This is a genomic window from Streptomyces sp. NPDC050856 (genome assembly GCF_040653855.1).
GTDB lineage: Bacteria > Actinomycetota > Actinomycetes > Streptomycetales > Streptomycetaceae > Streptomyces.
The window spans coordinates 1-57,618 of the sequence record NZ_JBFAGV010000038.1 but is presented as its reverse complement, the minus strand read 5'-3'; the positions used below and the strand labels follow the sequence as shown (position 1 = coordinate 57,618).

The 57,618-nt window shown below is 72.2% G+C and carries 46 protein-coding genes and 2 tRNA genes; 40 read left to right on the top strand and 8 right to left on the bottom strand.

Features of this window, described 5'->3' with window-relative positions; genetic code table 11:
• Positions 1–260 precede the first annotated feature (260 nt).
• On the bottom strand, positions 261–1,277 hold the full coding sequence (locus AB0H53_RS26075; protein WP_362118054.1) for a rod shape-determining protein: 1,017 nt from the start codon (positions 1,275–1,277) through the stop codon (positions 261–263).
• Positions 1,278–1,364: 87 nt separating this feature from the next.
• Here AB0H53_RS26075 and AB0H53_RS26070 point away from each other — a divergent pair, with 87 nt between their 5' ends.
• The 17 genes from AB0H53_RS26070 (at position 1,365) to galE (ending at position 26,409) form a co-directional block, all read left to right on the top strand.
• The gene (locus AB0H53_RS26070; RefSeq protein ID WP_362118051.1) at positions 1,365–2,867 is read left to right on the top strand and encodes a folylpolyglutamate synthase/dihydrofolate synthase family protein; all 1,503 of its coding nucleotides are present in this window, start codon (positions 1,365–1,367) and stop codon (positions 2,865–2,867) included.
• 8 nt (positions 2,868–2,875) lie between these two features.
• Positions 2,876–3,229, top strand: a complete 354-nt coding sequence (locus tag AB0H53_RS26065) for a DUF4233 domain-containing protein (protein ID WP_362118048.1) — start codon at positions 2,876–2,878, stop codon at positions 3,227–3,229.
• 496 nt (positions 3,230–3,725) lie between these two features.
• A complete protein-coding gene (ndk, locus tag AB0H53_RS26060) occupies positions 3,726–4,139 on the top strand; it encodes a nucleoside-diphosphate kinase (RefSeq protein WP_362118045.1) in 414 nt (137 codons plus the stop codon).
• Between the two features lie 263 nt (positions 4,140–4,402).
• Positions 4,403–5,422 (top strand): rod shape-determining protein, encoded by a 1,020-nt coding sequence (locus tag AB0H53_RS26055; protein WP_064069523.1) that lies wholly within the window; start codon positions 4,403–4,405, stop codon positions 5,420–5,422.
• 102 nt (positions 5,423–5,524) lie between these two features.
• Entirely contained in the window at positions 5,525–6,502 is a 978-nt protein-coding gene (gene mreC / locus AB0H53_RS26050) for a rod shape-determining protein MreC (RefSeq protein ID WP_362118041.1), read from the top strand.
• Positions 6,503–6,508: 6 nt separating this feature from the next.
• The gene (mreD, locus tag AB0H53_RS26045) at positions 6,509–7,174 is read left to right on the top strand and encodes a rod shape-determining protein MreD (RefSeq protein WP_362118038.1); all 666 of its coding nucleotides are present in this window, start codon (positions 6,509–6,511) and stop codon (positions 7,172–7,174) included.
• 28 nt (positions 7,175–7,202) lie between these two features.
• Complete coding sequence (mrdA, locus tag AB0H53_RS26040) at positions 7,203–9,392, top strand: penicillin-binding protein 2 (protein ID WP_362118035.1); 2,190 nt, start codon at positions 7,203–7,205, stop codon at positions 9,390–9,392.
• A gap of 7 nt (positions 9,393–9,399) precedes the next feature.
• A complete protein-coding gene (gene rodA / locus AB0H53_RS26035; RefSeq protein WP_362118032.1) occupies positions 9,400–10,599 on the top strand; it encodes a rod shape-determining protein RodA in 1,200 nt (399 codons plus the stop codon).
• A 39-nt stretch (positions 10,600–10,638) separates the two neighbouring features.
• Positions 10,639–12,144 (top strand): CYTH and CHAD domain-containing protein, encoded by a 1,506-nt coding sequence (locus AB0H53_RS26030; protein WP_362118029.1) that lies wholly within the window; start codon positions 10,639–10,641, stop codon positions 12,142–12,144.
• A gap of 59 nt (positions 12,145–12,203) precedes the next feature.
• Positions 12,204–14,126: a TIGR03960 family B12-binding radical SAM protein gene (locus AB0H53_RS26025; protein WP_362118026.1), complete on the top strand. Its 1,923-nt coding sequence runs from the start codon at positions 12,204–12,206 to the stop codon at positions 14,124–14,126.
• 334 nt (positions 14,127–14,460) lie between these two features.
• A complete protein-coding gene (locus tag AB0H53_RS26020) occupies positions 14,461–15,255 on the top strand; it encodes a TIGR03936 family radical SAM-associated protein (RefSeq protein WP_362118023.1) in 795 nt (264 codons plus the stop codon).
• A 235-nt stretch (positions 15,256–15,490) separates the two neighbouring features.
• Positions 15,491–19,885 (top strand): Rne/Rng family ribonuclease, encoded by a 4,395-nt coding sequence (locus AB0H53_RS26015; RefSeq protein ID WP_362118020.1) that lies wholly within the window; start codon positions 15,491–15,493, stop codon positions 19,883–19,885.
• Between the two features lie 441 nt (positions 19,886–20,326).
• Positions 20,327–21,445, top strand: a complete 1,119-nt coding sequence (locus tag AB0H53_RS26010) for a DegT/DnrJ/EryC1/StrS family aminotransferase (protein ID WP_362118017.1) — start codon at positions 20,327–20,329, stop codon at positions 21,443–21,445.
• Positions 21,442–22,455, top strand: a complete 1,014-nt coding sequence (locus AB0H53_RS26005; protein WP_362118014.1) for a Gfo/Idh/MocA family oxidoreductase — start codon at positions 21,442–21,444, stop codon at positions 22,453–22,455. The genes AB0H53_RS26010 and AB0H53_RS26005 overlap by 4 nt, the downstream gene beginning before the upstream one ends.
• A complete protein-coding gene (locus AB0H53_RS26000) occupies positions 22,452–24,080 on the top strand; it encodes a glycosyltransferase (protein ID WP_362118011.1) in 1,629 nt (542 codons plus the stop codon). The genes AB0H53_RS26005 and AB0H53_RS26000 overlap by 4 nt, the downstream gene beginning before the upstream one ends.
• A complete protein-coding gene (locus AB0H53_RS25995; protein ID WP_362118008.1) occupies positions 24,077–25,360 on the top strand; it encodes a nucleotide sugar dehydrogenase in 1,284 nt (427 codons plus the stop codon). The genes AB0H53_RS26000 and AB0H53_RS25995 overlap by 4 nt, the downstream gene beginning before the upstream one ends.
• Before the next feature lie 80 nt (positions 25,361–25,440).
• On the top strand, positions 25,441–26,409 hold the full coding sequence (gene galE / locus AB0H53_RS25990; protein WP_362118005.1) for a UDP-glucose 4-epimerase GalE: 969 nt from the start codon (positions 25,441–25,443) through the stop codon (positions 26,407–26,409).
• 81 nt (positions 26,410–26,490) lie between these two features.
• Here the strand turns inward: galE and AB0H53_RS25985 are convergent, their stop codons facing one another.
• The 4 genes from AB0H53_RS25985 to AB0H53_RS25970 all read right to left on the bottom strand — a co-directional run bounded on the left by AB0H53_RS25985 (position 26,491) and on the right by AB0H53_RS25970 (position 31,896).
• Positions 26,491–28,626: a glycosyltransferase family 1 protein gene (locus AB0H53_RS25985; RefSeq protein ID WP_362118002.1), complete on the bottom strand. Its 2,136-nt coding sequence runs from the start codon at positions 28,624–28,626 to the stop codon at positions 26,491–26,493.
• Positions 28,623–30,002 (bottom strand): glycosyltransferase, encoded by a 1,380-nt coding sequence (locus AB0H53_RS25980; protein ID WP_362118062.1) that lies wholly within the window; start codon positions 30,000–30,002, stop codon positions 28,623–28,625. Before AB0H53_RS25980 ends, AB0H53_RS25985 begins: the two co-directional genes overlap by 4 nt.
• A 114-nt stretch (positions 30,003–30,116) precedes the next feature.
• Positions 30,117–31,220 carry a UDP-N-acetylglucosamine 2-epimerase (non-hydrolyzing) gene (gene wecB, locus AB0H53_RS25975; RefSeq protein WP_362117999.1) on the bottom strand — a complete coding sequence of 368 codons (1,104 nt, stop codon included), beginning with the start codon at positions 31,218–31,220 and terminating at the stop codon, positions 30,117–30,119.
• Between the two features lie 301 nt (positions 31,221–31,521).
• Entirely contained in the window at positions 31,522–31,896 is a 375-nt protein-coding gene (locus AB0H53_RS25970) for an NTP pyrophosphohydrolase (protein ID WP_362117997.1), read from the bottom strand.
• 110 nt (positions 31,897–32,006) lie between these two features.
• Here AB0H53_RS25970 and AB0H53_RS25965 point away from each other — a divergent pair, with 110 nt between their 5' ends.
• Positions 32,007–33,164: a hypothetical protein gene (locus AB0H53_RS25965; RefSeq protein WP_362117994.1), complete on the top strand. Its 1,158-nt coding sequence runs from the start codon at positions 32,007–32,009 to the stop codon at positions 33,162–33,164.
• A 192-nt stretch (positions 33,165–33,356) separates the two neighbouring features.
• Here AB0H53_RS25965 and AB0H53_RS25960 read toward each other — a convergent pair whose 3' ends face one another.
• Positions 33,357–33,959 carry an acyltransferase gene (locus AB0H53_RS25960; RefSeq protein WP_362117991.1) on the bottom strand — a complete coding sequence of 201 codons (603 nt, stop codon included), beginning with the start codon at positions 33,957–33,959 and terminating at the stop codon, positions 33,357–33,359.
• A 251-nt stretch (positions 33,960–34,210) separates the two neighbouring features.
• Between AB0H53_RS25960 and rplU the strand changes: the two genes are divergently transcribed.
• The 12 genes from rplU (at position 34,211) to AB0H53_RS25900 (ending at position 50,048) form a co-directional block, all read left to right on the top strand.
• Positions 34,211–34,531 (top strand): 50S ribosomal protein L21, encoded by a 321-nt coding sequence (gene rplU, locus AB0H53_RS25955; protein ID WP_362117988.1) that lies wholly within the window; start codon positions 34,211–34,213, stop codon positions 34,529–34,531.
• Positions 34,532–34,545: 14 nt separating this feature from the next.
• Positions 34,546–34,800 (top strand): 50S ribosomal protein L27, encoded by a 255-nt coding sequence (gene rpmA, locus AB0H53_RS25950; protein WP_031070415.1) that lies wholly within the window; start codon positions 34,546–34,548, stop codon positions 34,798–34,800.
• Between the two features lie 116 nt (positions 34,801–34,916).
• On the top strand, positions 34,917–36,353 hold the full coding sequence (obgE, locus tag AB0H53_RS25945; protein WP_362117985.1) for a GTPase ObgE: 1,437 nt from the start codon (positions 34,917–34,919) through the stop codon (positions 36,351–36,353).
• Between the two features lie 622 nt (positions 36,354–36,975).
• A complete protein-coding gene (locus tag AB0H53_RS25940) occupies positions 36,976–39,021 on the top strand; it encodes a glycosyltransferase family 4 protein (protein WP_362117982.1) in 2,046 nt (681 codons plus the stop codon).
• A 177-nt stretch (positions 39,022–39,198) separates the two neighbouring features.
• Complete coding sequence (locus AB0H53_RS25935) at positions 39,199–40,698, top strand: bifunctional cytidylyltransferase/SDR family oxidoreductase (RefSeq protein ID WP_362117979.1); 1,500 nt, start codon at positions 39,199–39,201, stop codon at positions 40,696–40,698.
• A gap of 138 nt (positions 40,699–40,836) precedes the next feature.
• The gene (locus AB0H53_RS25930; RefSeq protein ID WP_362117976.1) at positions 40,837–43,005 is read left to right on the top strand and encodes a hypothetical protein; all 2,169 of its coding nucleotides are present in this window, start codon (positions 40,837–40,839) and stop codon (positions 43,003–43,005) included.
• Between the two features lie 277 nt (positions 43,006–43,282).
• Positions 43,283–44,479, top strand: a complete 1,197-nt coding sequence (locus AB0H53_RS25925) for a glycosyltransferase family 2 protein (RefSeq protein ID WP_362117973.1) — start codon at positions 43,283–43,285, stop codon at positions 44,477–44,479.
• A gap of 209 nt (positions 44,480–44,688) precedes the next feature.
• Positions 44,689–45,846 carry a glutamate 5-kinase gene (proB, locus tag AB0H53_RS25920; protein ID WP_362118059.1) on the top strand — a complete coding sequence of 386 codons (1,158 nt, stop codon included), beginning with the start codon at positions 44,689–44,691 and terminating at the stop codon, positions 45,844–45,846.
• Positions 45,847–45,987: 141 nt separating this feature from the next.
• Positions 45,988–46,482: a hypothetical protein gene (locus AB0H53_RS25915; RefSeq protein ID WP_362117970.1), complete on the top strand. Its 495-nt coding sequence runs from the start codon at positions 45,988–45,990 to the stop codon at positions 46,480–46,482.
• Positions 46,483–46,573: 91 nt separating this feature from the next.
• Entirely contained in the window at positions 46,574–47,875 is a 1,302-nt protein-coding gene (locus AB0H53_RS25910; RefSeq protein WP_362117967.1) for a glutamate-5-semialdehyde dehydrogenase, read from the top strand.
• Between the two features lie 398 nt (positions 47,876–48,273).
• A complete protein-coding gene (locus AB0H53_RS25905) occupies positions 48,274–48,888 on the top strand; it encodes a hypothetical protein (protein ID WP_362117964.1) in 615 nt (204 codons plus the stop codon).
• A gap of 89 nt (positions 48,889–48,977) precedes the next feature.
• Positions 48,978–50,048 carry a hypothetical protein gene (locus AB0H53_RS25900; RefSeq protein ID WP_362117961.1) on the top strand — a complete coding sequence of 357 codons (1,071 nt, stop codon included), beginning with the start codon at positions 48,978–48,980 and terminating at the stop codon, positions 50,046–50,048.
• On the opposite strand, the gene AB0H53_RS25895 is transcribed toward AB0H53_RS25900, so the two are convergent.
• A complete protein-coding gene (locus AB0H53_RS25895; protein WP_362117958.1) occupies positions 50,033–51,121 on the bottom strand; it encodes a M48 family metallopeptidase in 1,089 nt (362 codons plus the stop codon). The two genes, AB0H53_RS25900 and AB0H53_RS25895, sit on opposite strands and share 16 nt — an antisense overlap.
• Before the next feature lie 115 nt (positions 51,122–51,236).
• Between AB0H53_RS25895 and AB0H53_RS25890 the strand changes: the two genes are divergently transcribed.
• The 9 genes from AB0H53_RS25890 to AB0H53_RS25850 all read left to right on the top strand — a co-directional run bounded on the left by AB0H53_RS25890 (position 51,237) and on the right by AB0H53_RS25850 (position 56,159).
• Positions 51,237–51,371 (top strand): hypothetical protein, encoded by a 135-nt coding sequence (locus AB0H53_RS25890; protein WP_362117955.1) that lies wholly within the window; start codon positions 51,237–51,239, stop codon positions 51,369–51,371.
• 99 nt (positions 51,372–51,470) lie between these two features.
• Positions 51,471–51,632, top strand: a complete 162-nt coding sequence (locus tag AB0H53_RS25885; protein ID WP_362117952.1) for a hypothetical protein — start codon at positions 51,471–51,473, stop codon at positions 51,630–51,632.
• Between the two features lie 56 nt (positions 51,633–51,688).
• On the top strand, positions 51,689–52,309 hold the full coding sequence (gene nadD, locus AB0H53_RS25880; RefSeq protein ID WP_362117950.1) for a nicotinate-nucleotide adenylyltransferase: 621 nt from the start codon (positions 51,689–51,691) through the stop codon (positions 52,307–52,309).
• Between the two features lie 19 nt (positions 52,310–52,328).
• A complete protein-coding gene (locus tag AB0H53_RS25875; RefSeq protein ID WP_362117947.1) occupies positions 52,329–54,095 on the top strand; it encodes a LytR C-terminal domain-containing protein in 1,767 nt (588 codons plus the stop codon).
• Between the two features lie 69 nt (positions 54,096–54,164).
• Positions 54,165–54,602, top strand: coding sequence for a ribosome silencing factor (gene rsfS, locus AB0H53_RS25870; RefSeq protein WP_362117944.1), 438 nt, complete (start codon positions 54,165–54,167; stop codon positions 54,600–54,602).
• Positions 54,599–55,252 carry a histidine phosphatase family protein gene (locus tag AB0H53_RS25865; protein ID WP_362118056.1) on the top strand — a complete coding sequence of 218 codons (654 nt, stop codon included), beginning with the start codon at positions 54,599–54,601 and terminating at the stop codon, positions 55,250–55,252. The genes rsfS and AB0H53_RS25865 overlap by 4 nt, the downstream gene beginning before the upstream one ends.
• A 73-nt stretch (positions 55,253–55,325) precedes the next feature.
• Positions 55,326–55,398 (top strand) — tRNA-Ala (locus AB0H53_RS25860).
• Positions 55,399–55,757: 359 nt separating this feature from the next.
• Complete coding sequence (locus AB0H53_RS25855) at positions 55,758–55,922, top strand: hypothetical protein (RefSeq protein ID WP_362117941.1); 165 nt, start codon at positions 55,758–55,760, stop codon at positions 55,920–55,922.
• Positions 55,923–55,925: 3 nt separating this feature from the next.
• Positions 55,926–56,159, top strand: coding sequence for a hypothetical protein (locus tag AB0H53_RS25850; protein WP_026277450.1), 234 nt, complete (start codon positions 55,926–55,928; stop codon positions 56,157–56,159).
• Here the strand turns inward: AB0H53_RS25850 and AB0H53_RS25845 are convergent.
• The gene (locus tag AB0H53_RS25845; protein WP_362117938.1) at positions 56,138–57,352 is read right to left on the bottom strand and encodes a glycosyltransferase 87 family protein; all 1,215 of its coding nucleotides are present in this window, start codon (positions 57,350–57,352) and stop codon (positions 56,138–56,140) included. The two genes, AB0H53_RS25850 and AB0H53_RS25845, sit on opposite strands and share 22 nt — an antisense overlap.
• Before the next feature lie 124 nt (positions 57,353–57,476).
• On the opposite strand from AB0H53_RS25845, the gene AB0H53_RS25840 reads away from it, so the two are divergent.
• Positions 57,477–57,549, top strand: a tRNA-Ala gene (locus AB0H53_RS25840).
• The last annotated feature ends 69 nt before the right edge of the window (positions 57,550–57,618 follow it).

Genomic DNA, 57,618 nt, shown 5'->3' with positions numbered 1-57,618 from the left:
ACAAACTCGCCGCCCGCTACAAAGCCGGCATCCACCTCGCCTCACTCATCCTCTGGCTCCGCGTCCCCCAAGATCCCTTGTCAGACAGGACCTAGGAGGTGTCTCGTCGATCGGGCCGGATCAGGCACCGGGTGACGCGAGCCCGGCGAGATCGGCGAGACACCCCCTGGCGCCACGGCGCGGAACGACCGAGGCCGGGCGGGTGTCCGGGGCGACAGCCCCGGACACCCGCCCGGCCTCGCGCACGCCGTGCCCGCCGGTCACCGGGCGGAGGCCGGCTCCAGCACCCGCTGCAGGGTGTCGAAGTCCTCCACGCAGCGGCCCGACCCCAGCGCCACGCAGTCCAGCGGGTCCTCCGCGACGAAGACCGGGATGCCCGTACCCGAGGCCATCCGCAGATCGAGCCCCGGCAGCAACGCGCCGCCGCCCGTCAGCACGATGCCGTGCTCCATGATGTCGCCCGACAGCTCGGGAGGGCACTCCTCCAGGGTGCCCCGCACCGCCGCGATGATCGCCTCCACCGGCTCGTCCAGGGCGGCCCGGATCTCACCGGCCTTCAGGTCCACGGTCTTGGGCAGCCCGCCCACCTTCTCCCGTCCGCGCACCGTGAAGGCCGCGTGCTCCAGCTCGTCGTGGCCCGGCACCGGCCAGGCGGAGCCGATCGCGCACTTGATGTCCTCGGCGGTGCGCTCACCGATGAGCAGCGAGTGCTCCTTGCGCACCCAGTCGGTGATCGCCGTGTCCAGCCGGTCGCCGCCGACCCGCAGCGACCGCGAGGTGACGATTCCACCCAGCGAGATCACCGCCACCTCGGTGGTACCGCCGCCGATGTCCACGACCATCGAACCGCGCGGGTCCGAGACCGGCAGCCCCGCTCCGATGGCCGCGGCCATCGGCTCCTCGATGAGGTGCACCGTCCGCGCCCCCGCCCCCCGCGAGGCGTGCACGATGGCGCGCCGCTCCACCGGGGTGACCCCGCTCGGCACGCATACGACCATTCGGGTGCGGGGCCTGCGCCCCGGCACGGCCTTGCGCACGAAGTGCCGGATCATCACCTCGGCCGCGTCGTAGTCGCTGATCACGCCGTCACGCAGGGGACGGATCGCGGTGATCGAACCAGGCGTGCGGCCAATGGTCTCCTTCGCCTCCGAGCCCACCGCCAGTGCCCTGCCGGACCCTTCCTGGACCGCCACGACGGACGGCTCGTTGAGGACGATGCCCTTGCCACGGGCGTAGAGGAGGGTGTTCGCGGTGCCGAGATCGATGCCTATGTCCATGATCGGAAGTTTACGGATGATCTGACCGCGTGGCTCGGCCGAAGTCCCGCAGCGGCCGGTGCCGGCGGCGCTCCGTAGACTGGCCCTGTGAGTGAGCAGCCCTCGTCCAGCGACAGGTTCGACGACATCGTCGACGCCGAGACCAACCGTGACCCCGACCTGGCGGTGATCGAGGCCGGCAGCCGCACCCTGCGCGCCCAGGCCGGACCGCCCCGGGCAGCCGACGCCGTACCCGGACGGCCCGCCGACCCGGAGGTGGACAAGGCGCTGCGCGAGGTGGAGCAGGAGCTCGCCGGCCGCTGGGGCGAGACCAAGCTGGAGCCGTCGGTGACGCGTATCGCGGCGCTGATGGACGTGCTGGGCGAGCCGCAGCGCGCGTACCCCTCGATCCACATCACCGGCACCAACGGCAAGACGTCCACCGCCCGGATGATCGAGGCGCTGCTCGGCGCCTTCGACCTGCGGACCGGCCGCTACACCTCGCCGCACGTCCAGTCGATCACCGAGCGGATCAGCCTGGACGGTGCCCCGATCTCCGCCGAGCGGTTCATCGAGACCTACCGCGACATCAAGCCGTACGTGGACATGGTCGACGGCTCGCAGGACTACCGGCTGTCGTTCTTCGAGGTGCTCACCGGCATGGCCTACGCCGCGTTCGCCGACGCGCCGGTCGACGTGGCGGTCGTCGAGGTCGGCATGGGCGGCACCTGGGACGCCACCAACGTGCTCGACGGCTCGGTCGCCGTCGTCACCCCCATCGACCTGGACCACACCGACCGGCTCGGCGCCACCACCGCCGACATCGCCGGGGAGAAGTCCGGCATCATCAAGCAGGGCGCCACCGTCGTCCTGGCGCAGCAGCCGGTGGACGCCGCCCAGGTGATGCTGAAGAAGGCCGTCGAGGTGGACGCCACGGTCGCCCGTGAGGGCATGGAGTACGGCGTGGTCGCCCGGGACGTGGCCGTCGGCGGGCAGATGGTCACCCTGCGCGGGCTCGGCGGCGAGTACGAGGAGATCTTCCTGCCGCTGCACGGCGCCCACCAGGCCCACAACGCGGCGGTGGCGCTCGCCGCGGTCGAGGCGTTCTTCGGGATCGGCGCGCAGCGGGCCAGGACGCTCGACATGGACACCATCCGCAAGGCGTTCGCGTCGGTGGCGTCGCCGGGCCGGCTGGAAGTGGTCCGCCGCAGCCCCACCGTCGTCCTGGACGCCGCGCACAACCCGGCCGGGGCCCGGGCCGCGGCCGAGGGCATCACCGAGGCGTTCGGCTTCTCCCGGCTCATCGGCGTGGTCGGCGCCAGCGGCGACAAGGACGTCCGGGGCCTGCTGGAGGCGTTCGAGCCGATCTTCATGGACGTCGTCGTCACCCAGAACTCCAGCCACCGCGCGATGGACGTCGACGCGCTGGCCGCGGTCGCGGTCGAGGTGTTCGGCGACGAGCGGGTGGTGGTCGAGCCGCGCCTGGACGACGCGCTGGAGGCGGCGATCACCCTCGCGGAGGAAGAGGGCGAGTACTCCGGGGCGGGCGTCCTGGTGACCGGTTCCGTGATCACGGTCGGCGAGGCCCGGCTGCTGCTGGGGAAGGGTTAGGTAGCGCGATGCGTACGCTCTGCGCGTCCACACTGATCGGCGAGTTCTTCGTGATCGGCTTCGCCGGGCTCGTCGCCATGAAGGACGACAGCCTGTCGATGGGCACCGTCTGGACGGTGTGCGGTGTCGCCATGGCGCTGTCCGTCCTGCTGTGCGGCATGATCACCCGTCCGGGCGGGATACAGCTCGGCTGGGCGCTGCAGATCGCGCTGATCCTGAGCGGCTTCGTGGTCCCGTCGATGTTCTTCCTCGGCGCTGCCTTCGCGGGCCTGTGGTGGGCGTCCGTCCACTTCGGCCGCAAGATCGACGAGGCCAAGGCCAAGTGGGCCGCGCAGGACGCGGCCGAGCCCCAGCCGAGGTAGCGGAACCCCTTCCGGCACGCCGCGCGCCGATCACCCGCGCCGATCACCGCGCGCGGGCCGCTCGGTCGGCGCGCGCGGCCTCACGGCTCGCGCCGGGGCGCGCCGGGCGGTACGCCACGCCCGGCGGTCCCCGCCCGGCCACCTCCGCCGAAGCCCTCGGCCGTACGCCCTCCGCCCGTACGCCCTGCGCCCGTACCTCCCCGCGCCGCCCGGCCACCGGACGGCCCGAGGAGGCGCGCCGTCCCCGTCGCCGGGACGGCGACACGCCGGTCCCGCCTCCTCGCCGGGCCCTCGCCGGCCCTCCGCCGCCGGACGTGCCCCCGCGCGCCACCGGTTTCCGGCGCCCCACCCCGTCCGGCCGCGCTCCGGCCCGGCGCCCCGTGCCCGCCGGTCGACGCCCGGCCGGTCCTCCCGCGCGGTCCGGGTGCCGCCGCCCCGGGACGCCCCTGTAGCCTCACCTCACCGCACACGTATGCCTGCAAGGAGCCGTAACACCATGACCCAGCGCACGCTCGTCCTTCTCAAGCCGGACGCGGTACGCCGCGGCCTGATCGGCGAGATCATCGGCCGCATCGAGCGCAAGGCCGGCTGGAGCATCACCGCGCTGGAGCTGCGCGAGCTGGACCAGGAGACGCTGGAGCAGCACTACGGCGAGCACAAGGGCAAGCCCTTCTACGAGCCGCTGGTCGCCTTCATGTCCTCCGGGCCGGTCGTCGCCCTGGTCGTCGAGGGCGAGCGGGTCATCGAGGGCGTCCGGCAGCTCGCCGGGCCGACCGACCCGATCGCCGCCGCGCCCGGCTCCATCCGTGGCGACTACGGCACCATCGTCCGGGAGAACCTGATTCACGCCTCGGACTCCGAGGAGTCCGCCATTCGGGAACTGAAGATCTTCTTCCCGGGCGTCTCCTGATCCGCGGTCAGCCGAACAGCGCTCATGACCTGGGGCGACCGATGGAATTTCGGTCGCCCTTCGGTATATGACGAGGGGGGTCGGGAACGCATCGCCCCGACACCTCGTCACCTGTACAGAGGCACACCACCGCGCCGTGTCCGCGCAGGCGGCACTACGATGGGAATCTCCGCGCCACACCACCCGCCTCGCCTACCTGAGAAGCCGTCAACGCTCTAATTGGGAAGGCCCGACGCATCCTCATGGGAAACAAGGGGAACTCAATGTCGTTCATCGGCCGTGACATGGCTGTCGACCTCGGGACCGCCAACACGCTGGTGTACGTCAGGGGTCGCGGCATCGTCCTCAACGAGCCGTCCGTCGTCGCCATCAACACCAACACCGGCGGCATCCTGGCGGTCGGTGCCGAAGCGAAGAAGATGATCGGCCGGACTCCTGGCAACATCGTCGCCGTACGGCCGCTCAAGGACGGGGTGATCGCCGACTTCGAGATCACCGAGCGGATGCTCCGCTATTTCATCCTCAAGATCCACAAGCGCCGTTACCTGGCCCGTCCCCGGGTCGTCGTCTGTGTGCCCTCCGGCATCACCGGCGTCGAGCGCCGCGCCGTGATCGAGGCGTCCACCCAGGCCGGTGCGCGCCAGGTGCACATCATCGAGGAACCCATGGCCGCGGCCATCGGTTCCGGCCTGCCGGTCCATGAGGCCACCGGCAACATGGTCGTGGACATCGGTGGCGGCACCACCGAGGTCGCCGTCATCTCGCTCGGCGGAATCGTCACGGCGCAGTCCATCCGGGTCGCCGGCGACGAGCTGGACAACGCGATCATCCAGCACGTCAAGAAGGAGTACAGCCTCCTCCTCGGTGAGCGCACCGCCGAGCAGATCAAGATCACCATCGGTTCTGCGTACGACCTGGACACCGACGAGCACACCGAGATCCGCGGCCGCGACCTGGTCTCCGGGTTGCCCAAGACCGTGGTCATCTCCGCCGCCGAGGTCCGCAAGGCCATCGAGGAGCCGGTCAACGCGATCGTCGACGCGGTCAAGACCACCCTCGACAAGTGCCCGCCGGAGCTCTCCGGCGACGTGATGGACCGCGGCATCGTCCTCACCGGCGGTGGCGCCCTGCTGCGCGGCCTGGACGAGCGGCTGCGCCGGGAGACCGGGATGCCCATCCACATCGCCGAGGACCCGCTGGACTCGGTGGCGCTCGGATCCGGCAAGTGCGTCGAGGAGTTCGAGGCGCTCCAGCAGGTGCTGGACGCCCAGCCGCGCAGGTGACGGAAGCTTCGAGGTCAGCCGTACGGGTGCTGCCATACCCGTACGGCTGATCGTTGGTATAACGGCACAAACATTCCTACGAGGAAGGTACGGCCGCCCCACGTGAGGGACACACGAGAGAGCCGACTGCTCCTGGTGCTGCTGATCGCGGTCGCGTTCGCGCTGATCACCGTGGACATTCGCGGCGGCGAGGCGTCACCGGTGGACGGTGCCCGCCGGGCCGCCGCCGGCGTCTTCGGCCCCGTCGAGAACGGTGTCGCGTCCGCGGTCGACCCGATCGGCAACGCCATCGGAGCCGTACGGGACTCCGGCGAGCGTCACGACCGCATCGCCGAGCTGGAGCGGGAGAACGCGGCGCTGAAGGTCAGGCTGGGCAGCGACGACCGCAACCGCAGCCGCGTACGCGAGCTCGACAGCATGCTCAGGAAGGCCGGCGCCGGCCAGTACGGCATCAAGGCCGCCGAGGTCATCGCCATAGGAGCCGCGCAGGGCTTCTCCTGGACCGTGACCATCGACGCGGGCTCCGACGACGGCATCCGGCGCGACATGACCGTGCTCAACGGCGACGGCCTCGTCGGCCGGGTCACCACCGTCGGACCCGGCACCGCGACCGTCCTGCTCGCCAACGACCCGGACTTCACCGTCGGCACCCGGATGGAGAAGACGAACGAGCTCGGTTTCGCCACCGGCCAGGGCGACCGCCCCCTCTCCGTGCAACTGCTCAACGGCAAGGCCAAGGTCAAGCCCGGCGACCGGCTGGTCACCTTCGGGTCGCAGGCCGACAAGCCGTTCGTCCCCGGCGTCCCGGTCGGCGAGGTCGTCCGCGTCGACCCGTCCGGCGGCGACCTGACCCGTACCGTCTCGGTACGCCCGTACGCCGGGTTCACCAAGCTGGACGTCGTCGGCGTCGTCGTACAGGCCCCGCGCACCGACCCGCGCGACATGGTCCTGCCGCCCAGGCCCCGGCCCGCGCCGACCGTGACGGTCACCGTGACCCCGTCCCCGAGCGGCGCGCCGGAGGGCCGGGCCGACGCCGACGGCGGCGTCGCCGGCCGGCCCGAAGAGCAGGACGAGGAGTAAGTGCCGATGCGCTTCAACAGGATTCTGCTCTCCGCCACCCTCGTCGTCGTCGCCCTGGTCGTCCAGGTCTCCGTCCTGGCCCGCCTCCAGCTCCCCGGCGCCGTCCCCGACCTGCTGCTGCTCGTCGTGGTCAGCCTCGCCCTGGTGTACGGACACGTCAGCGGCGCCCTCGTCGGCTTCGGCGCCGGACTGCTGGCCGACCTCGCCCCGCCGGCCGACCACGCCGCCGGCCGCTACGCCCTGGTGCTCTGCCTCATCGGCTACCTGGTCGGCCTGGCCAAACCGGAGACCGGCCCGCTGCGGTCCGCCACCGGCCCCATGGCCATGGTGGTCGGCGCCGCCATCGGCTCCACCCTGCTGTACGCGGGCGTCGGCGCCCTCGTCGGGGACACCGCCGCCCGCCATGTCGGCCTGGTCTCCCTGCTCTTCACCGCCGTGCTGTACGACCTGCTGCTGGCGCCGTTCACCGTGCCGCTGATCATGGCGCTGGCCAGACGCGCCGACAACGACCCGCTCTCCGAGTCCACCGGCACCGCCACCGACGTCTCGACCGGCTTCATGGCCAACGGCACCGGGCTGCGGATCGGTGACCAGCGCGGCGGACTGCGCGTCAAGGCCGCCCGCAACCGGGCGGCGCGAGCCGGACGGATCAAGGGGGTCAAGCGGCTGTGAGGCTGCCCACGCACGCCGGAGGGACATCGTGAGCAACATCCCCGAGACCGGCCGCACCCCGCGGGTGCAGATCCGCCTGGTCGTCATCCAGGTCCTCGTCTTCTCCCTGCTGCTCACCCTCTTCGGCCGCCTGTGGTACCTCCAGGTCCGCAACGGCGACGAGTACACCGAGGAGGCCAGGAGCAACCACGTCCAGCAGGTCGTCCAGCCCGCCGTACGCGGCTCCATCCTCGACGCCCGGGGCGTCCCCCTCGCCGACAACGAGACCCGCCTGGTCGTCTCCGCCTCCCGCACCGAGCTGCTGAAGATGAAGGACGACGGCAAGGGCGTCCTGACCCGGCTCGCCGGCGTCCTGGGCATGAAGCCCAAGGAGGTCATGGACAAGGTCCGCCTCTGCGACTCCAAGACCCCGCAGCCCTGCTGGAACGGCTCCCCCTTCCAGCCGATCCCGGTCACCGCGGAGGCCACCACCCAGCAGGCCCTGCAGATCCGCGAGCGCGCCGAGGACTTCCCCGGCATCACCGCCGAACCCACCGCCGTGCGCCGCTACCCCGCGCCCGGCCGGGCCAGGACCTCGCAGGTCCTCGGCTACCTCTCACCCGTCACCGACGAGGAGATCGAGAAGGCCAAGGACACCGACTCGCCGTTCCTCCGCTCCGACCAGGTCGGCCGCTCAGGCCTGGAGCGCACCTACGACAAGGCGCTGCGCGGCAAGGCCGGCGTCACCCGGTACGAGGTCGACAACCTCGGCCGGGTCCTCGGCGAGGCGGAGAGCGACCCCGGCCGGCCCGGCTCCAGCGTCGTCACGAGCATCGACGCCCGGGTCCAGGCCGTCGCCGAGTACGAGCTCCACCAGGCGATGAAGACCGTCCGGCAGGAGACCGACAAGATCACCGGCCGCAAGTACGAGGCCGATTCGGGCGCCGTCGTCGTGATGGAGTCCAAGACCGGCCGGGTGGTCGCGATGGCCTCCCAGCCCGACTACGACCCCAACGCCTGGGTCGGCGGCATCTCCGCCAAGGAGTACGCCAGGCTCACCGGAAAGAACTCCAACTACCCGCTGCTCAACCGGGCCATCCAGGGCCAGGCCCCGGCCGGCTCCATCTTCAAGGTGGTGTCGGCGAGCGCGGCCGTGCGGGCCGGCTACCCCTTCGACGGCCGCTACAACTGCAGCAGCTCCTACAGCCTCGGCAGCCGGAGCTTCGCGAACTTCGAGTCCAAGGGGCACGGCCCGATCTCCCTCGGCGACGCCCTCAAGTTCTCCTGCAACACCGTCTTCTACGCCCTCGGGCACAAGGAGTGGCAGCGCGACGGCGGCATAAAGCCGAAGAAGGGCGCCCACGACTGGTTCTACCGGACCGCCCACGACTTCGGACTCGGCTCCGAGACCGGCATCGACCTGCCCAACGAGGTCAAGGGCCGCATCCCCGACCGCCAGTGGAAGCAGGCGTTCTGGCAGGCCAACAAGGACGCCTGGTGCAAGCAGGGCAAGAAGGGCGGCTCCTACGTGGAGCAGATCGCCTACGAGAGCTGCCTCGAAGGCAACCAGCTCAAGGCCTTCGACAGCATCAACTACGCCATCGGCCAGGGCGACGTCCTCGTCACCCCCATCCAGATGGCCGCCGCCTACGCGGCCATCAGCAACGGCGGCACCCTCTACAAGCCCATCGTCGGCAAGGCCGTGATCAGCCCCGACGGCAAGCGGATCGAGGAGATCGAGCCCAGGCCCCACGGCAGGCTGCCGGTCGACGCCGAGACCATCAGCGACCTCGACAAGGGCCTGCGCTCCGTCGTCGAGCCCGGCGGCACCGCCGCCTGGCGGTTCGACAACTGGCCCCAGGACAAGATCCCGATGCGGGCCAAGACCGGCACCGCCCAGGTCTACGGCAAGCAGACCACCTCGTGGTTCGCGACCTACACCGACGACTTCACCATCGTCATGACGATCTCCCAGGGCGGTACGGGCTCCGGCGCCTCCGGTCCGGCCGTGCGCAACATCTACGACGCCATCTACGGCCTCGACGACAACGGCGACCAGGACCTCGAGCGCGCCCTGCTGCCCAAGCCGCAGGCGACACTGCCGAGGATCCAGCCGGACGGTTCCATCGAAGCGCCGGAGATCAAGCCGTACGACCCCGAGGCGCAGAAGGTGGACGCCGCCGAGCGGCCTGGCGGCCAGGAGCCGCTCGCGGGTCCGCCTCCCGTCTGGAGGGACTGAACCGACCATGGCAGGAACCAACAGCTTCTCCGTCTCGCGGTACGCCCCCGAGCGCGGTGCCTGGGCCAGGCTGACCGCCCGCGACGCCATGGCGCGCAGACTCGACTGGCCGCTGCTGTTCTCGGCGATCGCGCTGTCCTTCATCGGCTCGCTGCTGGTGTGGTCGGCCACCCGCAACCGCACCGAGCTCAACCACGGCGACCCGTACTACTTCCTCTTCCGTCACGTCCTCAACACCGGCATCGGCCTCACCCTGATGGTCGGCACCATCTGGCTGGGTCACCGCACGCTCAGGGGCGCCGTCCCGGTCCTCTACGGCATCTCGGTGATCCTGGTCCTGCTCGTGCTCACCCCGCTCGGCGCGACCATCAACGGCGCGCACGCGTGGATCGTGATCGGCGGCGGCTTCTCGCTCCAGCCCTCCGAATTCGTCAAGATCACGATCATTCTGGGCATGGCGATGATCCTCGCCGCCCGGGTCGACGCCGGCGACCTGCTCCACCCCGACCACCGCACCGTCGCCAAGTCCCTGGGCGTGGCCGTCCTGCCCATGGCGATCGTCATGCTGATGCCGGACCTCGGCTCGGTGATGGTCATGGTGGTCATCGTGCTCGGCGTGCTGCTCGCCTCCGGCGCCTCCAACCGGTGGATCTTCGGCCTGATCGGGGCCGGCGTCGTCGGAGCCGTCCTGGTCGCCGCGCTCGGCGTCCTGGACGAGTACCAGATCAACCGGTTCGCCGCGTTCGCCAATCCGGAACTCGACCCGGCCGGCGTCGGCTACAACACCAACCAGGCCCGCATCGCCATCGGCTCCGGCGGCCTCTACGGCGCCGGGCTGTTCAACGGCCACCAGACCACCGGCCAGTTCGTCCCCGAACAGCAGACCGACTTCATCTTCACCGTCGCCGGCGAGGAGCTGGGCTTCGTCGGCGCCGGCCTGATACTGGCGCTGCTCGGCGTGGTGCTCTGGCGGGCCTGCCGCATCGCCCGCGAGACCAGCGAGCTGTACGGCACGATCGTCGCCGCCGGCATCATCGCCTGGTTCGCCTTCCAGTCCTTCGAGAACGTCGGCATGACGCTCGGCATCATGCCCGTCGCCGGCCTGCCGCTGCCCTTCGTGTCGTACGGCGGCTCATCCATGTTCGCCGTCTGGGTGGCCATCGGCCTGCTCCAGTCCATCCGGGTCCAGCGCCCCATAGCGGCATAACCGGCATGGACCCCTGGTCTCGCGGGCACCTGATCCCTCATGACGGCGGACACGAAGCGCGAGGTCGAGCGGAAGTACGAAGCCACCCCCGACAGCCGGCTCCCGGACCTGACGAGGGTGCGGGGGGTCTCGGCGGTCCACGACAGGGGCGTCACCGACCTGGACGCCGTCTACTACGACACCGCCGACCTGCGCCTGGCGGCCGCCGGCGTCACCCTGCGCCGGCGCACCGGCGGCGCCGACGCCGGCTGGCACCTCAAACTGCCCGTCGCCCCCGGCACCCGCGACGAGATCCACGCCCCGCTCTCCGACGACGTCCCGGCCGGCCTGGCCGCGCTGGTGCGCGCCAGGACCCGGGGCGCGGAGCTCCTGCCACTCGTGCGGCTGCGCTCCTCGCGCGACGTGCGGCACCTGGTCGACGCCCGCGGCACCCTGCTGGCCGAGGTCAGCACCGACACCGTCCACGCCGAACGCCTCACCGAGGGCGGCCGTGCCGCCGCCTGGACCGAGGTGGAGGCGGAGCTCGCCGACGACGGCGACCCCGCCTTCCTCGACGCCGTGGGCAAACGGCTGCGCAAGGCGGGACTGCGGCCCTCCCGCACGCCCTCCAAGCTCGCCAGGGCGCTCGCCGAGACCGGCACCGCCCCGCCGCCGCGCCCCGAGGCCGACCGGACCGCCGGCGGACACCTCCTGCGCTACCTGCGCGAACAGGCCGACCAACTGCTCGAACAGGACGCCGCCGTACGGCGCGACCTGCCGGACTCCGTGCACCGGATGCGGGTGGCCACCCGCCGGATGCGCAGTGCCTTCCGCACGTACCGCAAGGTCCTCGACCGGTCCGCCACCGCCCCCGTCGCCGAGGAGCTCAAGTGGCTCGCCGCGGAGCTGGGCACCGCCCGCGACCAGGAGGTCCTGGCCGCTCGGCTGCGCGCCCGCGTCGACGACCTGCCCGACACGCTCCTGCTCGGGCCGGTGTCGGCCCGGCTCGTGGCCTGGTCCGCCGCCGGCCGCGCCGGAGCGCGCGAGCGCACCCTGGCCGTCCTGGACAGCGACCGCTACCTGGCCCTGCTGGACGCGCTGGAGGCCCTGCTGGCCGACCCGCCGCTGCGCCCGGCCGCCGCCGAAGCCCCCGGCGACGTGCTGCCCAGGGCGATCCTCAAGGACCACGACCGGCTCGCCACCCGTGTCGACCGCGCCCTCGCCCTGCCCGCCGGCCACGAGCGCGACCTCGCCCTGCACGCGGCCCGCAAGGCCGCCAAACGCGTCCGGTACGCCGCCGAGGCCGCCCGCCCCGCCCTGGGCAAGCCCGCCAAGCGCTTCGGCAAGAGGGTGAAGGCCGTCCAGCAGCTCCTGGGCGACCACCAGGACAGCGTCGTCGCCCGCGACGTGCTGCGGAAGCTGGCGATCCAGGCCCACGCGTCCGGCGAGACGGCGTTCACCTGGGGCCTGCTCCACGGCCAGGAGCGCGCCGAGGCGGCCCAGCTGGAACGGGAGCTGCCGGGGGTCTGGGCGAAGGTCTCCGACGGAAAGGGCGGTCGGCTCTGAGGGGATGGGCACCGGGGTACGCTAGAGAGTCGCCCCCCTGCCAGCCACGAAGGTTCGAGATGTCCGAGTCGGTCTTCCCACAGCTCGAAGCTCTGCTCCCGCATGTGCAGAAGCCCATCCAGTACGTCGGCGGTGAGCTGAACTCCACCGTCAAGCCCTGGGACGAGTGCGACGTCCGCTGGGCGCTCATGTACCCGGACGCCTACGAGGTCGGGCTGCCCAACCAGGGCGTCATGATCCTCTACGAGGTACTGAACGAGCGCGCGGGCGTGCTCGCCGAGCGCACCTACAGCGTCTGGCCCGACCTCGAGGAGCTGATGCGCGAACACGGCGTGCCGCAGTTCACCGTGGACAGCCACCGGCCGGTCAAGGCGTTCGACGTGTTCGGGCTCAGCTTCTCCACCGAGCTCGGCTACACCAACATGCTCACGGCGCTCGACCTGGCCGGCATCCCGCTGGAGTCCAAGGACCGCACGCTCGACGACCCGATCGTCCTCGCGGGCGGCCACGCGGCCTTCAACCCCGAGCCGATCGCCGACTTCATCGACGCCGCGATCATCGGTGACGGCGAGCAGGCCGTGCTCGACATGACCGAGATCATCCGCGCCTGGAAGGCGGAGGGCCGGCCCGGCGGCCGCGAGGAGGTCCTCTTCCGCCTCGCCAGGACCGGCTCCGTCTACATCCCGGCGTTCTACGACGTCGAGTACCTGCCCGACGGCCGCATCGGCCGCGTCGTGCCCAACAGGTCCGGCGTCCCGTGGCGGGTGTCCAAGCACACCGTCATGGACCTCGACGAGTGGCCCTACCCCAAGCAGCCGCTCGTCCCGCTCGCCGAGACCGTGCACGAGCGGATGAGCGTCGAGATCTTCCGCGGCTGCACCCGCGGCTGCCGTTTCTGCCAGGCCGGCATGATCACGCGCCCCGTGCGGGAGCGAAGCATCACCGGCATCGGCGACATGGTCGAGAAGGGTCTCAAGGCGACCGGCTTCGAGGAGGTCGGCCTGCTGTCGCTCTCCTCCGCGGACCACAGCGAGATCGGCGACATCGCCAAGGGCCTCGCCGACCGGTACGAGGAGGACAAGATCGGTTTGTCCCTCCCGTCCACCCGGGTCGACGCGTTCAACGTCGACCTGGCCAACGAGCTGACCAGGAACGGCCGCCGGTCCGGCCTCACCTTCGCCCCCGAGGGCGGCTCCGAGCGCATGCGCAAGGTCATCAACAAGATGGTCTCCGAGGAGGACCTGATCCGTACGGTCGCCACGGCCTACGGCAACGGCTGGCGCCAGGTGAAGCTGTACTTCATGTGCGGTCTGCCCACCGAGACCGACGAGGACGTGCTCCAGATCGCCGACATGGCGATGAACGTCATCCAGAAGGGCCGCGAGGTCTCCGGCTCCAACGACATCCGCTGCACCGTCTCCATCGGCGGTTTCGTGCCCAAGCCGCACACCCCCTTCCAGTGGGCCCCGCAGCTCGGCGCCGAGGAGACGGACGCCCGCCTGGAGAAGCTCCGCGACAAGATCCGCGGCGACAAGAAGTACGGCCGCTCGATCGGCTTCCGCTACCACGACGGCAAGCCCGGCATCGTCGAGGGCCTGCTCTCGCGCGGTGACCGCCGGGTCGGCGCGGTCATCCGCGCGGTCTACGAGGACGGCGGCCGGTTCGACGGCTGGCGCGAGCACTTCAGCTACGACCGCTGGATGACCTGCGCGGAGAAGACGCTCCCGGAGTACGGCGTGGACGTCGACTGGTACACCACGCGCGAGCGCACCTACGAGGAGGTCCTGCCCTGGGACCACCTGGACTCCGGTCTGGACAAGGACTGGCTCTGGGAGGACTGGCAGGACGCGCTGGACGAGACCGAGGTCGAGGACTGCCGCTGGACCCCGTGCTTCGACTGCGGTGTGTGCCCGCAGATGGACACGCACATCCAGATCGGCCCCACCGGCAAGAAGCTGCTGCCGCTGACCGTCGTCAAGTAGTCGCCGCACCATCCGTACGACGGCCCGGCCCGGGGAACCCCCCGCGCCGGGCCGTCGTGCCGTGTCCGGCGAGGGCCGGGGGAGCCGGCCGGGCGCCCCGGGTGTCGCGGCCCGGAGAACGGGTATCCGGTCCGGCGCGTACTCTGGGTAGTACGACGACCGCTCCTGGCGCGGCGCCCGCACCCGAGATCTCCCCGCGAACGCGGGGGTGAGCCGGGCGGGCCCCCCGGGGGCCACGCAGCTCGTGGGCGGAGCGCCACCCGCGTCCGCCCCGCACCGAGGAGAAGAACCACTGGGCAAGCGACAGCCCGAAGGCCCGCCGCCCGCACCGGCGGTGCAGCGCATCAGACTGCGCTACACCAAGCGCGGCCGCCTCCGGTTCACCAGCCACCGCGACTTCCAGCGTGCGTTCGAGCGCGCGCTGCGCCGCGCCGAGGTGCCCATGGCGTACTCGGCCGGCTTCACGCCGCACCCGAAAGTGTCCTACGCCAACGCCGCCCCGACCGGGACGGGCTCCGAGGCGGAGTACCTGGAGATCGCCCTCACCGAACGGCGCGACCCGGACGGGCTCCGCGCACTGCTCGACGAGTCGTTGCCGGCCGGTCTCGACGTGACCGACGCGGTCGAGGCCAGAACGTCCGGCCTCGCCGACCGGCTCACCGCGTCCGTGTGGGAGCTGAGGCTCGACGGTGTCGCGGTCGCGGACGCCCAGCACGCCGTCGCCGCCTTCCTCGCCGCCGAGGCCGTCGAGGTCCGGCGCAAGACGAAGAACGGCGTGCGCAGCTTCGACGCGCGGGGTGCCGTGGCCGGTCTCGAAGCCGTTCCTGGCCCGGCCGATAGGCCGGGGGACGCCCCCTGTGCGATACTGCGGCTGGTTGTTCGGCACGTGACACCCGCCGTACGACCCGACGACGTCCTGTCCGGTCTCCGAGCTGTGGCCGACCTGGCGCCGCCGGTCCCCGCAGCGGTGACCAGGCTGGCGCAGGGGCTCTTCGACGAGGAGTCCGGCACGGTGACCGACCCGCTCGCGCCCGACCGCGAGGCAGTCACGGCCGCCCCACCCAAGGCCGCCGGACTCACCTCTGCGACGGCGACTCCCATTGCCGGAGGCGGGGCAGTCTCCGCGTAGGGGCAGTCGTCGTAGCGCAGCCCTGGGACTCGGGAGCCACCTGGGCCGGGCCGCGTACAGACACAACAGACTTTCGCCAGGCCGTACGTACACCGCGTAGGGAACCGGCGAGCCAGACATAACAGCTCCCGTGCGGCGCCCGCGCCCCGGACGGCGGCCATCGCGCATCGCGTGTTGCCGCGGCCGGACCGGAACCAGGCGCGGCGCCCGGGAGCGTGACGGGAGAACCGCCCGCATGCTCGAGTCCACTGAGACCGGCGCCACCGCCGGCAACAACGAAGAGAACAACTCGCCGAGCGGCAGCCTGCCGCCGCGCCGCCGTCGCCGTGCCGCGTCGCGCCCCGCGGGCCCGCCCGGCGCGACCGGCACCGCCGAGGTGACCGCGGCACCGGCGGCTCCGGCCACCCCCGCCGCGCAGGCCGGCGAAGCCGCTCAGGCTCCGGCCGCCGAGGAGGCCGCCCCGGCGCGCCCGCGCCGCCGCGCCACCCGGAAGGCGACGGCCCCGGCCGGTGCGCCCAATCCAGTCGATGAGGTCGTGGAGACCGCCGCGCCGGCACCGGTCGTCGAGGCCGCCGCTGCGGAGGCCCCCGAGGCCGCTCCGGCTCGTACGCGTCGTCGGGCGACCCGGAAGGCGACGGCTCCGGCCGGTGCGCCGCAGGCCGCTGAGGAGACTGCGCCGGTGGTGGAGGCTCCGGCGCCGGTGGCCGAGGAGGCCGCGCCCGCCGTCGAGGAGGCTCCTGCCGAGGCCGCTCCGGCCCGTGCGCGTCGTCGGGCGACCCGGAAGGCGACGGCTCCGGCCGGTGCCCCGCGGGCCGCTGAGGAGACTGCGCTGGTGGTGGAGGCTCCGGCGCCTGCCGTCGAGGAGGCCGCGCCCGCCGTCGAGGAGGCTCCTGCCGAGGCCGCTCCGGCCCGTGCGCGTCGTCGGGCGACCCGGAAGGCGACGGCTCCGGCCGGTGCGCCGCGGGCCGCTGAGGAGACTGCGCCGGTGGTGGAGGCTCCGGCGCCTGCCGTCGAGGAGGCCGCGCCCGCCGTCGAGGAGGCTCCTGCCGAGGCCGCTCCGGCCCGTGCGCGTCGTCGGGCGACCCGGAAGGCGACGGCTCCGACCGGTGCGCCGCAGGCCGCTGAGGAGACTGCGCCGGTGGTGGAGGCTCCGGCGCCTGCCGTCGAGGAGGCCGCGCCCGCCGCCGAGGAGGCTCCTGCCGAGGCCGCCCCGGCCCGCAGCCGCCGCCGGGCCACCCGGAGGGCCAGCGCGCCCGCCGGCGCCCCGCAGACGCGGGAGGAGGAGACCGGCGGCCAGGCCGAGGCGGGCGAGAGCCTGCCCTCCGACACCGTCGCGCAGATCACCGCCCAGGACGCCGCCGCCGAGCAGGCCGCCTCCCGTGGCCGTGGCCGGCGCCGGAGTGCCGCGCCCGAGTTCACCGCCGAGCCGTCGCAGAAGCCCCAGCAGTCGCGCGGCCGCCGCGCCGCGCGGCCCGCGGTCGCCGTCTTCCAGGCCCCGGTCTTCACCGAGCCGATGTTCCAGACGCCCGAGACCGCCGCCGCCGCGGCTGCCGCCGCGGCCGCCGAGCCGGCCGAGGACGAGGTCACCGAGCCGGTCCAGCGCGCCGAGCGACCGGAGCGCGCCGAGCGTGCCGAGGCGGCCGAGCGTCCGGAGACCGGTGGCCGTCGCCGTCGGCGCCGCCGTGGCGAGGCCGCCGAGCCGGTGGAGCACACCGAGCCGGCCGCCGCGATCGAAGAGGTGACCGCCGAGCCCGAGCCCGAGCCCGCCGAGGCGGAGCAGGAGCCCGAGCAGGCCGCCGAGGGCGAGGAGAGCGACGAGTTCGAGGACCGCCCGTCGCGCCGCCGCCGCCGCGGTGGCCGCCGTCGCCGCCGTGGGGAGTCCGCCGAGGCGGACGAGACCGAGGAGACCACCCAGGCCGAGGCCGAGGACGAGGCCGACACGCACGACGAGGACGAGGACGAGGGCGAGGAGGAGGCCGAGGAGCACGAGGCCGGCACTCCCTCCGCCGCCGGGACCAGGAGTTCCCGTCGCCGTCGCCGTCGCCGCCGTCGCAGCGGTGACGCCTCGGGCGCCGAGTCCGAGGCGGGCGAGGAGGACGGCGTCCGTACCGTCGTCAAGGTCCGCGAGCCGCGCCCCGCGCGGGAGAAGGCCGAGCCGTCCGACGAGGTGCAGTCCATCAAGGGCTCGACCCGTCTGGAGGCGAAGAAGCAGCGCCGCCGCGAGGGCCGCGAGCAGGGCCGCCGCCGGGTGCCGATCATCACCGAGGCCGAGTTCCTGGCCCGGCGCGAGGCCGTCGAGCGGGTGATGGTCGTCCGCCAGAGTGGCGAGCGCACCCAGATCGGCGTCCTCGAGGACAACGTGCTCGTCGAGCACTACGTCAACAAGGAGCAGGCCACCAGCTACGTCGGCAACGTCTACCTGGGCAAGGTCCAGAACGTGCTGCCGTCGATGGAGGCCGCCTTCGTCGACATCGGCAAGGGCCGCAACGCCGTGCTGTACGCCGGTGAGGTCAACTTCGAGGCGCTGGGCATGGCCAACGGCCCCCGCCGGATCGAGACCGCCCTCAAGTCCGGCCAGCCCGTCCTGGTCCAGGTGACGAAGGACCCGATCGGTCACAAGGGCGCCCGGCTGACCAGCCAGGTCTCGCTGCCCGGCCGCTACCTGGTGTACGTGCCCGAGGGCTCGATGACCGGTATCAGCCGCAAGCTGCCCGACACCGAACGCGCCCGGCTGAAGACCATCCTCAAGAAGATCGTCCCCGAGGACGCGGGCGTCATCGTGCGCACCGCCGCCGAGGGCGCGAGCGAGGACGAGCTGCGCCGTGACGTCGAGCGGCTCCAGGAGCAGTGGGAGGAGATCCAGAAGAAGGCCAAGAGCGGCAACGCCCCGACCCTTCTCTACGGCGAGCCGGACATGACCGTCCGGGTCGTCCGCGACATCTTCAACGAGGACTTCTCGAAGGTCATCGTCAGCGGCGACGACGCGTGGCAGACCATCCACGGGTACGTGTCGCACGTCGCGCCCGACCTGGCGGACCGCCTCCAGCGCTGGACGTCCGAGGTCGACGTCTTCGCCACGTACCGGATCGACGAGCAGCTGATGAAGGCGCTGGACCGCAAGGTCTGGCTGCCGTCCGGCGGTTCGCTGGTGATCGACAAGACCGAAGCGATGATCGTGGTCGACGTCAACACCGGCAAGTTCACCGGTCAGGGCGGCAACCTGGAGGAGACCGTCACCAGGAACAACCTGGAGGCGGCCGAGGAGATCGTGCGCCAGCTCCGGCTGCGCGACCTCGGTGGCATCGTCGTCATCGACTTCATCGACATGGTGCTGGAGTCCAACCGCGACCTGGTGCTGCGGCGGCTGCTGGAGTGCCTGGGCCGGGACCGTACGAAGCACCAGGTCGCCGAGGTGACCTCGCTGGGCCTGGTGCAGATGACCCGCAAGCGGGTCGGCCAGGGCCTGCTGGAGTCGTTCTCCGAGACCTGCGTCCACTGCAACGGGCGCGGCGTGATCGTGCACATGGAGCAGCCGACCGGTGCCGGTGGCGGCGGCAACGGCAAGCGGGCCAAGAAGCGCGGCCGGGGCGGCTCGGAGCAGGTGGCCGACCACGAGCACGTGGACGCGCCGGCGACCCCGGACGAGGCGGACGAGATCGAGGTCGAGACCGAGGCGGAGCTGGCGGCGGAGGTCGCGGCCCCGGTGTCGCTCGCCGAGCCGCTGGCGGACACCATGGCCGCCGACGAGGAGCTGTACTCCAGCGTGGCGGAGGCCGAGGCGGCCGCGTCCCGCGGCCGTTCGCGCCGCCGGGCCTCCCGCAAGGCGACCGCTCCGGCGGGTACGCCGAGGCACGCCGAGGCTCCGTCCGCCGAGGCGCCGGCCGAGCCGGCCGAGCGGCCCGAGGCCAAGGCGGCCGCAGAGCCGGTCCGGGCACCCGAGGCGGTTCAGGCACCCGAGCCGGTGGAGGCACCGGAGGCGGTTCAGGCGGCCCCCGAGCCCGAGGCGGCCCCTCCGGGCCGTACCCGCCGCCGGGCCACCCGCAAGGCGACCGCTCCGGCGGGCTCGCCGAAGACGGCCGAGCCGGCCCCGGCCGTCTCCGTGGTCGTCCCCGCCCAGCCGGAGCAGGCGGCCCCCGGGCAGCCGGCCGAGCAGCCCGAGCAGCCGGCCCCGGCCGAGGAGGCCCCCGTGGCCGCCCCGCCGAAGACGCGTCGCCGGGTGGTCCGCAAGGTCTCGGCCCCGGCCGGTTCCCCCGCGGGCGCCGAGGAAGCCGCCGTCGTCGTGGTGAGTGCCACGGGCCGGCCGGAGGCCGAGGAGCCGAGCGCCGGGGAGACCGGGGCCGAGCAGCCCGCCGTCACCGAGGAGCCGGCGGCCGACGAGGCCGGGGTTCCGGCCAAGAAGGCGGTCCGCAAGACCGCCAAGAAGGCCCCGGCGAAGAAGACCGCGGCGAAGAAGACGGCCGTCAAGAAGACCGCGGCGAAGAAGACCACGGCGAAGAAGACGGCCGCCAAGACGGCGACCAAGACGGCGGCCAAGACGGCCACCAAGGCGGCGGCCAAGAAGGCGACCACCAAGAAGACCGCCGCGGCCGAGAAGTCGCAGCCGACCGTGACGGCCGTCACGGAGGACTGACCGCCGGGAGCGGTGGACCGGCACCCGGGCCGTCGGCGGGCCTCCCGCCCGCCGACGGCCCGGCGCCGGTCCCCGCACCCCGCGCCAACAGCGGTTCCGCCGTTGCACAGTGGGTATGCGCGATCCGAACGTTTCGCGTTCCGCCCCTGGCTTTTCCGGGGCGGAACCCGGGATTTCGTTTCGGAACCGATGCCTCCAGCCGTTAACCGCCCAGAAATTGACGAGGAAATTCCTGATAATGTGACGCCGGTCGCTGCCGTGGGCGGGCCCCCGCCCGGACACTACGGTCAGTGACCGCCCCGGTTCCGGGACAGACTGGTCCCAGCAATCCTCGGTAGGGCGTCGGCATCGCGCCGGAGGGGTACGCGCGGCCTCGTGAAGACGTCCGCTCACCCCAGACCTCTGCCACATAGAGCTCTTGCGGTGTTCAAGGAGGACTCCATGCCGAGCGTCAACGAGCAGCCCATTCCCGCTGCCCGCCCGGTCATCGGTGAAGACGAGATCGAAGCCGCCGTACGCGTACTGCGCACGGGCCGCGTCGTACAGGGCCCCGAAGTGGCGGCCTTCGAGGAGGGATTCTCCGAGCTGGTCGACGGCAGGCACTGCGTCGCCGTCAACTCCGGTACCTCCGCGCTGCATCTCCTTCTGATGGCGCTGAACATCGGCCCGGGCGACGAGGTGATCGTTCCCTCGTTCTCCTTCGCCGCGTCGGCCAACGCCGTCCGCCTGGTCGGCGCCGACGTCGTCTTCGCCGACATCGAGGCGGACAGCTTCTGCCTGGACCCGGCGGCCGTCGAGGCCGCCATCACCCCGCGCACCGCCGCGATCATGCCGGTCCACCTGTACGGCCACCCGGCCGCCATGGACAAGATCATGGCCATCGCGGACAAGCACAAGCTCGCGGTGGTCGAGGACGCCTGCCAGGCGCACGCGGCCGCGCTGAACGGCACCCCGGTCGGCGCCTTCGGCGCCGGCGGCACGTTCAGCTTCTACCCGACGAAGAACATGCACTCCCTCGAGGGCGGCATGATCTCCATCGCGGACGCCGAGCTGGCCCGCACCCTGCGCATGCTGCGCAACCAGGGCATGGAGCAGCGGTACGCCAACGAGATCGTCGGCGCCAACATGCGGATGACGGACGTCTCCGCCGCCGTCGGCCGTGTCCAGCTCGCCAAGCTCCCGGGCTGGACCGAGCAGCGCATCGCCAACGCCGCTTACCTCACCGCCAACATCAGCGCGCCGAACGTGGTCACGCCGGTGGTCCCCGAGGGCGCCCGGCACATCTACCACCAGTACACGGTGCGCGTCCTGGGCGACCGTGACGCCGCCATGGCCCGCCTCACCGAGGCGGGCATCGGCAACGCGGTGTACTACCCGACCCCGATCCACCGCCTCAAGCCGTACTGGGAGCCCGACCAGAAGGCCGGCCGCACCTGGGACCTGCCCGAGACGGAGAAGGCCGCCGCCGAGGTCGTCTCGCTGCCGGTCCACCCCTCGCTGACCCAGGACGACCTGGAGCGCATCGTGACCGCCGTCAACGCGCTGGGGGAGAACCTGTGACCGCCGCCGTACTGCGAGCCGGCCTCATCGGCCTCGGGTCCATGGGGCGCCACCACGCCCGCGTGCTGGCCGGCCTGGACGGCGTGCGGCTCGTCGGCGTCGTCGACCCCATGGGCGACAAGAACGGCTGGGCCCAGGGCGCCCCGGTGCTGTCGACGGTCGAGGAGCTCATCGCCCTCGGCGTCGACTACGCGGTGGTGGCCTGCCCGACCGCGCTGCACGAGGAAGTCGGCCTGAAGCTGGCCGAGGCCGGTGTGCACGCGCTGATCGAGAAGCCCGTCGCCGACACCGTCGAGGGCGCCCGCCGGCTCGTGCGGGCCTTCGAGTCGCGCGGCCTGGTCGCCGGCGTCGGCCACATCGAGCGCTGCAACCCCGCGCTGCGGTCCCTGCGCGCCCGGCTGGAGGCCGGCGAACTGGGCGAGGTCTTCCAGGTCGTCACCCGGCGCCAGGGCCCCTTCCCGCACCGCATCGCCGATGTCGGCGTGGTCAAGGACCTCGCCACCCACGACATCGACCTCACCGGGTGGGTGACCGGCCAGCAGTACACCTCGATCGCCGCCCACACGGTGTCGAAGTCCGGCCGCCCGCACGAGGACATGGTCTCCGCCGTCGGCCAGCTCTCCGACGGCACGATGGTCAACCACCTCGTGAACTGGCTGAGCCCGCTGAAGGAACGCTTCACGTCGGTCACCGGCGAGAAGGGCTGCTTCATCGCCGACACCCTCACCGCCGACCTCACGTTCTACTCGAACGCGGCCGTGGCCACCGAGTGGGAGGCGCTGCGCGCCTTCCGCGGTGTCTCCGAGGGCGACATGATCCGCTACGCCATCCCCAAGCGCGAGCCGCTGCTGGTCGAGCACGAGCTGTTCCGTGACGCCGTCCTGGGCGAGTCGCAGGACATCTGCACGCTGCGCCAGGGCCTGCGTACGGTGGAGGTGGCCGCGGCCGTCATCGACTCCGCCGACCGCGGTGTCACCGTGCGGCTCACTCCGGAGGACGCAGCCAGTTGACCACGCCCGATGTCACCGTCGTGGTGGCCGTGTACAACACGATGCCCTACCTCACCGAGTGCCTGAACTCGCTCGTGGGGCAGAGCATCGGGCTTGACCGGCTGGAGGTCGTGGCCGTCGACGACGGTTCGACCGACGACAGCGGCCGGGAACTGGACCGTTTCGCGGCGAAGTACCCGGACACCGTCAAGGTGATCCATCAGGCCAACTCCGGTGGTCCGGCTGCTCCCAGCAACCGGGCCCTGGAGCTGGCCACTGGTCGTTATGTCTACTTCATAGGCTCCGACGACTACTTGGGCGAGCAGGCCCTGGAGCGCCTGGTCGCCTGCGCCGACGAGCACGGCTCCGACGTCGTCGTCGGCAAGATGGTCGGTACCAACGGCCGTTACGTCCACCAGGCGCTCTACAAGAAGAGCGACCCGGACGTCTCCCTGTACGACTCCGCGCTGCCGTTCACGCTGGCCAACACCAAGCTGTTCCGGCGCGAGCTGGTGGAGAAGTACCAGCTCCGCTTCCCCGAGGACCTGCCGGTCGGCTCCGACCAGCCGTTCACCATCGAGGCGTGCGTCCGGGCCGCGAAGATCTCGGTCCTCGCGGACTACACGTACTACTACGCGGTGAAGCGCGGGGACTCCAGCAACATCACCTACCGGGCCAACCACCTGTCCCGGCTGCGCTGCACCGAGCGGATCATGCGGTTCACCGCCTCGCTCATCGAGGCCGGGCCCCGGCGGGACGCCGTACTGGAGCGGCACTTCACCTGGGAGCTGGCCAAACTCGTCCAGGACGACTTCCCCTCGCTCGACCGGCGCACCCGGGCCGAGGTCTGCGCGGGCATCGCCGAGCTGGCCGACGAGTACTTCACCGAGGCGCTGCGCGACTCGATGGACGTCAAGCGGCGGGTGCGGATCTGCCTGGCCCAGCGCGGCGCCGTCGACGAACTCGTGCGGGCCATCGAGGACGAGGCCGCGCACGGTGCCCCGCCGCTCCTGCTGGAGGACGGCCGGGCGTTCGTCCGCTACCCCGGCTTCCGGGACCCGGCCGTCGGCCTGCCCGACCGGGTCTACGAGGTGATCGGCGAGTCGGTCCCGGCCAAGCTCGCCGACAACACCTCCCTGGTCTCGGCCGAGTGGCGGCAGGACGGCCAGGACATGGCCGTCGCCCTGGCGGTGCGCGTCGGTGTCGCCGGCGACACCGGCTCGGCCGTGCTCCGGCTCGCCCCCAAGGCCATGCCCAGGAGCGCCGACAAGCCGGGCGGACGAAGACTGCCGGCCGGCCACCAGCTCCCCGCGCCCGTGGGCGAGCTGGACCGGCGGCCGACCGAGGACGGCCTGGCCACGCTGCTGAGCGCTCACGTCCCGGTCAAGCCCAAGAGCGCCAAGCTCGGCGTCCGGGTGTATGTCGACGTGGCAGGCTCGACGTACGAGATCCCCGTGCAGACCCGCGGTCTGCCGCTGCCTCTGGCCCGTCGCTGGCGGGAGAGGATCCCGTACCGGATCTCCGCCAACGCGAACCCCAAGGGTCGGCTGGTGATCACCACGGCTCCGCTCTGGGAGCCCTCGCGCGGCGTGGGCAAGCGACTGCGCCAACTGATGTCCCGTGTGAAGAGGAAACTGACCCGATGAATATCTGTGTAGTCGCGCTCGGCAAGATCGGTCTGCCGCTCGCCGTGCAGTTCGCCGCCAAGGGCCACAAGGTCATCGGCGCCGACGTCAACGAGAAGGTCGTCGAGCTGGTCAACGCCGGCACCGAGCCCTTCCCCGGTGAGCACGACCTGGACCGGCTGCTCAAGCAGACCGTCGACGCCGGGCTGCTGTCCGCGACGACCGACACCGCCGCCGCCGTCGCCCAGTCCGACGCCGTCGTGGTCGTCGTCCCGCTGTTCGTGGACGCCGAGGGCACCCCCGACTTCGGCTGGATGGACTCGGCGACCAAGGCGATCGCCAAGGGCCTCAAGCCGGGCACCCTCGTCTCCTACGAGACGACCCTGCCGGTGGGCACCACCCGCACCCGCTGGGCGCCGATGCTCCAGGAGGGCTCCGGCCTGACCCCGGGCGAGGACTTCCACCTGGTCTTCTCCCCGGAGCGGGTCCTCACCGGCCGGGTCTTCGCCGACCTGCGCCGCTACCCCAAGCTCGTCGGCGGCATCGACGAGGCGTCCACCCGGCGCGGTGTCGAGTTCTACGAGGCCGTCCTGGACTTCGACGCCCGTGAGGACCTGCCGCAGCCCAACGGCGTCTGGGACCTGGGCACCGCCGAGGCGTCCGAGCTGGCCAAGCTCGCCGAGACCACCTACCGCGACGTCAACATCGGGTTGGCCAACCAGTTCGCCCGGTTCGCCGACAAGAACGGCATCGACGTCAAGAAGGTCATCGAGGCCTGCAACTCCCAGCCCTACAGCCACATCCACCAGCCGGGCATCGCCGTCGGCGGCCACTGCATCCCGATCTACCCGCGGATGTACCTGTGGAACGACCCGGAGGCGACCGTCGTGCGCTCGGCCCGCGAGGCCAACGCCGCGATGCCGGAGTACGCCGTCGACCTGCTGGCCGCCGCCTACGGCGACCTGACCGGCGTCAACGTCCTGGTGCTGGGCGCCGCCTACCGCGGCGGCGTCAAGGAGACCGCCTTCTCCGGCGTCTTCGGCACCGTCGAGGCGCTCAAGGCCCGTGGCGCGGTGCCGTTCGTCTCCGACCCGATGTACACGGCCGAGGAGCTGGCCGCGCACGGCCTCACCCCCCACCAGGGCGAGAAGGTCACCGCCGCCGTCCTCCAGGCCGACCACGCCGAGTACCGCACGCTGACCCCGGCCGACCTGCCGGACGTCACCGTGCTGGTCGACGGTCGCCGCACCACCGACCCGGCCGCCTGGCAGGGCGTGCGCCGCGTCGTCATCGGCGGCTGATCCCGTACACACCGCACCGAGGCCCTGCCCCGCAGCGCGCGGGGCGGGGCCGACGCGCAAGAGCTTCGCAGAGGGTTCCCATGACCTGGTTGATTACTGGTGGCGCCGGCTTCATCGGCTCCCACGTGGTGAAGGCGATGGCCGAGGGCGGCGAGCGGATCGTCGTCCTGGACGATCTGAGCACGGGCCGCGCCGAGCGCCTGCCCGCCGGTGTCCCGCTGGAGGTCGGCACCGTCCTCGACCGTGACACCCTCGACCGCGTCCTGCGGGAGCACGCGGTCACCGGCATCGTCCACATCGCCGGCAAGAAGCAGGTCGCCGAGTCGGTGGCCCAGCCGCTGTACTACTACCGGGAGAACGTCGAGGGCCTGCGGACCCTCCTGGAGGCCGCCGCCGCGGCCGGCGTCACCCGGTTCCTGTTCTCCTCGTCCGCCGCCGTCTACGGCATGCCCGACGTGGACCTGGTCACCGAGCGGACGCCGTGCGCGCCGATCAACCCCTACGGCGAGACCAAACTGGCCGGCGAGTGGCTGGTGACGGCGGCGGGCCGGACGCACGGGATGGCGACCGCCTCGCTGCGGTACTTCAACGTCGCGGGCGCCGCCTCACCCGAACTGGGCGACGACGGCGTCTTCAACCTCGTACCGATGGTGTTCGAGCGGCTGACCGCCGGTGAGCCGCCCCGGATCTTCGGCGACGACTACCCGACACCCGACGGCACCTGCATCCGCGACTACATCCACGTCGAGGACATCGCCTCCGCCCATGTCGCCGCTGCCCGCCGGCTCGCCGCCGACCCGGGCGCCTCGCTGGTCCTCAACATCGGCCGGGGCGAGGGCGTGTCGGTCACCGAGATGGTCGGCATCATCCAGGACGTCACCGGTCTGAAGGACATCGAGCCGGAGGTCACCGAGCGCCGGCCGGGCGACCCGGCGCGGGTGGTGGCCGCCGCCGACCTGATCCGCGGGGAACTGGGCTGGACGGCGCGCCACGGTGTGCGCGCGATGGTGGAGTCGGCGTGGGCGGGCTGGCGGCTGCGTCACCCGTGACCGGGCCCGCCGGCGCCACGACGGCATGAGGAAGGGCCCCCGGGACGCCGTCCCGGGGGCCCTTCCTCATGCACCTCGTGCCTACTGCTCCTCGCCGAGGAAGAGCTTGTCGAACGCCTTGCTCACCACCGGCCAGTCCCACGTGGACAGGGCGTGCTCGGAGGCCAGCTTGCCCGCGTCGAGCCAGGTCTCCTCGGTGGCCGTGGCCTGGAGGATCCGCTGGGCGGCCTCCTCCGTGGAGCCCACGACCCAGCCCTCCGGGTAGAGGGTGCGGGCGCTGTTGGGCTTGCCCGCGTAGAACGGCCAGTCACGGGCCACCGGGACGGCCGCGCTCGCCGCGCCCTCCATCAGGCCCACGTGGCAGCCCTCACGGACCGACGAGGACATGATCACACCGATGTCGGTCAGCGCGGACGGGACGTCGTCGGTCGGACCGAGCTTGACCACCGCGCCCGACTCCACCAGCGGAGCCAGCTCCCTGCGGAACTTCCGCAGGTAGTCACGGGTGGCCATGCTGGTCTTGGCGTTCATGTCGCCGCCCACCAGCAGCAGCCGGTAGCGCTCGTCGTGCTCCCGCACCCGCTTGAGGACGTCCACGGCCCACAGCGGGTCCTTGGCGACCTGGCTGATACCGACCAGGCCCAGGTTGAAGCGGGCGCCGGCGGACTTGGGGCGGGCGAAGCCCGACAGGTCCATGGCGTTGTCGATGAGGTGCGCCCGGGGCGCCCCCTCGCCGCGCAGCTGCGGCACCAGCGACTCGACCAGGTCCTTCACGTGCGGGGCGACGTAGATCAGGTCGTCGATCCGCGAGAAGTCCGTCATGTGCGGCCAGCGGGTGAACGCCTCGTAGCTGTGCAGCCGCACCACGATCCGGGTGTCGCCCGGGTCGATCGTCGTCAGCATCGCCGCCGGGCCCACCGACCAGTCCAGGAAGACGGTGTCCGCCCAGTCCAGGTACGGCCGCATCAGCCGCTCGACCTCTTCCTGGTACGTGCTGGTGCCACCGGCCAGCCGGTCCTCCAGCACCCGCCGGCCCGCCCACGCGATCCGCTTGAGGGCCTTCTGGGCGGCCAGGTCCAAGTACCGCAGCTCCACGCCCTCGTGGTCGCCGTAGCGGTCCAGGATGTGGTGCAGGAAGTTGTCGTTGGCGCTGGTGGTGACCAGCAGCCGCAGCGGGCGGTCCTTGGGGGCCGGCGCCGGCGGGGTCTTCCTGCCCTGCGGACGGCTGAGCGCCTGCATCACCTTGGTGCGGTACATCGGCGCCACGAAGCCCTGCGCGTCCTTGGCGAGCGGCGAGGAGAGCTGGTCGATGTGCAGCACCCGGTGGAACCCGAGGAACAGCGCCCGGTCCAGCGCGAAGGAGGCCTTCTCGTGGTCCCCGGCGGCGAACTGGGCGTCGGCGTGGGCGAGCTGGGCGGTGACGGCCTTGTTCAGGTCGCGCGGGCTGATGCCCTTGGCGAACTCCTTCATCACCGCCTCGTCCAGGAGCTGCGCCTTGAGCCCCAGGTCGGGGATCTTGGAGGCGGCGGCGGCCAGCGCCAGGGCGGCACCGCTGGTGCGGCCCGCCCACTGCATGCCCTCCGCCACATAGCGGGAGGTGGCGATGCGGACCTTGGGCGGCATGCCCGGCGCGGTCACGGCGGTACGCCACATCCGCGCGCCGACGCTGGAGCGCATCACCGGGCGGGCGGTGGCCCGCCGCATCACCGCGGCCGGCAGGCCGTCCACGCGGCGGCGTACGTTCTCGGCGACGACGTCGAGCGGCGGCAGCACACCGCGCTGCCCGCCGGCCCCCTGCTCCTTGACCCGGTCGACGGCCTTGAGCGCCGGCGCCAGACCGAAGTGGGCCTCACCGATCCGGTAGTACTTGGCCAGGCGCCACACCGTGTAGACGGCGCCCGGGTCGAGCGCGACCAGGACGTCCGCCTGGCGGGCCTGGCGGCGCAGCCAGCCGTCCCGCTCGGACTGCATCCACATCCGCAGCCCGGCGGGCGACAGCCGGGCCTTGCGGCGCAGTGCCGTGCTGCGGAAGTTGAGGTTGCGGGGGAGCTGGTGGGTGGCGTCCAGCTCCATGGCGGCGAGCTCCTCGGCCACCGGCTCCAGGTGGAAGGTGCCCGCCAGGAGCGTACGGGCGCCCCGCTCGCGGAACTTGCGCACCGAGTCGGCGAACACACCGAGCTGGGGCCGGGCGCTGGCGATGAACAGGACGTTGGTCACTGGGAGGGTCCTTCGGCGACGATCGAATCCCCGGCGTGGGGGGCCGCTTCCGCGGTGTCCTTCTTCTTCTCCGCGCGCAGCGGGGTGACCTCGTCGACCAGGTTCTTGACGGCCGTGGTCATCAGGGCCTCGCGGGTGAACTGGTCGGCGTGCGCCATGGCCTCGGCGTGCACCTCGTCGCTCGTCTCGACCGCCATGTGCGCGGCCTTGATGAACGACTCGGTCAGGCCCTCCTCGTCGATGCCGACGGCGCCCGTCCACAGCGGGTGCCCCTCCAGCACGTTGGAGGCGTCGTGCTCGACGACGTGCGCCGAGACGATCGGCAGGCCGGTCGCCATGTACTCGTACACCTTGCCGGAGGTGACGTAGCGGCCGCCGATGAGGATGAGCACCATCGCGTCCCAGCGGGCGTAGATGGACGCCACCTCGGCCTTGGCGGCGGGGCCGCCGAAGCGTACGCCGTCGACCTCGGCCTGCTTGAGCACCTCGGCGTGCCGGTTGGCCTCGCGCCCGGAGCCGTTGCCGATGTGGCCGCGCACCTCGAAGGTGGCGTTGGCCAGCAGCGGCTCCTTCTCACGGGCCGCGCGCCAGGCGTTCAGCACGGTCTCCAGGTGCGGGACCGTGAAGTTGACCGTACCGAGGTAGCCGAAGGTCAGGCCCCTCTCGGGGTCGGGCTTGTGCGCCTTGCCGGGGGAGCTGTCGGCGTCGTAGCCGTTGCGCACCACGTGGACGCGGTCGGCGAAGTCCGGGTAGCGGGTGCGGTAGTGCTCGGCGATCGGGTCGTTGACGACCCAGAGCGACACCGCGTGGTCGAGGATCTTCTGCTCCCAGCGGCCCTCGGCCGAGTCGCGGGAGAAGGACTCGAGGCCCTCGATGACGTCGATGGACCAGCCGTCGCGGAAGTCCACGGCGTACGGGACCTTCGCCTCCTCCCACAGCTTCCAGGCCGCGGCGAGGTTGACGTAGGGGACGCAGCTGGCCAGCAGGAGATCGGCCGGGTGCTCCTTGTGGATCCTGAGGACGGCCTGCTCCAGGTCCCCGCGCCAGTCACCGAAGTTCGGCTCGGGGAAGGGCTCCATCTGACGACGGCGCAGGCGCGTCACCCAGGCGTTCGGGTTGAGCGCGCGGGCCTCGTCGTAGAGCGAGATGTCCGTCTCCAGGTCCTCACGCACCAGCGGGAGTTCGACGATCTCGATACGCGGATCGACCTGCTCCAGCAGGGTGAGGTCGACGCCGGAGTCCCGTTCCCAGGACTCCTGCGCGATGGTGACAACGGTGACGTCCCAGCCCTGGTTGATGAACTGGTTCGCGGTCTCGCGCATGCGGTACGCGCAGCTCTTGGCCGCGGGCGGGAATCCGATGGCGAGGTAGATCACATGGGGCCGATCGCCTGTCGCGGGCAGGGCGGACCTGGGAGACGCTGACATAACCGGTGACGCTAGCACGGTGACATGTACGGATAAGTTCCTCGTACGAGGAGCCCGGTCCGGTCACGCGTGCCGGCTGCCTCCCTTCCACTCTTCCATGATCCGGACAACGTTCTGGGCGGCCCGGCCGTCGCCGTACGGGGTGCCGGGGTCGGCCGTGGGTACCGCGCGGGTGACGGTGGCGGCCCACTCGTCGGCGGACAGCTCGTGCGGGTCGGGAACGAGGACGTTCCAACCGGTGTCGACGGTTTCCACCCACTCCGTCTCGGGACGGATGGTGGTGGTGATGCGCTCCAGCAGGAACGCCTCCTTCTGCAGGCCGCCCGAGTCGGTGACCACGCCGGAGGAGGCCAGCACGGCGGCGACCAGCCCGGCGTACGGCAGCGGGCGGCCGACGTGCACCGAGCCCTTGGCCAGCTCGATGTCGTGCGCCTGGGCGCGCGAGACCAGACGCGGGTGGGCGAGCAGCGCGACCGGCACCGGCAGGGCGGCCAGCGAGTCGATGATCGCCGCGAGCCGCTCGGGGTCGTCGGTGTTGTCCGGCCGGTGCAGCGTGGCCAGCAGGAACGGCTGCGACGGGTCGATGCCCTCGGGCAGCGCCGGCGCGGCGTGCTCCCCGGCCAGGACGGCGTCCCGGATGCGCAGGCAGATGTCGACCATCACGTCGCCGGCCAGGACCGCACGGTCCTTCAGGCCCTCGTCGGCGAGGTGGCGCATGGCCTCCTCGGTCGGCGCGAGCAGCACATCGGCGCAGTGGTCGGTCAGGACGCGGTTGTGCTCCTCGGGCATGCGCCGGTTGAAGGAGCGCAGCCCGGCCTCCAGGTGGGCCACCGGAAGGTGCATCTTCACCGCCGAAAGCGCGCCGGCGATGGTGGAGTTGGTGTCTCCGTAGACCAGCACCCAGTCCGGCTTCTCGCGCTCCAGGACCGGGTCCAGCGCGGAGAGCACGGCCCCGGTCTGGACGCCGTGGCTGCCGGAGCCGACGCCGAGGTGCACGTCCGGGTCAGGAATGCCCAGACCGTCGAAGAAGACGTCGGAGAGGTCGGCGTCGTAGTGCTGTCCGGTGTGCACGATGAAGTGCTCGTGCTCCGTCTCGGCGAACGCGGCCGCGATGGGAGCGAGCTTCACCAATTGAGGACGTGCGCCGACGATGCTGATGACTTTCACTGAGCACTCTTCTTCTACTGGGCAGGTCGATGAGGGAGGCGTGCGAACGCCATCGTAGGCAATGCCCGTGATGACCTGCCCCGCGGCCGGAGCACGCCCGGGAGAACGGCGGTTCCTGCGGCCGTGGTCACAGGCGCCCTGAGCGGGCCGGTACGTGCGGCATAACGATTCCGTGAACAGGGCCCGGGCCGGAGCGCTCCGGCCCGGGGCCCATTGTCCAGGGGGCCCCGGGGGAGCCGTCGGCGGGGGCACCGCCCCGCCCTCGGGCCGGCCACTCCGGACCGCCTCCCGACCCCGTTCCTCAAGTCCGCACCGCCCGGGGGCCGGCGTGGGAGGCGCCGTGCTCGGCCACCCGCCGCCGCAGCTCCCGGTCGGCCGTCACCACCACGCAGTCGCGCCCCGCCCGCGCGGCCTCGCGCGCCAGCTCCACGATCCGGTCGTCCCCGCTGCCCGGCGCCGCGTCGACCCGGACCCCCGGCACCGGCCGTACCCCGCCGGCCCGCCCCTCCACGACGAAGACGACGTCCAGCGGGCCGGGGCGGTCCGCGATGCCGTCCCGGGCCAGCGGGACGAGCCGGTCACGCAGCCGCTCGGTGGCTCCGTGGCGGTCGCGCCACCAGCCGTCGGGCACCGATCCGACCACGTTGGCGGCGTCGACCACGAGGAGAGTGAGCACGTCATGAGGGTCCCACGGGCCGTTGTCCAGGGGCGCGCTGGGCCATCTGCCGAAATGCTATGGTCGCGCAAGCTTGGGGGAACTGGTCAGGGGAAGGTCGGCGGTGAGCCATGGCGGTCTGGTCCGCGCGGAAAGCCAAGCGTCCGAAAGCCGGGCAGCGGCCCGCGGACGTCACCTCGCGTCGTAGGACCGACCAGGCCGTACCCACCCTGGACACCTCCCTGCCGCCGACCACCGACTGGCTGGTGCGCGGCAAGGACGGCCGGCTCACGGCGTACGCCCCGGCCCAGGACGCGGTACTGCGCTGGACCGAGACCCGGCCCGGTGGTCCCGAGTGGACCGGGCCGTATGTGATCCCCGCCCCCGGCGTCCTGCCGCGCCTCTCCCTGGCGCAGGGCCCCGACGGCTACGTCCACCTGGTGGGGCTGCGGAAGACCCGGCTGGCCGACGGCACCCCCCGCACGGACGTGGTGTACGCGTTGCAGTACCAGTCCGGGAAGGCGGTGCGCGACTGGGCCGTGGTCGGCAACCCCTACCCCGACGACCCCGCCCTCGCCGAGCGGATCGGCCTGCCGTCGGCGGTGGTGGACACCGAGGGCTCGCTGCACGTCTTCGTCCGCAACGTGGGCGGCGGGATCTGCGGGCGCGCCTCGGTCCCCTCGGGCAAGTGGAACAAGTGGGCCGACCTCAAGGGCAGCGGCATGCTCGGTACGGTCTCCGCCTCGATCACCTCCGACGGCCTGATGGAGCTCCTCGCCCCGACGGCCGACCGCGTCATGCGCTGGACGCAGGAGACGCGGGGCGTGAAGTTCCAGCGGGCCGAGGACATCCCGGCCAGGGCCGCGGCCGACTCGCTCACCTCGGAGCGGACCGCCGCCGGCCGGCTCACCCACTTCTGGCACGACGCCGACGAGCGGACGGTCCGCGCCTGGCGCCCGTCCCTCGAGGCACCGGCCGTCGTGGGCAGCGGCGCGGGCACCGGCCCGGTGGCCCTGCTGCGCACGTCGGTGGACGGCCACGACTGCACGGTGCTGGCCCGGCGGGACGCCGCCACCGGCCGCCCCGCCCTCGCCGCGTACCCCACCGAGGAGGAGTCCCTGGGCGCCACCTGGACCCTCACCGGTGAGCCCTGCGTGAGCGCCCCCGCCCTGGCGGTCGACGGGCGGGGCCGGGTGGTGATGGCCGCCTTCGGCACGGACGGCACCCTGCGGGTGGCCCGCCAGAAGCCCGAACCCGGCCTGGCCCTGGAGGCCTGGACCACCGTCTGACCGCCCGGCGCCCCGGCCCGGCTCGGCCTGACCCGACCCGGCGCGACCCGACCCGCCCCGGTGCGACCCGGCCCGACCTGACTCGACCCGCCCGGGCCCGGCGCCCCGGCCGCCCGGGAGTGTGACGGCCCGGGTACGGCGAGGGCCGGCCCCGGGCGGTGCCCAGGACCGGCCCTCGCCGGCAGCGGTGGCTCAGGCGGCGCGCTCGGTCAGGGCGCCGTCCTTCTCCTCGTACCGCGCGCCGGTCTGCGGGCACTCCCACACGCCCGCCTCGCCGGCCCGCTCCACCAGGCGTACGCCGGCCCGGCCCACCCAGCCGATCTGCCGCGCCGGAACACCCACGACCAGCGCGAAGTCGGGCACGTCCTTGGTGACGACGGCGCCCGCGGCGACCATCGCCCAGCGCCCCACCCGCACCGGGGCCACACACACCGACCGGGCCCCGAGCGAGGCGCCCTCGGCGACCTTCACCCCCACGGCCTCCCAGTCGCCTCCGCGCTTCTGCTTGCCCTCGGGGTCGACGGAGCGCGGGTTGTGGTCATTGGTGAGCACCACGGCCGGGCCGACGAAGACACCGTCCCCGAGCTCGGCCGGCTCGTAGACCAGCGCGTAGTTCTGCAGCTTGACGTTGTCGCCGATCCGCACACCCGTACCGACGTACGCGCCGCGTCCCACCACGCACCCCTCGCCGAGCCTGGCACCCTCACGGATCTGCGCGAGCTCCCACACACTGCTCCCGGCGCCGATCTCGGCGGTGTCGGCGACCTGGGCGGTGGGCTGGACCCTGTAGTTCACTTCTCTGCCTTCCGGTGTGCGGTTTCGCCCGGTGAGCATACGGGCCGTCCCCCCGGGCGACCGGTTTGACCCCCAGGAGCCCGGACCGTACCCTTGACCGTCGGCGTGTTTCCATGCGCGCCAACTCCTGAGCACCTCCCTCCGCGCCTCCCGTGGAGAGGCCGCTCACCCATCCGGAACAGTCACGGGCCCCCGGCCCGTGCGAGCGGCTGGCATCAGGGGTTTCCGTTCCGAGTGAGAGAGAGATCCGCGTGTACGCCATCGTGCGCAGCGGTGGTCGCCAGCACAAGGTTGCTGTCGGCGACATCGTTGAGGTTGACAAGATTTCCACTGCCAAGGTTGGCGACACGGTCGAGCTCTCGACCCTGCTCGTTGTCGACGGCGACTCCGTGACCAGCGACCCGTGGGTACTGGCCGGCATCAAGGTCCAGGCCGAGGTCGTGGACCACCACAAGGGCGCCAAGATCGACATCCTGCGCTACAAGAACAAGACCGGCTACCGCCGCCGCCAGGGTCACCGTCAGCAGTACACGGCGATCAAGGTGACGGACATCCCCACGGCTGCGAAGTAAGGGACTGAGGAGACATGGCACACAAGAAGGGCGCATCGTCCACCCGGAACGGTCGCGACTCCAACGCTCAGCGGCTCGGCGTGAAGCGCTTCGGCGGTCAGGTCGTCAACGCCGGTGAGATCCTGGTCCGCCAGCGTGGCACCCACTTCCACCCCGGCTCGGGCGTCGGCCGTGGCGGCGACGACACGCTGTTCGCGCTGCAGGCCGGTGCGGTCCAGTTCGGCACGCACCGTGGCCGCAAGGTCGTGAACATCGTTCCGGCTGCCTGATTTCTTTCGCAGAGGCGGACCTCGCTTCCCGTACGGAGGACGTACGGGAAGCGGGTCCGCCTTTCGCGTGTTGTAGAACAAGACATTCCGTACGTACGTAACTGGAGGCACCAGACATGACCACCTTCGTGGACCGCGTCGAGCTGCATGTCGCCGCGGGTAACGGAGGTCACGGCTGTGCCTCCGTACACCGGGAGAAGTTCAAGCCGCTCGGCGGCCCCGACGGCGGCAACGGCGGCCGTGGCGGTGACGTCATCCTGGTCGTCGACCAGTCCGTCACCACGCTCCTCGACTACCACCACTCGCCGCACCGCAAGGCCACCAACGGCAAGCCCGGTGAGGGCGGCAACCGCTCCGGCAAGGACGGCCAGGACCTGATCCTGCCGGTGCCGGACGGCACGGTCGTCCTCGACAAGAACGGCGATGTGCTGGCCGACCTGGTCGGCCACGGCACCTCGTACGTCGCCGCCGAGGGCGGCCGGGGCGGACTGGGCAACGCGGCGCTGGCCTCGGCGCGCCGCAAGGCGCCGGGCTTCGCGCTGCTGGGCGAGCCGGGCCGCTCCGGCGACATCGTCCTGGAGCTCAAGACCGTCGCCGACGTGGCGCTGGTCGGCTACCCCAGCGCCGGCAAGTCCTCGCTGATCTCCGTGCTCTCGGCCGCCAAGCCCAAGATCGCGGACTACCCCTTCACCACCCTGGTCCCCAACCTCGGTGTGGTCACCGCGGGCTCGACCGTCTACACCATCGCCGACGTGCCCGGACTCATCCCGGGCGCCAGCCAGGGCCGCGGCCTGGGGCTGGAGTTCCTGCGCCACGTGGAGCGGTGCAGTGTCCTCGTCCACGTCCTGGACACCGCCACGGCGGAGTCCGACCGTGACCCGGTGACCGACCTCGACACGATCGAGGAGGAGCTGCGCCAGTACGGCGGGCTGGACAACCGGCCGCGCATCGTCGTCCTCAACAAGGTCGACGTCCCCGACGGCAAGGACCTCGCCGAGATGATCCGCCCCGACCTGGAGGCGCGCGGCCACCGTGTCTTCGAGGTGTCGGCGGTCGCCCACATCGGTCTGAAGGAGCTCTCCTTCGCGCTGGCCGAGATCGTCTCCCAGGCACGCGCGGCCAAGCCGAAGGAGGAGGCGACCCGTATCGTCATCCGCCCGAAGGCGGTCGACGACGCGGGCTTCACGGTCACCAAGGAGGAGGACGGCCTGTACCGGGTGCGCGGCGAGAAGCCGGAGCGCTGGGTGCGGCAGACCGACTTCAACAACGACGAGGCCGTCGGCTACCTCGCGGACCGCCTCAACCGCCTCGGGGTGGAGGACCAGTTGGTGAAGGCCGGAGCCCGCGCGGGCGACGGCGTCGCCATCGGCCCCGAGGAGAACGCGGTCGTCTTCGACTGGGAGCCCACCATGATGGCCGGTGCCGAGATGCTCGGCCGCCGCGGCGAGGACCACCGCCTGGAGGCCCCGCGTCCGGCCGCGCAGCGCCGCAAGGACCGCGACGCGGAGCGCGACGAGGCGGACCGCGAGTTCAACGACTTCGACCCGTTCTAGGCCCCTGGGCCCGGGCCGTCGCTCCGGCGGCGGCCGGGGCCCGGACCCACCGGGGATGCCGGGCCCCGGGACCCACACCCGGGCCCACCGGGCCCACCGGGGATGTCGGGCCTCCAAGGTTTCGGCTCCCGGATCCCGGAGCCGCCCGGGACGTCGGGCCTCCGGCCTCTGCCCCGGGATGCCGCCCTGCGGGCCCTCGGCCACACGGGGCGCCGGCCGGCCCCCGGACCCTTCGCCCGCCGGGCCCGTCCGCGTCCCGGTGCGGCGGCGACTCCGGCCCCGGGACCTGGTGCGCCAGGCGCCCCACGTCCCGGGCCCACCTGGGCCCTCGGCGCCGGGCCCGGTCACCCCGTTCCGGTTGCCCCGGCGCCTCCGGCCGGTGCCCGAGTCGTTCCGTCACCCGCGCCATGTAGGGGACCGGGCCGTCCGCCGTCGCCGTACGCGACCGGCGGCGGGACCGGCGTGGGCAACGCCCCGCCGGAGCACCCCCTGTGCGGCTGCGGTGGAAAACGGTGCCGGTGGTGAGGTTTGGCACCGCTCCTCAGGACAACCAGCGGCCCCGCTTCTCCGTCTTGTATGCGGGGCGGGCCCGGATGCCCCGGCTGACTTGAACGGAGCGTTGATGAAGGTCTCCTTCCTCATCCACACCATCTATGGCATCGGCGGCACCATCCGCACGACTCTGAATCTCGCGGAAGAACTCGCCGGACGGCATGAGGTCGAGATCGTCTCCGTCTTCCGCCACCGGGACGACCCGCTCTTCGCGATCGACCCGCGCGTCACCGTCGTACCGCTGATCGACACCCGCCCCTCCTCGCCGACGAACGAGGCGAAGCACGAGAGCCATCTCCGGCCCGCCGAGTTCTTCCCCCGCAACGAGGCGCGGTTCAAGGAGTACAGCGCCCTCACCGACGAGCGGGTCCGTGACCACTACGCGGGCTCCGACGCGGACGTGGTGATCGGCACCAGGCCCGGGCTCGTCGCGTACGTCGCGCGGTTCGCCCCCGACGGCGCGGTGCTCGTGGGCCAGGAGCACATGACGCACAACCATCACCAGCCCGCGCTGCGGGCCGAGATGGCCCCGTGGCTGGGCCGCCTGGACGCCTTCGTCACCGTCTCGGAGGGTGACGCCGCCTCGTGGCGCGAGCACCTGCCGCTGCCCGGCACCCGGGTGCTGGCGATACCCAACAGCGTGCCCGAGCCCACCGTCGCGCCCTCCGACACCTCCGGCACCACGGTCGTCGCGGCCGGGCGGCTGGCCTCGGAGAAGCAGTACCAGGTACTGATCGAGGCCTTCGCCAAGGTCGTCGCCGTACGCCCGGAGTGGACCCTGCGCATCTGCGGCTGGGGCAACCAGAAGGACCGGCTGCGTCGCACCATCGACAAGCTGGGCCTCTACAACAACGTCCACCTCATGGGGCCGCGCTCACCCATCGAGCCGGAGTGGGTCAAGGGCGCCATCGCCGTCTCCACCTCCCGCCACGAGTCGTTCGGCATGACTCTGGTCGAGGCGATGCGCTGCGGCCTGCCGGTGGTCTCCACCGACTGCGACTACGGCCCCCGCGAGATCATCGAGGACGGCGAGGACGGACTGCTGGTCCCGGTCGGTGACGTCGACGCCGTCGCCGGGGCCCTGCTCAGGCTCATCGACGACCCGGGCCTGCGCCGCCGCATGGGCGCCGCCGCCCTCGCCAACGCCCGCCGCTTCGACCCCGGCCCGGTGGCCAAGCGGTACGAGGAGCTGTTCGCCGAGCTCGGCGCGCCCGTCACCCGGCATTCCTCGCCCGTGCCTGAGGACGGGCCCGCCGGCCGCGCCACCGGAAACGACGTCCCCGCCGCCGGATCCGGCGCACCCGCCGCCGACTGCGTCGTGGCCGAGGACGGCACGCTGACCGTGCGGCTGCTCACCCCCCGCGACGGCGGGCGGCTGATCGTCGGGGAGCACGGCTTCCCCTTCGGTGCGGACGGGGTCGCCACCGTCCCGGCCGGCACCGAGTTCCCCGAGGGCGTCTGGCCCTGCCAGGTGGAGCCGGCCGGCGGCGGTGAGCGGGTCCCGCTCACCGGGCGGGCCGTCGACCAGCGCGGTGCGATGCGCGCGGCCGGCCGGCCCGCCGGACCGGGTCCGGTCCGGCACCTGGTTCCGTACACCAGGGGAGGCGTGCTGACCTTGCGGTCCTGGGTGCGGTCGGTCCACGCGGAGGTCGGCGAGATCCGGATCGCCGACCGGCACATCACCGTCTCGGCGCGGTTGCACGGTGCCTCCCGCGCCTCTGGAGAACCGATTCTGCTGCTGCGCCGCCGCGGCGGCGAACCGCTGGAGCTGTCCTTCCGCGGCACCCGCCACGGCACGGACGGCTTCCGCTTCACCGTGCCGTGCGCCGCCCCGGCCGCCCGGCAGCGCGACGCGCACGACGTGTGGGACGTGTGGCTGCGCCACGACCCCGACGCCCCGCCGGCCAGGCTCGCCCGGATCCTCGACGACATCGTCGAGAAGGGCTCCCTCTTCCCCTATCCGACGGCCGAGCTGCTCAAGAGGCGGCCACTGGCCCGGGTGCGCGCCGCGGCCCGGAAGCTCGCGGGCAAGCCACGCGTACGCGTGACGGTCAAGGTGTTCTACAGCGCCGCCAACGAGCTCGTACTCAACGTGGTCGACAAGGCGGACGGGTGATGTCGGTCACCGGACCGGCCGCCGCCCCGCCCGGCCGTGAGCTCGCCGGTCCACCTGGCCAAGAGGTGAATTCGCGGTTTCCCCGCGGTGCCGGGCGCTCCGTACCCGCCTTGCGAGACGGTCACGGAGAGTGCGACCATCACCCCGTCCCCCAGTCGTCGCAAGGTAGGTCGTCCTGTGTCAGCGCCGCATGAAGCCAAGACCCGCACCACAGCAGTCGTGCTCGCCGGTGGCACCGGCCAGCGCGTGGGGCTCGCGATCCCCAAGCAGCTGCTGAAGATCGCGGGCAAGGCCGTCATCGAGCACACGCTGACGATCTTCGAGCAGGCCGAGTGCGTCGACGACGTGATCGTGCTGATGGCGCCGGGTTTCGTCCCCGACGTGGAGAAGATCATCGCCAAGGCCGGGCTGACCAAGGTCACCCGGGTCATCGAGGGCGGCGCCACCCGCAACGAGACCACCGAGCGCGCCATCCGCGCCCTCAGCGAGGGTCTGGCCGAGGGGGAGGACCGCAATGTCCTCTTCCATGACGCCGTACGCCCGCTGCTGTCACAGCGTGTGATCAAGGACTGTGTGGACGCCCTCGACCGCTACCAGGCCGTCGACGTCGCCATCCCCTCCGCGGACACCATCATCGTGACGCGTACGCACGGCGGGGACGGCGAGTTCATCACCGACGTCCCCGACCGCTCCCGGCTGCGCCGCGGCCAGACGCCGCAGGCGTTCAAGCTCTCCACGATCCGCAGGGCGTACGAGATCGCGGCCGGCGACCCCAACTTCCAGGCCACCGACGACTGCTCGGTCGTGCTCAGATACCTGCCCGATGTGCCGATCTACGTCGTCGCGGGCGACGAGTACAACATGAAGGTCACCCAGCCCGTCGACGTCTTCATCGCCGACAAGCTCTTCCAGCTGGCCTCCACCGCGGCCCCGCGCCAGGCCGACGAAGCCGCCTACCGCGAGCTGCTGTCGGGCAGGACGCTGGTCGTCTTCGGCGGTTCGTACGGCATCGGCGCCGACATCGCCAAGCTCGCCGAGAGCTACGGCGCCACGGTCTACGCCCTGGGCCGCTCCACCACCGGCACGCACGTGGAGAACCCGGAACACGTCGAGGAGGCGCTGGCCAAGGCGTACGCGGAGAGCGGCCGCATCGACTATGTCATCAACACGGCGGGCGTGCTGCGCATCGGCAAGCTCGCGGAAACGGACAACGCGACCATCCAGGAAGCGCTGAACGTCAATTACCTGGCGCCCGTGCAGATCGCGCGGGCCTCGTACAAATACCTGGTGGAGACCAAGGGCCAGCTGCTGCTCTACACCTCCTCCAGCTACACCCGAGGCCGCGCCGAGTACAGCCTTTACTCGTCCACCAAGGCCGCCATGGTGAATCTCACCCAGGCCCTCGCCGACGAATGGGCCGGCGACCGGATCCGGGTTAATTGCGTCAACCCCGAACGCACCGCGACCCCCATGCGTACCAAGGCATTCGGCCAGGAGCCCGCCGGTTCGCTGCTGTCCTCCGAGGCCGTGGCCCGGACCTCGCTGGACGTGCTGCTCTCCGACCTCACCGGCCATGTCGTCGACGTACGCCAGCAGGACCCCACGCGCGGGGCGAGCGAGGCTTCCGGCTTCGAGCAGGCCCTGGCCTCCGTGCTGGACCGGCAAGAAGATGTGTAATACTCGCTGAATGCGTTTTTCTCGGGCCTCTGTGTCGCTTTGTTGCGAATGCAGAGGCCCGAGTTCGTGAAGCCCCACCTTCACGAGACACCCCTCAATGTGAAATAAACCGGCACCCCTCCCTGGAGCAGGTTCTTCGTGATTTCGACCGCCATTCGCCTGGCACGCGTGGGCAGCGGGGCAGAGCTGGCCGCGGCAGTCCTGATGGGACTGGGCTATCCGTGCGTCATGCTCGCCGCGCTGATCCCGAACCTCTGGTTCTTCGCGGCCGCCGGTGCCGTGACCTATGTCGCCGACTGGTACCTGCACCAGAAGGACAGTTATCTGGTCAACCGGCTCAACAAGGTCCGCGCAGGCCTGCCGATCCGGTTCCTGCTGCGCCAGCTGCTGCTGATCCTGCTCCTGGCCCGGGAGAACCTCGCCGAGCAGCCGGTCTTCTACGCCGCCGTCGCCTGCTTCCTGCTGTTCTACGGGCTCCAGGCCCCGCAGGGCGCCCTGGCCACCCTCATCCGGCTGCGCCGCACCATGCCGGTCGTCACGCGCAACATCGACCTCAACGCCGTACGCATCCCGGACGCCCCGCCCCAGGCGCTGCTGAACCGCTCCGCCGAGAAGATGCTCCACCTCGACATCCCGGCCGTGGCCGGTGTGATCGCCGCCGTGGGCACCGGTGAGAACGTCGTCGCGTACGCCGGCGTCGGCACGACCCTCGGGCTGGCCCTGCTGTACACCGCCGTCCTCGTCCCCCACCTGCGCCGCAGGCGCCGGGTGCCGTCCGCGCCCGCCGTCCTCAAGGCCGTGGGCACCTGGCTGCGCGAGTACCAGCCGACCGTCGCCCTGTACTTCTCCGGCTCCGACGACTCCGCCTACCAGGTCAACATGTGGCTGGAGGCGATGGAGCAGGTCGAGGGCCGGCCGCTGATCATCATGCGGGAACGCAACCTGGTCGAGAAGCTGAACCCGACGTCCGTGCCGATCCTGTGCGTACCGGGCGGCCAGCACCTGATGGCCATGGACCTGTCGACCATCCGCGTCACGCTGTACCCGGCCAACGTCGGCAAGAACATCCACATGCTGCGCGTACCGACCATGAAGCACGTCTTCATCGGGCACGGCGACAGCGACAAGCTCGCCAGCGTCAACCCGTTCTCCAAGGTGTACGACGAGGTGTGGACCGCCGGCCGGGCCGGCCGCGACCGGTACGCGCTGGCCGACGTCGGCGTGCGGGACGAGGACATCGTCGAGGTGGGCCGCCCGCAGCTCGCGCCGATCACGTCCTGGACGGGCGCGCCGAAGAACCCGGTGCCGACCATCCTGTACGCCCCCACGTGGGAGGGCTGGGACAACAACCCCGGCAACACCTCCCTGCTGCTGGCCGGCGAGAACATCATGAGGCGGCTGCTGGAGGCGCCGAGCCCGGTCCGCGTCATCTACAAGCCCCACCCCTTCACCGGACTGGTCAACAAGAAGGCCAAGGCCGTGGACGAGCGGCTGCGGAAGATGGTCGCCGCCGCCAACGCCGAGCGCGCGGCCGACCCGCGCTGGGCCGGGCAGGCCGCCGCCGCGCAGGCCGGGCAGGCCGCCGCGCGCGCCGAACTGACCCGGATCGAGGCCCGTATCGCCGAGCTCGGCCGCCCCGGCCGCAAGGGCGGCGACGAGGCCGAGGAGTCGCGCGTCTCGCTGGCCGACCCGCAGCGCCTCGCCGAGATCAAGCGGCTGCGGGAGGAGTGGAACGACGCCTACTGGCGCTCCTTCGGCTGGTGGGAGCACCGGGCCGTCACCGGCGCCGAGCCGAAGCTGTACGACTGCTTCAACCAGGCCGACGGCATGGTCTCCGACATCTCCAGCGTGGTCTCGGACTTCATCGCGAGCGGCAAGCCGTACGCGGTGACCGACTCCGCGGAGCTGGGCGCCGAGGAGTTCAAGCGGCAGAACACCGCCGTACGGGCCGCGGTGATCCTCTCCAACAGCGCCGCGGAACTGGACCAGTTGCTGGCCGCCGTGGCCGACCCGGCGGCCGACGCGACGGCCGCCGACCGCCGCCGGCTCAAGCAGTACCTGCTCGGGCCCGACGAGCCCACCTCCATCGAGCGGTTCAACGCGGCGGTGCGGGCGCTGACCGCGAAGGCGGAGGCGCGCAACAGGCGCGTCGCGGACCGGCTGGCCGGCCGGCCGGTCGGCGAGCTGGACCGCGAGGCCGGAGCGGGCGGCGGCGAACCGGCCGGTCCGGCGACGGACACGGTGGCGGAGAAGGGTGTGGAGCGGGCCGAGCCCGGCGCGGAGGCGGAACCGACGATCGTCGGCTGACCCGCCCCTCGCGCGCCGGTCCGTCCGCACCAGCGGTCCGCACCCGCCGGCCCGGCGGGACGGACCCCGCGCGGGCCGCCCGCCCGGCCTCGATGGGCCGCCCGCCCGGCCTCGATGGACCGGCGCGCACGGCTGGCCGCGCCGTACACCTCACGGCCCGTGAGTCCCTCGTACGAGGCGCACTCACGGGCCGTTGTGCGTGCCGTCACACGGCCGGTACGCATCGGGTACACGATGGCGGACGACCTTCGTCCGTTTATCGCCGCAGTGGGTGCCGATGCCTGAGAACACTCCCGATGTCAGCGTGATCATCGGGGCCTACGACGCAATGCCCTACCTGGTGAAATGCCTTGATTCCGTCGAGGCGCAGACACTCGGCCCCGACCGCGTCGAGATCGTCGCCGTCGACGACGGCTCGACCGACGGAACCGGCGACTACCTGGAGGAGTTCGCCGCCCGCTCCAAGGTGTCCACGCGCGTGGTGCGGCAGGCCAACTCCGGTGGCCCGGGCGGCCCGCGCAACACCGGACTGCGCCTGGCCCGAGGCCGTTACGTCTTCTTCCTGGACGCCGACGACTACCTCGGCGAGGAGGCGCTGGCCCGCCTGGTGGCGATGGCCGACCGGGCCGGTACGGACGTGGTGCTCGGCAAGACCGTCGGCGTCAACCGCAACGCCGCCAAGTCGATGTGGCACCGCACCGTCGAACGCGCCGACATCTACGCCTCCAACGTCAAGTACACGCTCAGTGCCCAGAAGCTCTTCCGCCGCGAACTCCTCGTCCGGCACGGCATGCGGTTCGACGAGTCCCTGCGTACGGGCGAGGACGCGCTGTTCACCCTGGAGGCGTACCTGCGCGGCGACGGCGTCTCCGTGGTCGCCGACTACGTCTGCTACTACCTGGTGGGGCGCGACGACGGCAAACAGCTCACGAAGACCGGCGGTTACGTGCCCCGCTTCGACTCCGCGAAGGCCCTGATGGAGCTCATCGCCGCGCACGTACCCCCCGGGGAGCGGCGCGACCAGCTGATGCTGCGGCCGTTCATCGTCACCCTGCTGCCGCAGTTCGGCCCCGTCGTCCTGAAGCAGTCCCAGGAGGTCCTGCGCCACAAGCTGGAGCTGGCGGCACCGCTGATGGCCCGGTACTGGACGCCCGGCGTCGCCCGCCGGCTGAAGACCGAGGACCGGCTGCGGCTCACCTGCGTGGCGCTGAACAAGCCCACCGAGCTGCTCGACGTGGTCGCGTACCTGAAGGAGGGAACCCCGCCGGAGCGGGTGTCCGGCCGACGCCGGGAGTACCTGGCGTACCCGCACTTCCGCGACCCGGCGGCGGGCATCCCCGACACGGCGTACGAGATCTGCGGCACCCCGGCGGCGCTGACCCGGGCGTGGCTCAGGGCACGGCGGCTGGCGGGCCGGGCCCTGCGCGGGCTGCGGGCCGGCCGGGTCGCCCCCCGGGCGCGCCGGGCGGCGTGAGGGCGGCCCCGGGGCGGGTGCGCGGCCCCCGTGGCGGTGCGGTGGCGGCCCCCGTGGCGGTGCCCCGGGGCGGCGCGGCGGCGGGGCCCGCGGAGGGCCGCGCGAGGGGCCGCGCCCCTGTCCACCACGCTGTCCAGCGACTGGAATGCGCGAGCGCGGATCGCCACCCCTGACATAGATTCGCCCACGTGACAGTGGCAAGGCAGTACGTGACGGAAGCCCGCAGGATCGTCGTCAAGGTCGGTTCGTCATCCCTGACCACAGCGTCCGGCGGCCTCGACGCCGACCGGGTCGACGCGCTCGTCGACGTACTCGCCAAGGTGCGTGACCAGGGGGCGGCCGGCAGGACCCCGGCCGAGGGCGGCGAGGGGCTGCGGGCCGGCGGCGACAAGGAGATCGTGCTGGTGTCCTCCGGGGCCATCGCCGCCGGGCTCGCGCCGCTCGGGCTGGCCCGGCGCCCCAAGGACCTGGCCCGCCAGCAGGCCGCCGCCAGCGTCGGCCAGGGCCTGCTCGTCGCCCGCTACACCGCCTCCTTCGCCCGTTACGGCGTCCGGGTCGGACAGGTGCTGCTCACCACCGACGACACCAGCCGCCGGGCCCACTACCGCAACGCGTACCGCACCCTGGACCAGCTCCTCGCCATGGGCGCCGTGCCGGTCGTCAACGAGAACGACACCGTCGCCACGGACGAGATCCGGTTCGGCGACAACGACCGGCTCGCCGCGCTCGTCGCCCACCTCGTCCGCGCCGACCTGCTGGTCCTGCTCTCCGACGTGGACGGCCTGTACGACGGCGACCCCAGCAGGCCCGGCACCTCCCGGATCGCCGAGGTACGCGGCCCCGCCGACCTGGAGGGCGTCGAGATCGGCTCGGCGGGCAAGGCCGGCGTCGGCACCGGCGGCATGGTCACCAAGGTGGAGGCGGCCCGGATCGCCGCCGCCGCGGGCGTCCCGGTCGTCCTGACCTCGGCCAGCCGCGCCGCCGACGCCCTGGCGGGCCGCGACACCGGTACGTACTTCCACCGCACCGGGCGGCGCTCCGCGGACCGGCTGCTGTGGCTCGCGCACGCCTCGACGCCGCAGGGCGCGCTGGTCCTGGACGACGGCGCGGTCCGGGCCGTCGTGGAGGGCAGGAAGTCGCTGCTGCCGGCCGGTGTCGCCGCCGTCGAGGGGGAGTTCGCGGCGGGCGACCCGGTGGAACTGCGCGACACCGCGGGCCGGGCCGTGGCCCGCGGCCTGGTGAGCTTCGACGCCAAGGAGATCCCCCAGCTGCTCGGCCGTTCCACCAGGGAACTGGCGAAGGAGCTGGGCCCGGCCTACGAGAGGGAGGTCGTACACCGGGACGACCTGGTGGTCCTGCGCGCCTAGGCACCCTGGAACGGCTGAAAGTCCGGCCATCCGCCGGGGACCTTCCGCAAAACGGCCCCATGTCCCGCTCAGGACTGGTCAACTTTGTCTCGGGGGCAAGGTGGGCTGACAGCACCACGACGCATCAACAGGAGGCCGCCGGTGAGACGAGCGCGCCCAGGGGCTTCGCCCTGTGGGATGACCGAACGCGCCCTGACGAGTGTCGGGGCCGGGGCCGACTTCGACGACACCACTGCCGTCGACGTCACCGGTGTCGCCGACGCCGGCCTGGACCGGCGCACACACGACCGCCCGGTGTCGAAGCTCTGGCACATCACCCTCAGCGTCTCGGGCCCCGAGGCCCCGCTGACCGACATCAGGAGAGCCCTGGAACAGCTCGCCCACGACCATCCCTTCCTGCTCACCAGCCGGTACGCCAGTGATCACGCCGAGATCCGGTACTGGGAGGAGGCCCGGGACCTGCACGACGCGGCGGCCGTGGCGCTGCGGCTGTGGGGCGAGCACCGGCAGAGCGCCCAGCTGCCGCCGTGGGAGATCGTCGGTCTCGAGGTCATCGACCGGGAGACCTACCACCTGCGGATCGCGGAGGGGTACGGACCTCCGCCGGCCGCCCCGGTCGGCGTGCACCCGTACTAACCGTCACCGGTCGGGAGCCCGCCGTGGGACGGCCGTCTCGCGTACCGGAACAAGTGAGGAATGCCCGCGGAGAGCGCATTACCCTGCGGGCATGACCTCGCACTCCGCCCCGCTGTCCGTCACGCCGTACGACGACATGTCGCCGGTCACCCAGGCCGCCTACCGGGCCCGCTCCGCGGCCGCCGGGATCGCGCCACTCCCGCGCGCCGTCAAGGACGACGCCCTCCTCGCCGTCGCGGACGCGCTGGAGGTCCGGACGAGCGAGATCATCGAGGCCAACGCCGAGGACGTCGAGCGCGCCCGGCAGGCCGGCACCAGCGAGTCGATCATCGACCGGCTGACGCTCACCCCGGAGCGGGTACGGGCCATCGCCTCCGACGTGCGCGACGTCGCCGCGCTGCCCGACCCGGTCGGCGAGGTGGTCCGCGGCTCGACCCTGCCCAACGGCATCGACCTGCGCCAGGTCCGCGTCCCGCTCGGCGTCGTCGGCATCATCTACGAGGCCCGGCCCAATGTGACGGTCGACGCCGCCGCCCTGTGTCTCAAGTCCGGGAACGCGGTGCTCCTGCGCGGCTCCTCCTCCGCGTACTCCTCCAACACCGCCCTGGTGCGGGTCCTGCGCGACGCGGTCGGCGGGGCGGGCCTGCCGGCCGACGCGGTGCAGCTGGTGCCCGGCGAGTCCCGCGATTCGGTGCGGGAGCTGATGCGCGCCCGCGGGCTGGTCGACGTCCTCATCCCGCGCGGCGGCGCCTCCCTGATCCGCACGGTCGTGGAGGAGTCCACCGTCCCGGTCATCGAGACCGGCACCGGCAACTGCCACGTCTACGTCGACGCCCTGGCCGACCTCGACATGGCCGTCGACGTCCTGATCAACAGCAAGGCCCAGCGGCCCAGCGTCTGCAACGCCGCCGAGACCCTCCTGGTCCACCAGGACATCGCGGCCGACTTCCTGCCGCGCGCCCTGGACGCCCTCGCCGAGGCGGGCGTCACCGTCCACGGCGACGAGCGGGTGCGGGCGTACGCCGACGACTCCAAGGCCACCGTGGTCGCCGCCACGGCCGAGGACTGGGAGACCGAGTACCTCTCGTACGACATCGCCGCGGCCGTCGTGGACTCCCTCGACGCCGCCGTCGCCCACATCCGCCTGTGGTCCTCGGGCCACACGGAGGCCATCGTCACCACCTCCCAGGCCGCGGCCCGCCGCTTCACCCAGCTCGTGGACTCCACCACCGTCGCGGTGAACGCCTCCACCCGCTTCACGGACGGTGGTCAGTTCGGCTTCGGCGCCGAGATCGGCATCTCCACCCAGAAGCTCCACGCCCGGGGCCCGATGGGCCTGCCGGAGCTGACGTCGACGAAGTACATCGTGACGGGCGACGGCCACACCCGGTAGGCGCCGCTCGTCGGTGTGCCCCGGGCCGGGGGCTCGTGGGTTGTTGTCGGGTGGTGGGTCTTCCGGGGGTCGGCCGGTGGGCGCCGCCGGTCGGGTGTGTCCCGGGCCGGGGGCTCGTGGGTTGTTGTCCGGTGGTGGGTCTTCCGGGGGGTCGGCCGGTGGGCGCCGCTCGTCGGGTGTGTCCCGGGCCGGGGGCTCGTGGGTTGTTGTCCGGTGGTGGGTCTTCCGGGGGGTCGGCCGGTGGGCGCCGCCCGTCGGGTGTGCCCCGGGCCGCGGGCGGGTGGGGCGGCCGTGCGCGTGGGGCGGCGTGGGGCCGTGGGTGGAGGTGTGGCCGCGCGGGTTCGTCCGAAGTGGCGTTCTCCCTGCCCCACGGCGGCTCGCGGGTCTACTCTGAACGGGTGCCGGACGACGTGGGAGGCGGGCCGTTCGCGAACGGCCGGGAGCCCGACGACGACCGCGGAGGCGCGGACGACGACTTCGCCTCCGTGGTCTTCGACGAGGACTTCGTACGGGCCGCCGAGGCCCATGAACCCAGCGCGGTGGAGCGGTTGCTGGCCGCTGCCCAGGCGCGGGCCGAGGCCGAGGCCGCCAGGGGCCGGGCGGGCGGTGGCACGGGCGAGGAGGAACCGTACGACGACGCGTACGGGCCCGAGGCGTACGGCCGGCGCGACTGCGGGGACGGCTACGACCCCCTGATCCATCACGACGGCCCGTACGGGCCGTACGGCGGTGCCCTGTGGCCCTACCGTCCCAGCGCCCGGTGGCACCGCCCGGTGGCGTGGGTCCTGGCCGTGGTGATGGGCGTCGGCATGGTCGTCCTGGCGTTCGCCGCCGTCCACCGGGGCGCCTCGGGCAGCCGCGACGACCGGATTCCGGCACCGGCGACGAGCGGCGTCGACGAGCCCCGGGCCGGCCCCGGCCGGACGACCGGCGCCCAGCCCGGCACGACCGGCCCGTCGGCCCACGCCCGGTACCCCGCGCCACCCGTCCCCGCGGTGCCGCGTACGCCCTGACAGCGCGTCTCGGCCCGCGCCGGGGACTGCCGCGAGTTTGGCCGGGGGCACCGCGTTTACCCTGCCTCCCGCCGACCTACCCTGAAGGTATGGCAGGGAGTGGCGACCCGCCTGAGGGGACCCCCGACGGGCTTCCCGGCGGTGGTGACGACGAGTACCGATCCGTTGTCTTCGACGAGTCGTTCGTCCGCGCTGCCCGCCTCCAGGAGTACTCCGCCCAGGAGCGCCTCGGCGAGCACGCCCGGGCGGTACGCAGCGTTCCCCGTGGGGCGGGCCGGTCACGGCACGGCGCCCTGGCACTGCTGCTGGTGATCGCCACGGCCTTCGCCGCCGCGATCTACCTGGGCGTCCGCCAGCCCCACCTGCCGGCGCCCGACCAGCGAGCCGAGACCCCCCGCACCACCGTGATCCCGCTGGCCCCCCTGGGGGCCGTCCCGGGCGGGGAGCCCGACCGGCTGTACGCGCGCAGCCCCGCCGCCCAGTTCGCCGTCGGCGCCGCAGGCGTCACCCTGCCGTCCGCCCGGCGCACCGCGCACTTCGCGGAGAGCCAGGTGGTGTCCGCCCTGAGCACCGCCAAGGACTACCTGGTGCAGTCCTCGCTGGACCCCGGCGTGCTGACCGGCGGCACCGTACGGCCCGTGCGGATGCTGCTCGACCCCGACCAGCAGGAGCAGTTCGACCGGAGCGTCGAGTCGCCGGCCGACGACGGCCGGCACGCGGCGACCGGCTGGCTGGTGCGCTTCGACGCCGGCGGGGTGGAGCTGGCGGACCCGGCCGTGCGGGTGCGGGGCACGATGCGGGTGACCGAGCCGACACCCGACGTCCTGGAGGTGACCACGGACCACACGTTCGTCTACGCGCTGCGCCCGGCCGGCTCCGGCGAGAAGTCCGCCGACGCCTCGCTGTTCACCGTCCGCCGCGAGCTGCGGTTCCGCTTCGACCGCGAGGACCTGCGCATGCACCGCGCCGAGCTGGTGTCCGGGCAGCTCCGCGCCGGCCCGCAGGACTGCTCGGCCGACGCGGCCGGCGCCCTGCGGCCACTGCTGGCCGGCCGGCGGGCCACCGGCACCGGCCCCGCGGTCACCGACCCGTACGCCATCGGCCGGCCCACCGGCTCGGTGTGCGGCGTGCTCGCGCCGGCCGCTCAGCCGTCGCCCTGAGCGGTTCCGCGGCCGTCCTCCCGTCCCGGTGGCTGTCCTTCACCCGCCGGCTTCCCGCCGGCGAACCGGTCGCGCAGTCGCCCGCCCAGGTCCCCCGCGCCACCGGCTATGTCACCGACCAGCTTCATCAGCGGGTCCTTGCTGGTGCGCACCGTGTCGGCGTAGTGGGAGGCTGACTCCCGGAAGGAGTCGGTGACCGATGTGTCCTTGTCCTCCGAGCGCCGCGCGTAGTGGCCGTCCATGATCCGCTGGTAGTCGCGGCTCTCGGCCCACTTCTTCAGCTCCGCCGCGCGCACCGTGGTGAACGGGTGGGAACGGGGCAGCACGTTCAGGATCTTCAGCACGGAGTCCCGCAGGTCACCGCCCGACTCGTACTCCTCGGCCTGCTCCAGGAACGCGTCCACGTTCATCTCGTGCAGGTGGTTGCCACCGGCGATCTTCATCAGGCCGCGCATCGATGCCTTGAGGTCCTGCCCCACCAGCAGCCCCGCCCGGTCGGCCGACAGCTCCGACTTGCGGAACCACTCCCGCAGCGCCGTCACGATCGCCATGATCGCGACATGGCCCAGCGGGATCCAGGCCACCTTCAGCGCGAGGCCGGTGAGGAACAGCAGGACCGTGCGGTAGACGGAGTGACCGGAGAGGGCGTGGCCCACCTCATGGCCGACGACCGCGCGCATCTCCTCCTCGTCCAGCAGCTCCACCAGCCCGGTGGTGACCACGATGATCGGCTCGTCAAGGCCGATGCACATGGCGTTGGGCTTCGGGTCCTGCGTGACGTACATCGCCGGGACCTTCTCCAGGTCCAGGATGTAGCAGGCGTCCCGCAGCATGGCGTGCAGATGGGCGAACTGGGCGTCACTCACCCGCACGGAGTCGGAGAGGAAGAGCAGGCGCAGGCTCCGCTCCGGAAGCAGTCCGCTCAGTGCCTTGAAAACGGTGTCGAAACCGCTCAGCTTGCGCAGCGCGACGAGCGCGGAACGGTCCGCGGGGTGTTCGTAGGCCCGCGAGGAGATGCCCGGGAAACGTGTGCGCTGCCTGCTCGGCACGTTCTCGTGACTGTTCTCGGTCATGGATGTAAGCCCCCTGTTTCGTACGAGACCTGCTCTCGTCCCCCTGACGGACCCCAGCGTAGGTGCTGGAGCTACGGTGTGAGGGGGCCTGTGGACAACGGAGGAGCACACCGCCATGCCCGTCACCGCCGCACTGCTCGCCGCCGCCGAACAGCAGGGACCCGGCAATACGCTGCGGATCGTGCTGCTCGTCTCGATCGTCGGCGTCGCCCTGGGTGCCTGGTTCCTGCTGCGCGGATACCGCGACTGACGAGGACAACGACTGAGTCGGCGTGAGCGTGCCCGGACCGCCCGCATACGATGTGCGCGAAGTCTCCGCTCCGACTCCCATGGATAGGTCCTGCTGAAGATGAGCATCACCAGCGCCGCCGTCAGCCTTGTCACGCTCGCCGAGGGCTCCGAGCACGGTGGCAACCACGAAAGCCTGAACCCGTACCTGACCGGTGGTGGCGCGCTGCTCGCGCTGCTCCTGCTGCTGTGGATCACCACGCGCTTCAACCGCGACCGCTGACGGGCGGCGACCGCCGGGGGGCCGGGCGTGGCGCGGTGCCAGTAGGCTCTGCACGCATGGGAGACCAGCAAGTGCCGACCAGTTCCGGCAAGCGCCGACTCGGCGTGATGGGCGGGACATTCGACCCGATCCACCACGGACACCTGGTGGCCGCCAGCGAGGTGGCCGCCCAGTTCCACCTGGACGAGGTGGTGTTCGTGCCGACCGGGCAGCCATGGCAGAAGACCCACAAGACGGTCTCCCCGGCCGAGGACCGCTACCTGATGACGGTCATCGCCACGGCGTCCAACCCGCAGTTCTCGGTCAGCCGGATCGACATCGACCGGCCCGGCCCGACGTACACCATCGACACCCTGCGGGAACTGCGTGCCCTGAACAAGGACACCGACCTCTTCTTCATCACCGGAGCGGACGCGCTCTCCCAGATAATGCCGGGCTGGCGCGACGCCGAGGAACTCTTCTCGCTCGCCCACTTCATCGGGGTCACCCGGCCCGGTCACGACCTGTCGGACGACGGGCTGCCCAAGGGCGGCGTCTCCCTGGTCGAGGTGCCCGCGCTCTCCATCTCCTCGTCGGACTGCCGGGCCCGGGTCGCGCAGGGCGACCCGGTCTGGTATCTGGTGCCGGACGGTGTGGTGCGCTACATCGACAAGCGCCAGTTGTACCGGGGCGAATGAGCCACGGAGAGGGGCACCGGTGAACGACCAGCAGAACCCGTACGACCCGTACCAGCAGCCGCAGATCGTCGGCTACGACGAGTACGGGCAGCCGGTGTACCAGCAGGCTCAGCAGCAGTACCAGGAACACCAGCAGTACAAGGAACACCAGCAGTACCAGGACTACAGCCAGTACCAGCAGCCTCAGCAGCAGTACGACCCGTACGCCCAGCAGCAGACCTACGGGTACGAGTCCTACCCCCAGGGCGGCTCCGCGTCCCAGCCGCAGCCCCAGCCGTACGACGCGTACGCGCAGCAGCCGCAGCAGGGCCAGGACTACGGCCACCAGGGCTACACCGGTCACGGCACCGCCCAGCCCTGGACCCCTCAGGAGTCCGCCCGGCCGCAGCAGCACCAGCGAACGCACGAGCAGCCGCGGTCCGGGTCCCGCCCGGACCCGGCCCCGCGATCGGACCCGGACCCGGCTCCGGCACCGGCCGCCGTGCCCGGTCAGCGTCGCCGGGAGCGCGAGCCGGCCGCCCAGGACCGCGAATACCGCACCGAGCAGTTCTCCTTCGTGGAGGAGCCGGACGAGGACTCCGAGGACGTCATCGACTGGCTCAAGTTCACCGAGAGCCGCTCGGAGCGACGTGAGGAGGCCAAGCGCCGCGGCCGCAACCGGATCGTCGTCCTCGCCGTGGTGCTGGCCGTCGCCCTCGTCGGCGGTGCCGGGTACCTGTGGGCGGCCGGAGAGCTCCCCGGCCAGTCCGACGCGCCTGCCGGACGGGGGGGCACGGCGAGCGGGCCGCAGAAGCGGGACACGATCGTCCTGCACCTGCACAACACCAGGAACAAGGACACCTCCACCGCGCTGCTCGTGGACAACGCCACCACCAAGCAGGGCACCACCGTCCTGCTCCCCAACGCCCTCGCCGTCGTCAATGACGACGGCACCACCACCACGCTCGCCAAGTCCGTCGACGAGGACGGTTCCACCGGCACCCGCGAGGCCATCGGCACGCTGCTCGGCACCCGGATCAGCGGCACCTGGCGGCTGGACACCCCGTACCTGGAGAACCTGGTGGAGATGGTCGGCGGCATCGACCTCACCACCGACACCACCGTGCCGGGGGCCGGGAAGGGCGACCCGCCCCTGGTGGCCAAGGGCGAGAACCAGACCCTGACCGGCCCCATGGCCGTGGCGTACGCCACCCACCGGGGACCCGGTGAGCCGGAGACGGCACAGCTCCAGCGGTTCGGCCAGGTCGTGAACGGCGTCCTGCGCAAGATGTCGGACGACCCAAGAGCCGCCACCGTGACCGTGGAGACGCTGGCGCAGATCCTCGACCCCTCGCTGCCCGAGAAGGACCTCGGCGCCTCGCTCGCCAGGCTCGCCGGACACGCCAAGGTGGGCGACCACAGGACGGCGCTGCTGCCCGTCCGGCAGGACGGCACCCTGGACGAGGAAGCGGCCCGCGATGTGGTGAAGGACATCCTGGGCGGCACCGTCAGCGCGCCCGAACAGGGAGCGGCCGTGCGGGTGGGTGTCAGGAACGCCTCCGGGAACGGGGACGCCACCGAGGCCGCTCGGATCGTCCTGGTGAACGGCGGGTACGCCGTCATCGACGGCGGCAAGGCCGACCGGGCGTCGTCCTCGCAGGTCATCTACGGCGACCCGGCCCAGAAGGCACACGCCGAGGAGGTCGCCAAGACCCTGGGCCTGCCGGCCGACGCGGTCCAGCGGGGCACGGCCGCCGCCAACGCGGACGTCACGGTCCTCCTGGGCCGGGATTACCGGGCCGGGTAGCGGTTTGCCGGGCTGTCGGCGGTACGTGAGACCCTGGGGGTGTTCCAGACCGCCGACGAAAGCCTGCATGTGACCGCCACTGACCGCTCCATCGAGCTCGTGACCGCCGCCGCCCAGGCGGCCGCCGACCGGCTCGCGCACGACATCATCGCCTACGACGTCAGCGACGTGCTGTCGATCACCGACGCCTTCCTGCTCGCCTCCGCCCCCAACGACCGCCAGGTCAAGTCGATCGTCGACGAGATCGAGGAGCGGCTCAACAAGGAGCTCGGCGCCAAGCCGGTGCGCCGTGAGGGCGACCGCGACGCCCGCTGGATCCTGCTGGACTACGTCGACATCGTCGTCCACGTCCAGCACAGCGAGGAGCGGGTCTTCTACGCCCTGGAGCGGCTGTGGAAGGACTGCCCCGAGCTGCCGCTGCCCGAGGACGCCGTGCGGACCCGCGGCAAGGGCGAGGAGCACGCCAGGCTCACCGCCTCCGAGGGCGCGGACGGTGATCCGAGCTGAACGGCACGAAGGGCGGCCGGGGCCGCCGGATCGTCCTGTGGCGGCACGGCCAGACCTCGTGGAACCTGGAGCGCCGCTTCCAGGGCTCCACGGACATCGAGCTGACCGACACCGGCGTCGCCCAGGCGCGCCGGGCCGCCCGGCTGCTCGCCGCCCTGGAACCGGACGCGATCATCGCCTCCGACCTGCGGCGCGCCTCGGCCACGGCGGCCGAGCTGGCGGCGATCACCGGCCACGAGGTGAACCACTACTCCGCACTGCGCGAGACCTACGCGGGCGCCTGGCAGGGCCTGACGCACGAGGAGATCGTCGAGCGGTACGGCGAGCAGTACGACGCGTGGAAGCGCGGCGAGCCGGTGCGCAGGGGCGGTGGCGAGCTGGAGACCGAGGTGGCCGACCGCGCCGCTCCCGTGGTGCTGGAGCACGCCGACAAACTGCCCGACGACGGCACGCTCGTCGTGGCCAGCCACGGCGGCACGATCCGCACCACCATCGGCCGGCTGCTGGGCCTGGAGTCCCACCACTGGGAGGGCCTGGGCGGGCTCTCCAACTGCTGCTGGTCGGTCCTCGGGGAGGGAGCCCGTGGCTGGCGGCTGCTGGAGCACAACGCCGGCACGCTCCCCGAGCCCGTCCTCGGCGACGACGACTGACCCGGATTTCACTTTCCGGCAGGTCACAGGCTAAAGTTCTTCTTGTTCGCAGCGCGGAGCGCCGAGAACACGAGGGGCTATAGCTCAGTTGGTAGAGCGCCTGCATGGCATGCAGGAGGTCAGGAGTTCAATTCTCCTTAGCTCCACAATCACCGGAATCCCGTCCCCGCCAGGGGGCGGGATTCCGTGTATGGCGGCGAAGGTGTCCGGCGGAAGGCCGGAGCCGGACGGAAGGCCGTGGGACGGCCGGCCGCGCACCGGGGACGCCGCCCGGTCGGCTGCCCGGTGGCGCGACCTTTGGCACACTCGTACCGAGCCGTCCGAACGCGCCCGGAGCGCGGGTACCGGCCGGCGCGCTGATCGTGCGCGCCCGGGCGCCGGCCTCGCGCCGGTGGCCGAGTCATCGGCGGGCATCGGCGCGCCGACCCCGCTGACCCGCTCGCCGGGCCATGGCAGAATCGGACGGCCGGTGGGGGACGACGGTCCGGACGGGAGGGAGTGCGCGATGGCCGCTAGCAGTTGCGAGGAGGCCCCGGCCGGGCTCGCCCCGGCGCGGGCGCGCGCCGCCCTGAGCTGCCCCTCCTGCGGTTCGTCCCACGTCGCCCAAGTGCTCGGCGACAACGGTGGAGTGTCCTATGTGTGCACGGCCTGCGGCCACAGCTGGAGCTGAGTGATGGGTGCGCACAGGCGGAAATGCGACTGGTGCGGCAGCGGTACGCCGATCGTCCGCGACATGGACCCGGTCAACCCCGAGTACCAGTACTGGTGCGAGGAGTGCGCGCGGGCGCTGATCATAAAGGGCGACCCCATCGAGACCTACCGGGAACTCGAGGGGGAGCCGATCTACGGGCGGCTGCTCGACGAACACTGCACCCTCAAGCGGTTCTACTCGTTCGCCACCGCCTGACGCCGGAGCCGGGCGGCGAACGCGCCCAACAGGGCGATCCCCACCAGGGTGTAGAGCCCCGACAGCAGCATCTGCCCCGCGTTCTGGTGCAGTTCGAGCCGCACGGGCGCCGGCGCGTGAGGCACCCACCACAGCGCGAACGAACCGAAGACCAGCGCCGTCGCCGCCGTCCACACCGGCCGCACCCGGGTCGCGAGCAGGATCAGCGCCGGCACGCACCACACCCAGTGGTGGGACCAGGAGATCGGGCTGACCAGCAGCGCCGTCGTGGCGCACGCCACCACCGCCACCGGACGGTCCCCGCGCAGCGCCGCGAGCACCGCCACCGCCAGTCCCGCGAGCCCCACCACGGCCGCCGCCAGCACCCACCACAGACCCGGATCGGTGGTGTGCAGCAACCGGGCCAGCACCCCGTTCAGCGACTGGTTGGCCGTCTCCTCCTTACGGCCCACCCGGCTGGTCTCGAAGATCATGTGCGTCCAGAAGCGCCGCGAGTCGTACGGAAGGACGACGGCGGACGCCACGGTCACGCCGACGAACACCCCGGTCGCCGTCGCGGCCCGCCGCAGCCACGGGGTCCAGCCCTGCCGCCATCCGTGCGCACGCGCGCGTGCCACCCCCACGGCGAACAGCAGGACGACGAAGAGCCCGGGTGTGAGCTTCACCGCAGTGGCCAGGCCGATGCCCACCCCGGACCACCGGTTGTCCTCCCGCCGGGTCAGGTCCCACAGCACCGCGACCGCGATGAGCAGGTTGATCTGCCCGTACCGCAGCGTCGTCCACACCGGCTCGCACCACACCAGGGCCGCGGCGGCCCACAGCGCCGTCTCCGGCCGGTCGCGTCCCACCAGGCGCAGCGAGAGGCGTACCAGCGCCAGCAGCAGGAGCAGGTTCCCGGCGGTGGCGAGCGTGCGCATCTCCGGCACTCCCAGCAGCGTCAGCGGCGTGAACAGCAGGGCCGCGAACGGGGGATAGGTCGTCGGCAGGTTCGCCGACGTGGCGCGCATCGCGTACAGGTCGCCGCCGGCCAGCACGGTCTCCCCCTCGGCCCGGTACACGGAGAGGTCGAGCATCGTGACGTGGGCGGCGCGCTGCGCCAGCCAGAAGGCCGCGAAGGAGAGTAGGCAGGCCGCGGCTGCGGCGGCGAGGGGCAGGCTGCGCAGGCGCGCCCGCACATTCAGGATCACGGTCACGGGAGGGGACGCTACCGGCCGGACCCCCACGGCCCGCAAAACCGATTTGGTGAACCACCGGGGGGACCGTGTAATGTTCTCTGTGTCGCCGCGAGGGAGACCGAAGCGGAGAGACACACAGCGAGGGGCTATAGCTCAGTTGGTAGAGCGCCTGCATGGCATGCAGGAGGTCAGGAGTTCAATTCTCCTTAGCTCCACAGAATGTGGGAAGCGGGCCATCCGGATCGGATGGCCCCCATTTACCCCGCCCGGAAAAAAAACGCCCC

Bases quoted from the DNA above. Each gene is read 5' to 3' on its own strand.
- AB0H53_RS25855 (WP_362117941.1), top strand. From the start codon at position 55,758: ATGGCCGCTAGCAGTTGCGAGGAGGCCCCGGCCGGGCTCGCCCCGGCG.
- nadD (WP_362117950.1), top strand. From the start codon at position 51,689: ATGGGAGACCAGCAAGTGCCGACCAGTTCCGGCAAGCGCCGACTCGGC.
- AB0H53_RS25965 (WP_362117994.1), top strand. From the start codon at position 32,007: ATGGCGGTCTGGTCCGCGCGGAAAGCCAAGCGTCCGAAAGCCGGGCAG.
- AB0H53_RS25895 (WP_362117958.1), bottom strand. From the start codon at position 51,121: ATGACCGAGAACAGTCACGAGAACGTGCCGAGCAGGCAGCGCACACGT.
- AB0H53_RS25885 (WP_362117952.1), top strand. From the start codon at position 51,471: ATGAGCATCACCAGCGCCGCCGTCAGCCTTGTCACGCTCGCCGAGGGC.
- rodA (WP_362118032.1), top strand. From the start codon at position 9,400: ATGGCAGGAACCAACAGCTTCTCCGTCTCGCGGTACGCCCCCGAGCGC.
- AB0H53_RS25900 (WP_362117961.1), top strand. From the start codon at position 48,978: ATGGCAGGGAGTGGCGACCCGCCTGAGGGGACCCCCGACGGGCTTCCC.
- AB0H53_RS26025 (WP_362118026.1), top strand. From the start codon at position 12,204: ATGTCCGAGTCGGTCTTCCCACAGCTCGAAGCTCTGCTCCCGCATGTG.
- AB0H53_RS26015 (WP_362118020.1), top strand. From the start codon at position 15,491: ATGCTCGAGTCCACTGAGACCGGCGCCACCGCCGGCAACAACGAAGAG.
- AB0H53_RS25940 (WP_362117982.1), top strand. From the start codon at position 36,976: ATGAAGGTCTCCTTCCTCATCCACACCATCTATGGCATCGGCGGCACC.
- rpmA (WP_031070415.1), top strand. From the start codon at position 34,546: ATGGCACACAAGAAGGGCGCATCGTCCACCCGGAACGGTCGCGACTCC.
- AB0H53_RS26075 (WP_362118054.1), bottom strand. From the start codon at position 1,277: ATGGACATAGGCATCGATCTCGGCACCGCGAACACCCTCCTCTACGCC.
- galE (WP_362118005.1), top strand. From the start codon at position 25,441: ATGACCTGGTTGATTACTGGTGGCGCCGGCTTCATCGGCTCCCACGTG.
- AB0H53_RS26065 (WP_362118048.1), top strand. From the start codon at position 2,876: ATGCGTACGCTCTGCGCGTCCACACTGATCGGCGAGTTCTTCGTGATC.
- AB0H53_RS26030 (WP_362118029.1), top strand. From the start codon at position 10,639: ATGACGGCGGACACGAAGCGCGAGGTCGAGCGGAAGTACGAAGCCACC.
- AB0H53_RS25850 (WP_026277450.1), top strand. From the start codon at position 55,926: ATGGGTGCGCACAGGCGGAAATGCGACTGGTGCGGCAGCGGTACGCCG.
- AB0H53_RS25925 (WP_362117973.1), top strand. From the start codon at position 43,283: ATGCCTGAGAACACTCCCGATGTCAGCGTGATCATCGGGGCCTACGAC.
- AB0H53_RS25995 (WP_362118008.1), top strand. From the start codon at position 24,077: ATGAATATCTGTGTAGTCGCGCTCGGCAAGATCGGTCTGCCGCTCGCC.
- AB0H53_RS25910 (WP_362117967.1), top strand. From the start codon at position 46,574: ATGACCTCGCACTCCGCCCCGCTGTCCGTCACGCCGTACGACGACATG.
- AB0H53_RS25890 (WP_362117955.1), top strand. From the start codon at position 51,237: ATGCCCGTCACCGCCGCACTGCTCGCCGCCGCCGAACAGCAGGGACCC.
- ndk (WP_362118045.1), top strand. From the start codon at position 3,726: ATGACCCAGCGCACGCTCGTCCTTCTCAAGCCGGACGCGGTACGCCGC.
- obgE (WP_362117985.1), top strand. From the start codon at position 34,917: ATGACCACCTTCGTGGACCGCGTCGAGCTGCATGTCGCCGCGGGTAAC.
- mreD (WP_362118038.1), top strand. From the start codon at position 6,509: ATGCGCTTCAACAGGATTCTGCTCTCCGCCACCCTCGTCGTCGTCGCC.
- AB0H53_RS26055 (WP_064069523.1), top strand. From the start codon at position 4,403: ATGTCGTTCATCGGCCGTGACATGGCTGTCGACCTCGGGACCGCCAAC.
- AB0H53_RS26010 (WP_362118017.1), top strand. From the start codon at position 20,327: ATGCCGAGCGTCAACGAGCAGCCCATTCCCGCTGCCCGCCCGGTCATC.